Source organism: Hydrogenophaga sp. (assembly GCF_048549895.1).
Lineage (GTDB): Bacteria > Pseudomonadota > Gammaproteobacteria > Burkholderiales > Burkholderiaceae_C > Hydrogenophaga.
The window spans coordinates 1-57,671 of record NZ_JBLYYB010000011.1 but is presented as its reverse complement, the minus strand read 5'-3'; the positions used below and the strand labels follow the sequence as shown (position 1 = coordinate 57,671).

Below are 57,671 nucleotides of genomic sequence, written 5' to 3'. Positions count from 1 at the left end.
GACGCCAGGGGCATTTCTCGAGACCTTAGGGACGTTTTATCTCTCTCCTCTCTGCGGTGAGAGTTACGCGATGGGCAGAACCGCCCTCAACGGAAACCGACAGGGCAGTCGCCGCTGCAAAAAGCAGATGTCACGCGCTCAGCGCCACCTCAAACGCTGATGCGATCCAACAAGGCAGCCCGCTGGCCAGCGTCACTTGAATTGCCTTCACAGACGACCTGGCCGCGTTCGATCAGATAGTGCCTGGTGGTCAACCGAATGGCCCTGTGCACGTTCTGCTCCACCAGCACGATCGGAATGCCCTGACGAGCGAGGTCGCCGATGAGGGCGAACAACTCGTCCACGATCATGGGCGCAAGTCCCTCGGTGGGTTCGTCAATCAGGAGCAGGCGAGGGGCGCCGGCAAGTACGCGCGCGAACGCCAGCATTTGCTGTTCGCCGCCTGACAGCGTCGTGCCCATCTGGCGCCGCCGCTCCGCCAACCGGGGAAAGCGCTGGTAGGTCTCATCAAGACGTCGTCGCGACTCGGCACGGCTGCGTGACGGGCACTGCATCTGCCCCAACCGCAGGTTCTCCTCCACGGTCAGGCCAGGAAAGATGCGCCGGTCCTCTGGGACCAGCCCGATACCGCGGCGGCAGATGACGTCTGCACCAACACCGTCCAAACGGTGGCCGTCAAACACCACCTCGCCTTGCGATGGCGTGACCCAGCCCGCGATGGTTTTGATCAGTGTCGTTTTTCCTACGCCGTTGCGACCGAACAAACCGACCACTTCACCCTTTCCTACGCGCAGGTCGATACCTTGCAGCACATGGCTCAGCCCATAGTGGGTGTGTACATTTTTGAGTTCGAGCATCAGTGCCTCTCCCCGAAATAGGCGGCCTGCACCGCCGGGTTGGCACGCACGTCGGCCGGCGCGCCCTCGGCCAGTTTCTCGCCCTGGTGCATGACCACCACGTGGTCCGACAGTTGCATCACCAGGTCGACGTCGTGCTCCACCAGCAAGATGGACAGCCCGTGGTCGCGCGACAGGCCGCGAATCAGCGCTTCCGTCTCGCGAGTGTCCGTGTGGCTCATGCCCTGAGTGGGCTCGTCCAGCAGCAACATGCGCGGGCGCGATGCCAGTGACACCGCGATCTCCAGTCGACGCTGCTCGCCGTGAGACAAGTAGCCCGCAAGCTCGTCGGCCCTGGACTGCAGATCGAATTGACTCAGCAGTTCATCTACGCGTTGCCAGGCGATGGAGCTTTGTGCAAGTGGTCGAAACAAGCCGCGACCACGCTCCAGAAACTGCGCTGCCAGACGCAGGTTCTCTCGCACGGTGAGATCGAAGAACAGGTTGGTGATCTGAAACGAGCGCGACAGTCCACTGCCCAGCAGCTCGTGTGGTGCCAGGCCGGTCACGTCCACACCCTCGAAATGAACCACTCCGGAGGTGGGACGGATGGCGCCGCTGATCAGATTGAACAAACTGCTTTTGCCCGCACCGTTGGGACCGATGACCGCCGTGATACCGCCCGATTGCGCTTCGAAGCTCACGCCTTGCACCGCCTTGAGTGCACCGAACTGAACGCTGAGACCCTGAACCGAAAGAATGGCGCTCATGGGCGAGCCTCCCTGCGCGAGCGGCGCGTATCCAGCCAGCGCTGCAGCGCGGGTGTGGCGTAGCCAATGAGGCCGCGTGGCATCACGATCACAACAACCACGAACAAAAGGCCGATGACGATGTGGTGATGGGCTGTGTAAGAACCCACCACGGAGCGCAAGCCAGTGAGGATGGCGGAGCCGTAGAGTGGGCCGATCAGTGTGCCGGTGCCACCGACAATGACATTGATGACCGCATTGCCCGAGACCTGAAAAAACATCAACTCGGGTGAAACGAAGCCGCGCAGCATGGGGTACAGAGCGCCGCTGCAGCCGGCAATACAGGCCGCAGCGACGAAGGCGCCGAGCTTGTAACGCCACGGGTCTGCTCCAAGGAAACTGACCCGGTGTTCGTTCGTGCGGATAGCGTCAAGCTGGCGGCCTGCGGGCGTGTCCATCAGATATCGCAGTGCCATGTAGATGGCGCCAATGAAGCCAAGCACCACCAGAAAGAAGCCTTCGGGTGTGCTTGAGTTCAAGCCTGGCGCCACCGCAGCGGCGGGCACTCCAATGATCCCGTCGGAGGCCCCGAGCTCGCGGGTGTTGTAGATCACCTTGGACAGCACCTGGGCCAGTCCGAAGCTGATGAGCGCGAAGTACACCCCTTTGGCGCGGATGGCGATCAGACCGCCGACCAACCCCGCCAGGACGCTGAACACCAGGGCGCTGGCCATCGCCAGCCAGAAGGAGTCGCTCCAGTGTTTGAGCACGAGCGCAGAGACGTAAGCGCCCAGACCAAAGAACAGCGCCTGTCCCAGCGGCAGCAGCCCGACCCGGCCGAGCAGCAAGTCAACCGACAGCGCCAGGCCACCGAAAATCAGGGCCTCGGTTGCCAGGCGCAGGTAAAACACATCACCCATCGCCAGCGCAAGGCCGCCGAACGACAGTGCTCCCGCAAAGAACAGGATGGCGAGCCAGGAAGCGGCCGACCGGCGTGGTGCCACAGACGCAGGTGCGGCCAGCGCGTTGCGGCGCGAAGCCAGTGTGGAGGTGGAAGCGGGTGTGCTCATGTCAGGCGCTCCCGAGTTTTCCGAACAAACCTTGTGGCCGCCACATCAACACCAGGACCATGATCCCGAACAGCAACGGATCGCTCCAGACGGGGGAGATGTACAGGCTGGAGATGGATTGCACTTGCGTCAGCAGGAGACCGGCCAGCACCGCGCCCTTGATGGAGCCCATCCCGCCGATGATCACGACGCTGAAGGCGATGAGCACGAAATCGCGTCCCATGGTGGGGAACACCGAGTAGATCGGTGCGAGGAGAACACCCGCGATGCCCGCCATGGCAACGCCAAACGCAAAGGTGGCGGCATACACACGCTGTACCGGAACTCCGAGTGAAGCACTCATGTGCCGGTCGTGGGCTGCGGCTCGAACGATGGCGCCCACCGATGTGCGAAAGACAAGCAGCCAGACTGCGGCGATGAGTGCGCCACCGAACAGCATCACGAACAGCCGGTAGTTGGGGAAATACAGGCCCACCATCTCGGTCGCGCCGTCGATGGGCGCCTCCAGCCGCAGCGGGTTGGCACCGAAGGCGATCTTGAGCGCGTCTTCGAGCACCACCGCCATGCCGAAGGTGAGCAGCAGTGTCAGCGTGTGTCGGTCCTTGCTGTGGAAAACCCGCTGTATGAGGCCTCGCTCGGTGGCGTACCCCAGCACCGCCATCAACAGCGGCGTCAGGACGAGCGCCCACCAGAACGACAGCCCCAGACCGAGCAGGGCCACGGCAAGGTAGGCGCCGATGGCATAGAACTCGCCATGTGCCATGTTGATGACGTCCAGCAAACCGAAAATGATGGTCAGTCCCAGGGCCATCAACACCACGGCCACACCGATCGACAAACCATTGATCATCTGCGGTGCCAGTACGAATTGAAGCCAGTCGAGGGCGGTGCTCATGGTGTAGCTTTCCCGGGTTGGCTCAGAAGCGGCTGCAGACATCGGGGCCGATCGCGGCATCTGCCTTGACCTTGCCCACCAGTTCGAACTTCCCACCCGTCACGCGCATGGCGTACATGTCCTGCATGGCCTGGTGATCGCCAGCGCGCATGGTTTTGGTGCCCTGAGGCGTGCTCCACTGCAGTCCGCGCATGGCCGCTCGCACCTTGTCGGTGTCGGTGCTGCCTGCCTTCTCGACTGCGGCTTTGTAGAAGAACAGCACGCCGTAGCTGTCGGCGCCGTACAGGTCGGGAGCCCCTTTGTTGGCGGCTTCGAAGTCGACCACAAACTTCCGGTTGTCGTCCGAGTCGATGCTGGTGGCATAGCCTACACCGGTCACAAAACCGTCGGCTGCCTTTCCAATGGCAGGCAGGTTCTGAGAGGTGACGGTACCGGAGGCGCCCACCACCTGCACGTTTCGGCTGATACCGAACTCCACCATCTGCGAGAACAACCGCACCGTATCGTTGCCTGCAACCGAGGTGTAGATGACTGCCGGGCGGGCCGAGCGCATCTGACCAAAGAAGGGCGAGTAGTCCTTGTTGTCCAGCGGCGCGAACACCTCACCCACCGACTTCGCGCCCTTTGCCTCGGCTGCCGACTTGAAAGCCGCCACGGTGCTGCGGCCCATCTCGTAGTCAGGGCCCAGGTAGAACACATTGGCGTTGGGTCGCGTGCTGGCAAGCCAGTCGGCCAGCGCTGCCGATTGCATGCCAGCGCGGGCGTTGACGCGGAACACGTTGGGCGAGCACTTGTCGCCGGTGATCGAATCCGCGAAAGACACGGTGGTGGCGATCAGACGGTTGTTGCGCTCGGCGAGCTGGCCCACCGCCAACGTCGAACCGCTGTTCACAGTGCCCGTCAGAAAGTCGACCTTGTTCACCTGGAAGAGCTTCTCCGCCTTCTGGACCGCCACGGAAGGGTTGGCCTCCTCGTCCTCGTATATGAGCTCAAGCGGGCGGCCAGCCACGCCGCCTGCTGCGTTGATCTGGCGCGCAGCCAAGTCCAGCCCCCATTTCACCTGCTGTCCAATGCCGGCGTAAGTGCCCGACAAGGGGGTCACCACGCCGATACGGATGGGTTGTGTCTGCGCAAGCGCGTGGCCGGTCAAGCAGGCCAGCGCAAGTGTCATGTTGGCGGTACGGATTCGGGTATGCATGTTTGTCTCCTCTTTGGGGTGGTTGCGGATGGGTCGGTGAAATCAGGTGCCGTTGAATTGCGGACGTCGTTTGTCGTGAAAGGCTTCCACACCTTCACGGAAGTCGTTCGAGCTGCGCAGGCGTGAGTAGCAGTGCCCTTCGAGCTCGATGGCAATCGACAGCGGCGAATCCTCGGTATCGTTGAGCAGCTTCTTGGCGGTTCGCTGAGCCAGTGGCGAGAAGCCGCGAAGCTCTTCCACCAGCGCGTCGGTGGCGGCTTCGAGCTCGATGTCGAGCACGCATTCCGTGGCCACGCCCCAGTCATAGGCCTGCGGCCCGGGGATCCGCCGGCTGCGCATCACGATGTCCTTGGTGCGCGTGATACCGACCATCTTCTGCAGGCGGGCAGAGCCACCCGATCCGGGGATCTGGCCCAGCTTCTGCTCAGGGAGTGCGTACAGCGTGGTGGGTGTCACCAGGCGGAAGTCACACGCCAGAGAAAGCTCGAATCCAACGCCGAAGCAGTACCCACGGGCAGCCGTGACCACTGGCTTGCTGCAACGCGCGGGGGCCGCCACGTTCCAGGCCAGCTTGCTCACATGCTCCGGAGATGCTTCGAGGAAGCCCTTGATGTTGCCGCCGCTGGAGAAGTGCTCGCCTTCGCCGCGCACAACGATCACGCGCACGTCTTCATTGGCATCCAGTGCTTCAAAGGTGATTCGCAGTTGTTCGCGCTGCGTCATCGATATCACGTTGTAGGGCGGGCGACACAGCACGATGTCGGCACGCTCCCGCTTGGGGTCTATCTCGACGCGGTAGCCATCGAAAGCGGCGCTCAATGTGAGCGCTGGGTGGTTCAGATCGTTGAGTTGCATGAGGTCCTTTGCGGTGAGAGAAAGGGTGGAACAGGTGAACGGGGCCGTGGATCGGTCAGGCCGGAGGCACGGCAGGCAATGGCGGGGGCATGGCTTCGAACTCGCCGGCCACCAGCTTGCGGCGCAGCACCTTGCCTACCGGCGATTTGGGAATCTCGCGCACGAACACGTACTCGCGCGGCCTTTTGAAGTTCACGAGATTGGAATTGCGGCAATGCGCGTCAAGCGATTCAGCGGCCACAGCGCTGCGCGACTTCACAAACGCGACCACACGCTGGCCCCAGCGCTCGTCCTTGAGTCCGGCCACGGCCACCTCGTCCACGCAAGGGTGAAGCGACAACACCGACTCGATGTCCACTGGCGAGATGTTCTCGCCCCCGCTGATGATCATGTCGTCCACGCGACCGGTGACGAAGAGATCACCTTCGTTGTCGATGTACCCGGTGTCACCGGTGAAGTACCAGCCGTCGCGCAGGCTGCGCGCGTTTGCTTCGGGGCGGTTGTGGTAACCCTCGAAAGCCTCGTCACTGAGCAGATCGGCCACGATCTGGCCCTCCTCAAGAGCAGCGGCCGTGTCCTCGGGACTCCTGGCATCTAGCTTGATCACGCGCAAGCGTGTGTTGATACCGGCACGACCAGCAGACCCGGGCTTGCCCACCGCGTTCTGGTTGATCGAGAAGGTGTAGATCTCGCTGCTGCCGTAGTGATTGACAAACAGCTCGGGCTGGAACGCCTGTTGCAGGCGCAACAGCAAGGCGTCGTGCATGGGGGCACCAGCAAATCCAAGCTTGCGGACCGACTGCGTGTCGGTTCGCTTGAACGCAGGGTGGGCGAGCAGGTCGTGGTACAGCGTGGGCACCAGATAGAGGTGGCTGACACGCTCGGTCTCGATGGCGCGCAGTGCGGCTGCGGCTTCGAAACGCGGCATGCACACGAAACGACCATCCACCAGCGCCATGGTGAGCAGAGAGCGCACGCCCATGGTGTGGTACAGCGGCATCACACCCAACGTGCGTTCTCCATAGCCGTAACGGTTTTGTGCCACGTGAGCCAGCGCAGCCACCCGCTCGGCGCGTTGGCGCCGCGGTACGCCCTTGGGCGCGCCGGTGGTGCCCGAGGTGTAGAGCATGAGCGATATGTCTTCTGCTCGTGCCTGTGGCGTCGGGTCGGCGGGGTCGATGAATACCTGGTCGAATCCTGGGTCACTGCAGCCTGCGATACCCACCGACAAGCGGGCCACCGATCGGGCCAGCGCAGATTGCATGACGGCTTCCTGTGAAGCGCCCTCGTAAACCAGCAAGCGGGCATCCGAATCCCGCAGTGCGTGGTCGATCTCTTCAGGTTTGGCACGCCAGTTCAAAGGCGTCATCACCAGGCCCGCGAACTGGCAGGCCCAGTGCAGCGTGGCTGCTTCGTGCCGGTTCTGCAGCACGCCGAGCACACGGTCCCCATGCCGCAGGCCCAGCGCTGCCAACCCGCGCTGTACGCCCCCGATGGTGCGCGCCCATTCGGACCAGCTCAGACGCACATGGCCATCGACCAGGGCAATGGCGTCGGTGGCGCGGTCCACGCTTTGCAGAAAGGTGCGTCCGAGGTCAAGCACGGGCCACCTCCATGACAGCATTCACGATGGGCGTGTAGCCGGTACAACGACACAGGTGGCCGCTGAGCATGTCGCGGATCTCGGCTTCTTGCGGCACGTGTCCGGCAGCGCGCTGGCGATGCAGCCAATCCGCGCTGGACATCAGAATGCCCGCGGTGCAGAAACCGCACTGCAGCGCATGGTGGCGTTTGAACGCCGCCTTGAGCGCACACAGGATGGCATCGGTACCTTCAGGATCTTCAACTGTGTCGACGCGACGGCCTTCAACCTGCACGGCCAGCATGAGGCACGCTCGGCAGGCCACATCGTCCACACGCACGGTGCACGCTCCGCAGACACCGTGTTCGCATCCCACGTGGGTGCCGGTGGCGCCGAGTTCGTGGCGCAAGAAGTCGCTGAGCAGCAGGCGGGGTCGAGCCTGACCGGTGCGCGCCCGTCCGTTGAGGGTCAGGCGCACGCTGTGCAACGTACCTCGTTCGAGAACCGATTCACTCATGGTTGTCTCCTTGCTGACTGGATGGCCTGGCGCGCCAGACGGCGCAGCAGATGGCGGCGTGTTGCAGCGCTGGTGTGGGGGTCGTCACGCACCTGCAACGACCACGCGATCTCGTTCAGGGCATCGTCGAGCGCAGCGTCCGCCAACACCGGCAGTTCAAAGGCTTGCGGGCAATCACTCAATCCGCCCACAGCCAGACGCATGCCCTTGGCATCAGCCACAACGGCTACCGCGCACAGTGCGAAGTCGCCATGGCGTCGCACATGCTCGGCAAATCCGAAGGACTGGCCGGTAGCAGGACGCGGGAAGCTCACCGCCTCCACGAGCTCGTCGGCGCGGCGCGCAGTGCTCAGCAGACCGGTGAAGAAGTCCGCAGCGGCCAATTGGCGAACACCGCGGGTGCTGCGCAGGTGCACCGTGCCCTGCAGAGCCACGAGGCAGAGTGGCAACTCGGCCGATGGATCGGCATGCGCGATCGAGCCGCACACGGTGCCACGGTTGCGGATCTGGAAATGCGAGATGTGCGGAAACGCCAGTGCCAGCAGAGGTGGCACTTCGGGATGGGCTTGGAGCTGCGCCTGCGTGACGGCGGCACCCACACGCAAGGCGTGGCCCTCCACCGAGATCGCAGCCAGCTCGACGCTGCGCGAAATGTCGATCAGCAGTTCGGGTTGGGCAAGCCGCATGTTCAGCACGGCCATCAGCGACTGTCCGCCCGCCAGGATGCGTGCGCCCTCGCCATACCGCTGCAGCAGCGCAGCGGCGACCTCGGCGCTGTCGGCGCGCACGTAGTCGAATGCGGCTGGCTTCATGGCTTGAACCCCAGGCGCTGCAACAGACGGCGCCACCATGGTGCAGGCATGGCAGCGTCGCCCGCGGCCTGCCGGCCCAGCGATTCGAAGAGTTGAGCAACGATCACGCGTGCCGCGCTCTCCAGCATGCGGCTGCCCACCATGGCCACCTTGCCGCCCACCTGGGCCCGGTAGTCGTAGTGCAGTCGGGTACCGTTGGCCGTGGCTTCAAGCCTCACCACGCCGTCGCCCGCGCCGGTGCCCAGGTTGGAGCTGCCACGCCCCATCAGCCGCAGGCGATGTGGCGCCTCGATGTCTGAGAGCGTGATGCGCGCTTCGTAACGCGCCTTGATCAGTCCAATGCCCACCGTGACGTCTGCCCGGTAGCGGTTGACACCGTCGGCTTGCAACGCGTGACAGCCTGGAATGACACGGGCCAGCGCAGCGGGGTCGAGCAGCACCTCGAAAACGCGCTCCGGCGGCGCAGCGATCTCCACCGTGCCTTGCGCGGCGAGCGTCAGGCCGTTTCCACTCGGGGTTGGCGCATTCGCCGGAACCACCTGATGGCGAGGCGCCGGGTCGGGTGTGCGCAGGTGTTCGAGCACACGCCCGGGCGTGAGAGGCAGACGCACATCGGTCACGTCGCGCAGTGGGCGCAGCGCGTCTGCGAAGGCGTTGGCAATGCAGACGGGCGTGCTCATGTTGTTGCCCTCGCCAAGGCCCTTGGCACCCAGCGGCGTGAAGGGGCTGGGTGTCTGCAGATGCACGATGACGGGATCAGGCGTCTCGCAGGCGGTGGGCATCAGGTAGTCGGCCAGCGTGCCACTCTGGAAGCTGCCATCGGCCCCGTATCGGAACTCCTCAAGCAAGGCCGCACCCAGTCCCTGAGCGAAGGCACCACGGATCTGGCCATCGGCCAATGCGGGGTTGAGCAGGCGGCCGGCGTCGTGGGCAGTGATGTAGCGATCGATACGAACAGCTCCCGTGTCGGGATCAATCTCCAGACCGCAGATGTCGAACACGAAACCATAGGCAGCCGAGGTGTTGACGCGGTCCTGCAAATCGGGCGCGCTCAAGGTGTCGGGCGTCCAGAAGGCGGTTTCGCGCAGGCCAGGCGTTTCGCCCTCGGGCAACAACGCGGGCGCCCAGTGCGGACTGGCGGCCAGGCGCGTGAAGGGTTGGTACTGGGCAGGCTGTCGGCGATTGAACACCCGACCGTCCTCGAAGCCGATGTCGCTGGCTGCGCACGCCCAACCTGCGGCCGCGATACGGGCGAGTTTGTCGCGCAGGCGTTGCGCGGCGAGGTGCACCGCACCGGCCACAGCGCCTGCGAAGCGGCTGCTGTAGTTGCCGGCGGCCACGCTCCACGCATCTTTGGCGGTGTCGAACTCCACATTCACCACCACCTGCGTGGGCAGCAGACCCAAAACGTCGGCCACCACTTGTGCGCATACCGTCATGTGTCCCTGCCCTGCCGGCGCTGACGCAATGGTCACATTGATGCCGCCCAGCAGGTCGATGGCCACGGTGGCGCTGGCGATGGCGCCGTTTTTTGGTCCGGCCTTGGCGCGCTGCTCGGCCGTGAGCACGGTGCTGATATAGCCCATGTTCGACACCGAAGGTTCGACGATGGCGGCCACACCAATGCCGTAGAGCCGGCCCGCCGCGCGCGCCGCACACTGACGCTCGCCCAGTTGGCGGGTCTGCGCTTCGCTCATGGCCATCCGGGTCAGGCGCACATAGTCGCCAGAATCAAGCACCGCGCCGGCCGCTGCGGTGTACGGAAACGCGTCAGCCGGTACGTAGTTCCGCAGACGCAGCTGGACGGGGTCGATGTTCAGTTCTACGGCAATGCGGTCCATCAACCGCTCCAGCGCGAAATACACCTGCGGACCGCCAAAACCACGCACCAAACCGGTGGGCGTCTTGTTGGTGACCACCACCCGGTTGCGCACCGCCAAGTGTTCAATCGCGTAAGCGCCGGTCAGCGCACCGTGCATGCGGTAGAAGGTGGCGGGCTCTGGCGCTCTCAGGTAGGCGCCCACTTCATCGGCCTGGTCGTAGCGCAAGGCCGTGACGCGGCCATCAAGCGTGACGGCGGCTTCGATGGTGGTGAGCCGTGCGGTGGCCGAAGTGGCTGCACTCAAATGCTCAAGGCGGTCCTCAACCCATTTCACGGGAGCACCTGCCTTGCGCGAGGCCAGGCACATCAACACCACGTAAGGGAACACCGCCTGCTTGACGCCGAAGCTGCCCCCCGAGTCCCGCGGCACGCGGTGGCGCAACTTGTTGCCCGGTACCCTGAGCGCCAGGGCCATCACGGCGTGCAGCGAGAACGGTCCCATGAAATTGGAGAGTACGTCGTAGCCTTCGTCACCCGGCAGGTGCTCGGCGATCACCACGCCGCACTCCATGGGCGAGCAGCTGTTGCGCGGGTATTGCACGGTGGTTCGTACCGTGCGGACGCCAGCTTGCGCAAAAGCCGTGTCGGGATCGCCATAGCAGAACTGACGATCCGACACCACATTGCTGCCCACCGCTTCATGCAGAGGCAAGGCATCGCCATCCAGCGCATGCTCAATGTCCATCACCACCGGGAGAGGCTCGTAGTCGGCGCGCAAGAGATCTAGCGCATCCTCAGCGATGTAGCGGTCTTCGGCCACCACCACGGCAACCGGTTCTCCCACGTGACGGACGCGGTCTACGGCCAGCGCCCAGTGCTGCATGGGCTGCTTGACACCGACCACGAAGGGCTGAGCCCAGGCCTGCACATCGGCGCCGGTGAGCACGGCACGGACGCCGGGCAGAGCCATGGCCGCCTGCGTATGAATACCGAGCAGTCGGGCGTGCGGGTGGGGCGAGCGAAGAACCGCCGCATGCAGCGTGCCCGGGCGCGTACCCAAGTCATCGGCAAAGGCGCCGCGACCGTTCAGCAGGGCATCGTCTTCCAGCCGCTCCATGCGCTGGCCGACCCATGCCTGCCGGGCGGCGCCCACCAGTGAGGGATCTGCGTGCAATCTTGTCTCCTGTGCCGACGTACGGCTGCTTTTGTTCTGCAGCGCCAGTGTCGGGAAACAGGGAGCTCATGCGGTATCACAAGCGTCGGACGAATGACCGACGCATCTGCCGGCTGTCCAAATAGTCTGATGACTTCGTGTTCGCTCTCAGATCTCGTCCGAGGACTGACCGGGAGGTGGGTCGAACAGATTGACCTTGCGACGGTAGTCGCTTGGGGTAATGCCCAGGTGTGCGCGGAAAAATCGCGAGAAGTGACTTGGAGCGGAAAAGCCCAGGTCGTGGGATACATCACCCACCGATTCCTGGCTGTGTGTCAAACGTTGCACTGCCGCCTCGAAGCGCAGTACGTTCGCATAGACGAGCGGCGTAACCCGCGTATCGCGCTGGAACAGCGTAAAGAAGTGGGCCCGCGACAGACCGATGGCAGTAGCCACCCTGTCGACATCGAGTTCATGTCCGACGTCCTGACGCATCAGCGCAATGGCCTTTCGGATGCGAGGGTCCATGGAAACAGGAGGCTTGCTGCGCAACAAACTGGTCAGGTCACGCCAGCCCGAGTAGCTCTCGACCACTGCAATGATGAGGTTGAACAACAGGTCCTCCAGGCGTCCCGGGGAGACTTCGTCGCCCCACCAGAGCTCCAGCACGAACTCTTCGACGATCTTGCGCGTGGCAGCGGTCAAACGGACACAGGACTGTGGAAAGAAGCGGGGATGCCCCGACAGGGCCAGTGAACGCTGCAGATCGGCCAGCCACCCTGGTTCGATGTAGAGCGCCAGGATCAGTGTGCGCGCCCCGGGCGGGACGTCGTGTTCGTAGGCGTGGTGCTCCCAAGCGTTGACCAGCACCGCCGTGTCATCCGAGATTGCAGCGCGCTCCCCGCGCACGCGAAACGCGCTGTCAGAGCCACCAGCCTTGATGAGAATATGACAGTGGTGATGCGCGTGCCCCACCAACGGCGCGTCCATGTCGAGCAGGGCGACACGGCCGAATCGGCCCTGGAAAATCTTGATGGCTGAGGACACACCTGGGCTCCTGGATGCGCAGCGAAAACGGCACTTTCTGGCCTTGAACAAACTCGCAATGTGCACCCGGCCAACAGGCAGCGGTGACTGGATCCGTACCAGCTATCACCGAGCGCTGAATGCCGAGGCCACACGGAGGCGTGTACGGCTTGCGAATATTGAGGTACGCGGTCGACATCATTGACCAGCATCAAGATGCCCGCTGGCATAAGGGCTGCGTTGCCAGCAACTATGCTAACCGAGCGGGTGCGCCAGTGCGATCGGCGTCCGCAGGCTCGCCAGCGTCTGCATCGACATCCCCATCAGACTTTCGTCTTTGCAGTCGAGTGCTCCGAAGACAACGTCTTCTTCACGTGCCGTGCTTTTCGGCCGTCCATGCTGTTTCACTCCATGATCCTGGCCTGGGGCACAAGGCCGCAACAATATCGAGGGAGTGCAAGTGAATTGCTCTTTTTACGTACGCGTTCGCGTGTGCGCTCGCTCCCTTTTAGAGCTTCTTTTGATGCGAGGTGGTCACGTTTGAACAAAGGGTGGTTCGCTCCCGCCTGACTCAACCAGGAGAATGACGGACATAACGCTCTCAGCCTACGAAGCAGCGTCCGTCGGCGTTGTTCGCAAATGCCGCTTCATCAGTTTGCCGTTGGCGTTGCGCGGAAGGGCTGCGGGGCTCACGGTCAGGTGTTCGGGCACTTTGTAATCGGCCAGACGCTCGGCACAGAAAGCCTTCACCTCTCCCACGTCCAGATCCTGGCGCTGCGTGTACACATGGGCGTGCACGCGTTCGCCCAGGACGGGGCACGGCACACCCACGACCGCTGCTTCGATGACGCCGGGCATCTGCAGCAGCACGTTCTCGACCTCGGTGCTGAAGACCTTGTAACCGCCCCGGTTGATCATGTCCTTCTTGCGGTCCAGAACCCGGACGTAACCCTCTGCATCCACAGAACCGAGATCGCCCGAGTGCCACCACCCGGCGGTGAATTCGCGGGCTGTGGCGGCCGGATCGTTCCAGTAGCCTTTCACGACCATGGGCCCGCTGATCCAGAGCTCCCCCACTTCGCCGGCGGGCAGTTCACACCCCTGCTCGTCCATCACCATCACCGCCGCGCAGGGCAAGGCAATGCCCACCGTGTCGGCGTGGGCACGGGTCTGGCCGATGGGCATCATCGTGGTGGGCGACGTGGTTTCGGTGGCGCCGTAGGCGTTCAGCAGCTGGAGGCTGGGCAGGCACTTCGCGAGGTCGTCGATGGTCGAGGTGGGCATGGGTGCACCACCGAAGCCGCCGATGCGCCACCTCGACAACTCGAACCCGGTGAAATGGGGATCGAGCAACAGGAGCTTGTACATGGCCGGCACCATCAGGGTGTGGGTCATTCCTTCCCTGGCGGCCAGTTGCAGGAAATGCTCCGCCTTGAAGACCGGCAGCACCAGCAGTGCAGCACCCGTTCCCACGACCGTCATGAGGTTGGCGATGAGGCCCGTGACGTGGGTCACCGGCACCGCCAGCATCGACCGGTCTGACTCGGTCAGCGCCATGCAGCTGATGAAATGCTGCACCGAATGCAAGACGTTGAAATGCGTCAGCATCGCGCCTTTGGGACGCCCGGTGGTGCCCGAGGTGTACAGAACGATGGCCGTGTCCTCTTCCTGCACCGGCTGCACATGGCTGCACGGTGGCTCCAGCAGCAGCTCGTCAAATCCGCAGTGAAGCCGTTGGTCAGCGGCGGCCAGGCCAGCCGGGGGATGCGGGTGGTGGGCCTCCACGACAGCCTGGTCATTGACCCAGACCGCCCATTGCAATGCAGGCGCATCGGTCGGACCGGGCAAGCGCTCGAGAAGGTTGGCGTCGCAGACCACACCACGAGCGCCGCAGTGCTGGATGATCCAGGCCAGGCCTTCCTTTTGTTCGCGCGGGCCCACGGCCACGGCCACCGCACCCAGCTGTTGCAATGCCAGCAGGGCCATCACAAAGCTCGGGTGGTTGCTCTGGTACAGAACCACCCGGTCACCGGGCTGCAGACCCAGTTTCAAAAATCCGCTGGCAGCACGCGCGGAAAGCCCGGCGAGTTCACGCCAGGTCCAGCGTTGGCCTTCGAAAACCATGGCCAGGCGCTCACCATGGCGCGCCACGGTGGCTTCCAGCATGGCATGCAGACTGCCCACACGGCCCGGAAAACACGGCAGCACGCGGTCACCAAAATGGGCTTCCCGGCGGCGCGGCGGCACCGCAAATCCGGCCCAGGGGCGCGTCAAGCCCGGGTCGGCTTCTGGTGCAGAGGCGCCGGTGGTCATGCCACTGCGCCACGAGGCGCCGCATTGGCGCCCCGCTCGATCACCACTTCCTGGTCGAGCATGGACGCTGCGTGATTGAGTTCAGACTGCGCAATCACCACCGTCATGTCTTTGCCGCGCAAACCAAAAATCACCTCCGAGAGGCGTTGTGACAAGGCGGGTGCCACCCCTTCAAACGGCTCGTCCAGCAACAGCAGGCGTGTGCCGACCGCCAGGGCGCGGGCCAGCGCCACCAGCTTTTGCTGACCGCCTGACAGCAGCAAGGCGCGCCGGTCTTTCATCTCCTTGAGCTCGGGCAGCACCTGGTAAACCATCGCGAGACGCTCCTGCGGCTGCAGGGTGGGCGAGACCCAGACAGGAATCAGGATGTTCTCCTCCACCGTCAGTTCGGGCACCAGACCACGGTCTTCGGGCATGTAGCCAATGCCCAGGGCGGCACGCGCATGGGGCGGCATCGCGGCCAGGTCTTTGCCGTCCCACATCAGACGGCCCTGCGTGGGCTTCAAGTGACCCATGACCGTGCGCAGCAGGGTGGTCTTGCCAGCCCCGTTGCGCCCGACCAGGCCCACCATCTGGCCCACGGGCACGTCCAGGGAGAAGCCTCGCAGGGCCTGGACGGACTGGATGGTGACGTGCACCGAATCGATTTGCAGCATGTCAGTGTCCCCGCTTGAGCGAACCCGTGACGTACCGCTGGACCTGGGGATCGTCCAGCACGGTCGAGGGTGGGTCATCCGCAATCACACGGCCGCTGTAGAACGCGATCACACGGTCCGAATACCGGGTGACGATCTCCATGTCGTGCTCGACGAACAAAACGGTCACCCGCTCGCTTGCCAGGGCCGCGCTGATGGTGTCCATCATCGGAAATTTTTCATCCACCGACACGCCGCTGGTGGGCTCGTCGAGCAGCAGCAGCTTGGGACGTCCGGTCAGCGCCATGGCAATGTCCAGCAGCTTGCGCACACCGCCGGGCAGCTCCGACACCCGGCGCTCGGCGTGCTCCTCGAGATTGAACTTGGAGAGCATCGCCATGGCCCGGTCGATCCGGCCGGCAGCATGGGCCGGGCGCCAGAACGACTGATGTCCATCGTTGCAGGCAGCGGCCACCAGCATGTTGTCCAGGGCAGTCATGTCCAGCGCCAGTTGCGGGATCTGGAACGAGCGTGCCACGCCCATGCCGGTGATCCGCCTCGGCCCCAGGCCTGCGATGGGTTGTCCATCCAGTTCGATCGTGCCGGCGTCGGGCTTGAGGTAGCCCGTCACCATGTTGACGAACGTGGTCTTGCCGGCGCCGTTGCTGCCGATCAGGCTGACCCGCTGGCCGGTGGGGATTTCAATGTTGACGTTGTCGGCGGCGGTCACCGCGCCAAAGGACTTCATCAGGCCTCGTGCCGACAGCATCGTCTGGGTCTGGGCGGTCGTCATGCGGAGTCTCCTTCGCGGCCAGTGGTCTTCTTTTTGCGTCTGTTCGTCCAGAGACTCCCCAGCCCCAGGGGCAGGAAGCGGATGACGACCAGCAGGAACAGCCCCATGGCCAGTTGCCAGGTGTTGGGGAAATACAGGTTCGAGAAAGAACGCACCACCTCGACCACGAACGAACCCAGGAACACCGCCAGCATGCTGTGGTGCCCCGCCAGAATGGCCACAAACACAAACTCGCCCGACGTCGTCCAATAGGCAAAGTTGGGTTCTATGTGGCCCAGCGACATGAGTGTGAGTGCGCCACCGACGCCTCCCATGAACGAAGCCAGCACGTAGTTGAGCGCCACCGCCCGCGACACCGATGCGCCCAGGTACTCCACCCGCAACTCGTTTTCACGAATCGCCAGCGACACCAGGCCGCGCACCGAGTCAACATAAATGCGCGCCAGGGTGGCCAGCACACCCACCACCAGCACGGCCACGCTGTACAGCAGCCAGTTGGATTGCTCGGACGCAATGCTCTGGCCAAACAGGGTGGGTCGGCTGACGTTGAAACCGTCCGAACCCCCCAGGGCTTCCGTCTTCACCAGGATGCCGTAGAGCACCATGGAGATGGCCAGCGTCAACATGGCGAAGAAGATGCCCCGGTAGCGCGACAGCAGGGGCGCGAACGGCAGTGCACACAGCACCGCCGCCCCGCCACCGATCAAGACCATCAGGAAGGCATCGGTGATGCCCAGGTGGTTGGCGGCCATGGCGCTGGCATAGCCGCCCACGGCAAACACAAAGCCCTGGCCGAACGACACCACTCCGATGCGCATCAGCAGCACGATGCCCAGCGACACCAGACCGTGCGAGAGCGCCATCGTCGACAGGAAGAGCAGCCACTTGGGCATCACCAGCCCGGCCGCCAGAAACAGCGCGGTGAGCACCGTGCCGATCAGGAGCGTTTTTTTCAAGCTGTTGGTCATCAGATCTTCCTCGCCTGGATGCGATGAAACAAACCCTCAGGCCGAAACATGAGCACGATGGCCATGGCGATGTAGATGCTGAAGAGTTCTGCCGCAGGCCAGGTGTGCACCGCCAGTGCACGGGCCAGCCCGACGATCACGGCACCGATCGCCGCACCCTCGATGCTGCCCAGGCCGCCAATGATCACCACCGCGAACGAGACGATGATCACGCCCGAGGCCAGCCCTGGCTGGACGGAAATCATGGGCGACGTCAGGGCGCCGGCCAGCGACGCCAGAAAGATGCCGAACATGAACGCCAGGGTGCAGACCCGCGACACGTTGATGCCCATGCTGGCCGCAATCTCGTTGCTGTGGATCACCGCCAGCACGATCTTGCCGGTGCGGGTGCGGTTCAGGCCCCACCACACACCCAGGCCACAGACGACGGCGAAACCGATCAGGATGAAGTCGTAGCCCACGTAAGACATGAGCCCGATGTCGAGCACACCGAACAGCATGTAGGGTTCGGTCACGTAGTACGGAACCGCGCCCCAGATCAGCTTGGTCACGTCTTCCAGGATCAGGAACAGCGCGTAGGTGACCAGCACCAGCAACACTTCATCGCGTCCGTAGAAAGAGCGCAGCAACACCCGTTCGACGAGGGGCGCGAGCAAGAGCGACACGGCCAGGGCCGCCAGCAGCATGAACAGCAGGGACCAGGCGGGTGACATGCCGGCACCCACCGACCAGGAAACAAAGGACGCGGTGACGTAAGCCCCGACCGCATAGAAGCTGCCGTGTGCAATGTTCAGGATTTTCAGGACGCCAAAAATCAGCGTCAGCCCCAGGGCCACGATGAAAAGCCAGGAGGCATAAATGATGCCGTCAAAAAGTATGGTGAGTGCAAGCATGTGGGATTCCGCCCGGGGTGGAGGATCGCTGGAGCCGGACGCAGCGCCATCGCTGCCGGCCGGGACAACTCACGCGCCCGACCGCACCCCGCCTGCGAACAGAGGGGGCACGGCACAGGCGATCGGCAAGGTCGTTGAAACGACTCAGGTCAGCACTTGGCGCCCTTGAAGCCGCTCTTGATCCAGTCTTCGGTCTTCATGTCGGCTGGCGGATTCACGCACTCGGCGGGGAATCGCATGATGTCCACCAGATCCACCCGCTTCTTCTCGGGGTTGTACTTGGTGGTCCCGATGGCGGTGTCCTGGATGGCCTGCTGCCCCTTGCCATTGACCATGCGGATCATGCCGGCAGGGGACTCCCAGGAGGAGCCGCGCAGGGCTGCAGCCAGTTGCTCGTGGTTGGGCTTCTTGCCACCGTTGGCGGCCATGGCCTTCTCGACCGCCAGCTTCAGGCCCAGCAGGCTTTGAGCCATGCGGTAGGGCGCCTGCACGGGGATGACCTTCTCGCGGTCTTCGTACAGCTTGAACCACCAGCGGTTCAGCGGCGTGTCGGGCGACATCAGGCCATACGCACCGCGAGCACCCAGGATCACGCCATCGGGCATCTTGTCGCCCAGACCCGGCAGCACATGGTCACCCGCCGACAGGACCAGCTGCGAGCGGCGCATGACACCGCGCGGACCCGCCTGCAGAATGAACGACTGCAGGTCGCCCCCCCAGAGACTGGAGTGCGTGACGCTGGCGGGCGAAGACAGCAACGAGGAGATTTCGGTGCCGTACTGGCCAGCACCGAACTTGGGACGCAGGTCCTGGCCCGTCTTGGCCTGCGGGAACAGCTGCTCCGCCGTCAGCTGGAAGTCCTTGAGCGAGTCGTGACCCCAGGCGTAGTCCTGGTTGATGTAGTTGATGGTCTCGACTTTGGCGTTTTTGGCTTTCAAGTAGCGACCGAGCGAGACGTTGTCCATCGCGGCGTGCGCGGCTGTGCGGAAGACATAGCTGTAGTCGCGCTCTTCAAAAATGCGGGGGGTTCCGCAGTCGTACAGGATCAGGAAACGCTTCATTTCCTCGGCCACGGGAGCCACCGCCAGGCAGTCGCCCGAACCGACATAGCCCACCACCGCGTCCACCTTCTCGCGGTCGTACAGGTTGCGCAGTTCCTGCACCTGTTTGGTGGCACCACCGGCCTCGTCCACATAGATGGCCTCGATGCGCATGCCACCAAAGCCCTTGGCGTTGTAGGGTGCCGGGGCCTGGCCGTTGTTGAAGGCCTCGACCAGCAGCTTGGCTCCGTTCACAGCCGGGATGCCGAAGCTGTCCGCCGCCTGGCCCGAGAGGAAACTGACAATACCGACCCGAAAAGTTTCCTGCGCCTGCACCTGGGTGGACAAGCCCGCCCCCAGCACCATCGCCGCAGCGACCGCCGACAGCTTCACCAACAATTTGTTCCGTCTCATCACTTGTCTCCTGTTTTTTTCAACCACCAGCACGGCCCTGCGGTGCAACGACAGCAGGGAACAATGACCAGATTTGCGCGCGCCCAGCCTGGCTGTTGAGCGCCACCATGTGGACCCAGATCTCCGTCTGATGGTCTTTGTGGTGGGTCATCCTATCGACCGCCCAAGGCCTGCCTTGTCCCTGCAGCGACATGGGGTTGACATCGGTCATGTGACCCCATGGAAACCCTAGGAGCCAACGCTCCCGGCCCTGTTGACGAACGTTCAGGACCCGTGTGAACCGCCCACAAGCGCCCCGAAAACAACGTCCGGGCGGTTGCGCGAGCTTGTAAGTCTTGGCGGTTCATGGGGCAACTAACACGACAAAAACGCTGGTGCATTGGCTTCGAAAAGCAAGCTTCGGCGCTATCGTCACGTTGGAGCGCAACAGGGTCGAAGACCCGGACGGGCTTTTTGTCATCGGCACCAGGTTTTACACAGGAGACTTGCACACATGACGTCCTCCAGGCAAGCGCCTCCAGCCTTTCCGTGGAGCTTCGGCCCCATCCGCGCCAAGGCGTGTGCTTGCAGCAGCGCCATGTGTCAGCGCCTGCACCAACGCGTGACAGACGATCTGTCGCGACGCAATTTTCTGGGTGGTGTGGCGGCCATGCTGGCGCCGTTCACCGTGCCCACGAATGCGGTGGCAGCGACCGCCCAGGCCGATGATCAGCGCCCTCTGCTGCTGACCAACTTGCGCCTGTTTGACGGCTCTGGCAAGCCCGTCAGGGACGGCGTGCAGGTGTTGGTGCAGGGCCAACGCATCAAAGAGCTGCTGCCCGCGTCGGCCACGGTGGAAGGCGCGCGTGTGCTGGACTGTCAGGGCAAGCTGGTGATGCCCGGCCTGATCGATGTTCACTGGCACACGATGCTGGCCGCGATTCCCCAGGTAGCCGCCATGACGTCGGATCTGGGCTACCTCTACCTGGCGGCAGGCCAGGAAGCGCAGCGCACGCTGATGCGCGGGTTCACGTCGGTGCGCGATGCAGGTGGACCGGCGTTTGCGCTCAAGCGCGCGATCGATGAAGGGCTGGTGGCCGGGCCGCGCATCTTCCCGAGCGGGGCCATGATTTCGCAAACCTCGGGCCATGGTGATTTCCGCCTGCGCAGCGATCTGCCGCGCGCTGACAACACGCCGCTGAGCTTGGTGGAGAGCACCGGCGTGGCGATGATTGCCGACGGCGAAGCCCAGGTGCTGCGCCGCGTTCGCGAGCAGTTGATGCTGGGCGCCACCCAGATCAAGATGATGGCCGGTGGCGGCGTGGCCTCCCAGTACGACCCACTGGACAGCACGCAGTTTTCCGAACGCGAACTGCGGGCCGGCGTGGAAGCGGCGAGCGACTGGAACACTTATGTGATGACGCACGTCTACACACCCAAAGGCATTCAGCGCTCCATCCGCTCAGGGGTGAAGTGCATCGAGCACGGGCAACTGGCCGACGAGGCCAGCGTGCGCATGATGCGCGACGAAGGTGTGTGGTGGAGTCTGCAGCCGTTCTTGCAGGACGAGGACAGCAACGTCTACCCCGACCCGGCCCGTCGGGCCAGCCAGAAGCAGGTGTCCGAAGGCACGGTCAACGCCTACGCCTTGGCGCAGAAACACGGCGTCAAGACGGGCTGGGGCACCGACGTTTTGTTCAATCCCAAAAACACCGCATCCCAGGGCCGTCAACTGGCCAAACTGACCCGCTTTTATGACCCGCTGACCCTGCTGGGCCAAGCCACGGGCACCAATGGCGAGCTGCTGGCCCTGTCGGGCATGCGAAACCCGTACCCGGGCGCGCTGGGGCGTATCGCGTCAGGCGCCTGGGCCGATCTGCTGGTGGCCGATGGGAATCCCGCTGCCAACCTCGATTTTCTGGCCGACCCGGAGAAGAACCTGCGCGTGATCATGAAGGACGGCAGGATCCACAAGAACACGCTTTGAAGGATGTGCGACTCTTCAGGTGAAGCGCCCGCGGTTTCCTGGAAGCCTGTTGGTCCAAGTGAGGCCGCCGACCATGTCGCCTTTCGTGGCCCTACGTCCGATCCAGGGAATGCTTCCCGTGCCGGGCCGCCAGAAGCTGTTGCACGACGCTTGCAAGCTCCTCAAAAGCATCCTGTTTTGGAATCAGCCTGGCAACCCCCACTTGCGCTGCTTCGTCTCGCAGTTGCTCGGAGATGTCCCCGGAGACGATCACGACGGGCAGATCGGGTCTGAGCTGCACCACCGATCGGGCGATTTGCAGACCCGACATGTCGGGCATGTTGAAGTCGGACAGCACCAGGTCGAAACGATGCGGGTCCTTCTTGAGCGTTTCAATGGCGGCCTGGGGGTCCCGCACCGCCGTCACGCGGTAGCCAGCTCGGTGCAGCAGGCGACCGACCATCTGGATCATCAAGTCTTCATCGTCGATGTAGAGGATGTGCTCGCCTTGCCCGCGCAGCACGTCCACGGCAGGCACAGGCGTTTGCTCGGAGACTCCGGCAGCTTCGGTCTGAAGCGGAAGATAGACGCACATCGTGGTGCCACGACCCACTGTGCTGTCCACGGTGATGGCCCCTGCGTGCGCGATGACGATTCCGTGCACGACCGACAATCCGAGCCCCGTGCCCTCACCCACCTTGCGGGTGGTGAAGAAGGGCTCGAAGATGCGCGCGCGGGTGGCGGCGTCCATTCCAGCCCCGTCATCAGCCACCGACAGGCGTGCGTAGGGTCCGGGCGTCAGCCCGTCGGTGGCGTGCAGCCCGTCCAGCGTGACAACATGTTCATCGACGCTGATCACGACCCGCGCCTCGCCCGCCTTGGAAGCATGCCAGGCGTTGGTGCACAGGTTCACCAGAACCTGCTCGATCTGCGTCGCATCGACGCGCACGTGCGTGGGCTCGATCGGCATCCTGGACTCCAGCACGACGCCGGCGGGCAATGTGGAGCGCAACAGCTGCAATGTCTCAAGAACAATGGGCTGCAGGGACTGATGGACGAGCTTGGGCGGTTGTCGGCGGCTGAAGGCCAGTATCTGGCTCACGAGGTCACGTGCGCGCAGTGCGGCTTTGCTGATCTGGTCGACGCTCTCGCGGGCGGGATGATCCGGCTCCAGATCCTCGCGTGCCAGCGATACGTTGCCGAGAATCGCCCCGACGATGTTGTTGAAGTCATGCGCAATGCCCCCCGCCAGCGTGCCGAGCGACTCCATTTTTTGTGACTGCCGCAGCTGCTCAAGCAACACCCGGCGGATGGCATCGGCATTGACACGGTCGGTGATGTCGATTCGCACGCCGATGAGTCGATACGGCTGTCCCTCGTCGTCGTACAAGAACTGCCCGATGAAGTCCATCCACACCTCGACTCCGTCATCCCCACGCACCTGCTGGTTGCTGACAAACGGGCTGCGTGTCGTTCGCGCATGGGCAAGTGCGCCGTCCAGCCGGGTGCGGTCTTCTGCGGAGAGTTTTGCCAGAAAGTCGGCGTGTGCAATGGCTCGAACGCCGCTCTCTTGATGTGAAGTGACCACGTTGGTTGCAAGATCCCATTCGAGCAGCTCCACCTTGGCCGCCTTTGCAGCCAGGGTCCAGCGGTCATTGCTGTCGCGAAGGGACCGTTCGACGTTGGCAACTCGGCCGAAGATCGCGTGGACCAGCAGCGACCCGCCCCCGGCGAGCAGCAAGGACAGTCCCACCGTGAAAAATCCAACGATGCGCTGAGTGGAACGGGAAGCCTCACCCAATGAATCCGAGAATCTCCGGGCAACAACGGTCAGACGGGCATTGGACTGGAGCATGCTTTCCCGCAGCGCGACAAACTCGCTCTTCCCGGAACCCGCTCGCACGGCGTCCCTCAACTGTTCGGCGATCAGCATGAGCCGATCCAGTTCGGCATCGCCCTCTTCCCAGATGTCGATGGTGCGGGCCATGAAATCAACATGGCGAAAGCGCAGGAACAGATCGATCATCGGCTCGACATCGTCGGGTCGGTTGCCCCCTTGCAAGAATCCCCGCCGGGCGGCTTCACGATCCGGCACCGCCGCGTCCAGGGCTTCTCTGGCGATGCGGTCGCCCAAGGGGATCGACAGGGCTCTTTCGAATCGCGCGAAGTCTGCCGTGTCGTGGGTTTCGGCGTAGAGAAGCAGGCTGAAGCTGGCGTCTTTCTGACCCTTGGACCAGAGGCTTTCCCCACCCACGTAGGCCCTCACGGCGGAAAGCACCTGCATGCTGACAACGTTCAGCAGCGCCAGCGTGATCACCACCATCAAGAGCGCCGCCGTGACTGGCCAGCGAGCGCGTCGGGTTTGTTGAAGGGTCTGCACTGTCGAGAGGCTCTGGCCGATGGCTGTGACGGTTGATTGACGGGGTCAATACAGCTTTATCGGTCAGGTCGACTGCTCCTTTAGCAGGGGACAGGCGGTCTCGGCGGCCCGCGCTGCGATCAAAGTCACGATGTCCCAAAAAAAACGCCCCGTTCGGGGCGTCCAGATTGGTGTGCGCAAAGGCTTGTCAGTGCGGATGGCCCTGACCATCGACCGGCGCGAAGCCGGATCTCTGCAGCCATTCGAGTCCGGCCGAGGTGCCACCAGACACCGCGCCTCGCGCTGGCCGGTATTCGCAGCCCACCCACCCCTCCCAGCCGCAGGCGGCAGACACCTCGTCGATCACGCCGAACAGGTAGGGGTGGTTCAGCTCGCCCAGATCGGGCTCGTGCCGCATGGGAACGCCGGCGATCTGGAAGTGGCCGACGCGACCCGTGGGCAGGTACTGGCGGATCTTCATGGCCACATCGCCTTCGACGATCTGGCAGTGGTAGAGGTCGAACTGCACTTTGAGGTTGGGCAGGCCGATCGCCTGCACGACGCGGTCCGCTTCGTCCTGCCGGTTGAGGAAGAAGCCCGGGATGTCGCGGGTGTTGATGGGTTCGATCAGCACGTCACGACCGGCTGTGCCCGCCATGTCGGCGGCCCAGGCCAGGTTGGCCTCGTAGGTGGCTTGCAGTGCCGCGCGCTCGGCACCCGTGGGCGTGAGGCCGGCCATGACGTGGATGCGGGGACAGTTCAATGCCTGTGCGTAGTCCAGTGCCTGGGCAAAGCCGGCGCGGAACTCGGCTTCGCGCCCGGGGAGGCAGGCCAGTCCACGCTCTCCCGCAGCCCAGTCGCCCGGCGGCGCATTGAACAGCACCTGCTGCAGGCCGTGGTCCTGCAGGCGCTGGGCAATGTCAGCTGCGGCGAAGTCGTAGGGGAACAAATACTCGACCCCCCGAAATCCGTCGGCTGCTGCGGCGGCAAAGCGGTCAAGGAAGGTGTGCTCGTTGTAGAGCATCGAGAGGTTGGCGGCGAAGCGGGGCATGGGGTTCTCTTCTTGTCAAAAGTCGGCTACCAAGAGGCGCCGAACTGCTGGCGCAGTTCGTCGATCTGGTCGGCGTTGAGGGGCGCGGCGCGCGTGAGCAGCCACAGGCGTGCGGTCTCTTCCAGCTCTTCCAGCACGGCGCTGGCTTCGGCCGGGGAGTGGTGCCACACGTTGGGGCCCAGGCGCTCCAGCATCACGGCGCGGATCGGTGTGCCCCCTGCCTGCATCTGCGACATGCGCTGCGCCACCTGCTCACCCACCGCCGGGTCGCCCGGGCGGTGGTAGGGGATGAGCGGCACGTGGCCCACCTTCATCACGAAGTACGGCGTGATGGGCGGCAGGAGATCGTCGCAGCCCGGGTCGTCGGAGCGCCAGCTTCGGGCCAGCGACACCGCCACGAGGTGTGTGGAGTGGGTGTGGATCACGCAGCGCGCTTCGGCGTCGGCGCCGTAGATGCGGCGGTGCAGCGTCAGGGTTTTGGACGCGCGGTCGCCGCCGGTCTGGACACCGTCTTCGTTGACACGGGCCAGGCGGGCCGGGTCGAGTGTCCCGAGGCAGGCGTCGGTGGGGGTGATGAGGTAACCGCCGTCGGGCAGGCGCACGCTGATGTTGCCGGCTGTGGCGTGCACATAACCACGCGCAAACAGCGAAGCACCGACGCGGCAGATCTCCTCCCGAAGTTCTGTTTCTGTCATGGCAGCGAAGCCAGCTGTGTGAAAGCCTTGGAAAAGAAATCGGTGCTGCCGAAGTTGCCCGACTTCAGCGCGACGTGCACCGGCTCGCCGGGGCACAGCGGCGAGTCCACTGCGGTCCAGGGCACGCCGGGGTCGATCTGCGGACCGATGCTCATGCGCTGCACGCCCAGCGCCTGCACCACCGCACCCGAGGTCTCGCCACCGGCCACCAGCAACTGGCGCACGCCGCGCTGCACCAGACCAGCGGCGATGCGGGAGAGTGTGTGTTCCACCATCTCGCCGGCGCGGGCCACGCCCAGGCGATCCTGCACCGCGCGCACAGCCGCCGGTTCGGCGGAGGCATACAGCAGCACGGGGCCACCAGCCAGCAGCGGCTCGGCCCAGGCGAGGGCCTGTGCGGCCACGTCCTCGCCAGCGGCGATCGACAGCGGATCGATGGCCATGCTGGGCCGACCGCTGCGTTTGAAGTGCAGCACCTGCGCGTTGGTGGCGACCGAGCAGCTGCCCGACACCACCGCCTGCAAGCCCCGTGCGGGTGGCAGCGCGTCGGCACGCACCCCGGCACCGTGGGCTCGCAGTTGTGGCCAGTTCTGCGGCAGGCCGATGGCGATGCCCGAACCGGCGGTGACCAGCGGCATGCGGGCCAGCGCCTGGCCGATCAACATGAGATCGTCGTTGCTCACCGCGTCCACCACCGCCACGCCCACGCCATCGGCTTGCAGCGCTGCGAACCGTTCGCGGATCGCCTGCGCTCCGGCGGCCACCACGTCGTGCGGCACCAGGCCCACCTTGCGGCGCGTCTGCGACTGCATCACCCGCACCAGGTTGGCGTCGGTCATGGGGGTGAGCGGGTGGTGGCGCATGCCGCTGTCGGACAGCAGCACGTCGCCCACGAACAGGTGTCCCTTGAACACCGTGCGCTGGTTCACCGGGAAGGCCGGGCAGGCGATGGTGAAGCCCTGGCCGGGGCCGTGCAGCGCGTCCAGCAACGCTTCCGTGACCGGACCGATGTTGCCTTGGGCGGTGGAGTCGAAGGTGGAGCAGTACTTGAAATAGACCTGCTCAACACCTTGCGCCTGCAACCAGCGCAACGCGGCCAGCGACTGCTCCACGGCCTGGGCTGCCGGCACGGTGCGCGACTTGAGCGCGACCACGATGGCGTCGGTCTGCAGCGGCGCGCCGTCCTGCGGCACGCCGATGGTCTGCACACAGCGCATGCCGGCGCGCACCAGGTTGTTGGCCAGGTCGGTGGCGCCGGTGAAGTCGTCGGCGATGCAGCCCATCAGGGGGTGGCTCATGCGTTGTCTCTCAGATCAAGGGCAGGTGGATGGCGTCGCGGTACTCGCGCACGTACTGCGCCACCAGCGCGTCCACCGAAGCGTCGGGCAGCAGGCCCAGGCCGCGTGCTCGCGCGGCCTCGAAGCGGCTGGGCCAGGCACCCACGATGGCGGCCACACGGTCGTCGGGCTGCCAGTCCAGCAGGTCCAGCGCAGCCGGACCGGCCACGCGGCCGAGCGCGGCAGCGATGTCACCCACGGTGGTGCTGAGCGCAGGCAGGTTGAGCGCGGTGCGCGGGCCCCAGGCCTGGGCACCGGTGGTGAGCGCGGCCAAGAGGCCGGCGATGGTGCTGGCGGGCGAGGCCAGGGCCACAGCGGTCCCGGCCGAGACCGGTACGCAGGCCCGCAGTCCCGCCAGCGGCTCGCGCACCATGCCGCTCAGGAAGCCCGAGGCAGCGCCGTTGGGCCGGCCCGGGCGGATGGCCACGGTCATCAGGCGCACATTGCGCGCCTGCACCAGGCTGCGGCGGCCAAAGTCGGCCACCAGCTGTTCGCCCACGAACTTCTGGACGCCGTAGCTGCCCTGCGGCGCGGGCAAGGTGTCGTCGGCGATGACCGCCGGCATGGGCAGGCCCGGCATGCCGCCGAACACCGCCACCGAACTCGCGTAGACGAACAGCGGCGCGTGGCCAGCAACGCGCGCGGCCTGCAGCAAGGCCAGCGTGGTGTCGATGTTGCTGCGCAGGCCCAGTTCGAGGTCGCGCTCACAGTCGCCGCTGACCGCCGCAGCCAGGTGCACCACGGCGTGGATGCCGTTCAGTGCGAGCTCGCCGCTGGTCAGCAGGTTCAGCAGGTCGCCGGTGAACGCGTGCACGCGGGCGTCGGCGGTGAGGTCGGCTGGCGGCGGCACGAGATCGGTCAACCAGAGCTGCTCCAGTGTCTGCGGTGCACCGCCGCCCAGAGACAGGCCGGGAAGCGCCAGGAGTTCGCGCGCGAGCCGTGCGCCCAGAAAGCCGCTGCCGCCGGTGATGAGGATTCGCATGGTGTTGTCTTTCAGGCGGCCGAGGGCAAGGTGATGCCCGGGAAGATCTTGATCACGGCGGAGTCGTCTTCTTTGGCGTACCCCGCCGTCGAGGCCTGCATGAACATCTGGTGCGCGGTGGCCGACAGCGGCAGCGGAAACTTGGTGGCGCGCGCGGTGTCGAGCACCAGGCCCAGGTCCTTGACGAAGATGTCCACGGCGGAGAGCGGCGTGTAGTCGGCCGCGAGCACGTGGGCCATGCGGTTCTCGAACATCCAGCTGTTGCCCGCGCTGTGGGTGATGACCTCGTAGATGTCCTGCGCCTTCACCCCTTCGCGCAGGCCCAGGGCCATGGCTTCGGCGGCGGCGGCGATGTGCACGCCCGCCAGGAGCTGGTTGATGATCTTGACCTTGCTGCCGTTGCCCGCTGTGTCCCCCAGGCGGTAGACCTTGGCCGCCATCGCGTCGAGCGCATTGCCGGCCTTGGCGTACGCCGCGGGTGTGCCGGCGGTCATCATGGTCATTTCGCCCGAGGCGGCCTTGGCCGCGCCGCCGGAGATCGGCGCATCCAGGTACAGCACACCTTGTGCGGCCAGACGCCCTTCAAGCTGCACCGACCAGTTCGGGTCCACCGTCGAGCACATGACGAACAGGCTGCCGGGCCGCAGGGCCGCCGCAGCACCGTGGGCGCCGAACAGCACGTCTTCGGTCTGCGCAGCATTGACCACCACGCTGACGATCACCTCGCAGTGCGCGGCCAGTTCGGCCGGGCTGGCGCAGGCCACGCCGCCGTCGGCCGCGAAGGCCTGGGCCGCTTCAGGGCGCACGTCGCACACGTGCACGTTCCAGCCCGCGCGGCGCAGCGAGCTGGCCATGCCGCGCCCCATGGCGCCGAGGCCCACCACGCCGATGTTTGCGCCAATGTTCTTGTCTGTCATGAGAGATAGCTCCGTGTCGGTCACCTGAAGCCCAGCGCCTGCGGGACCCACGTGGTCAGGGATGGAATGAAGGTCAACAGCATGAGGATCAGGCCGTGCACCCACAGGAAAGGTTTGAGTTCGCGCGTCAGCGCCGACAGCGACACCTTGGACACGTTGGAGGTCACGAACAGCAGGCCGCCCACCGGCGGCGTGATCATGCCCAGCGTGAGGTTGTAGATGACCACCATGGCGAAATGCACCGGGTCGATGCCGAGCTTGGCCGCCACCGGCGCCAGGATCGGCACCAGCACCATCACACCCGGCAGCGGCTCGATGAAGATGCCGAAGATCAGCAGGAATATGTTGACCGCGATCAGGAAGGTCACCGCATTGAAGTTCTGGGCGGCCATCCAGTCGGCCAGTTGCAGCGGCAGCCCGTCGATGGTCAGCACCCAGGCGAAAGCGTTGGACATGCCGATGATGATCAGCACCGACGCGGTGAGCAATGCCGAGCGCGAGAGGATGTCGGGCAGGGCCTGCCAGCGCAGCGTGCGGTAGATGAACTTGCCACAGACCAGCGCGTAGGCCACGGCCACCACCGAGGCTTCGGTGGGCGTGAACCAGCCCGCCCGCATGCCGCCGAGGATGAGCACCGGCAGCATCAGTGCCGGCAGCGCGCGCCAGGTGGTCTCCAGTTTGTCGGCCCAACTGGTGATGTCGTCATCGCCCCGGTAATTGCGCTTGTTGGACACGCGCCAGTTCACGGCGGCCATGCCGGCGGCGATCAGGAAGCCGGGCACGAAGCCCGCCACGAACAGCGCGCCCACCGACACCGCTTCGTCCTGCAGCGCGTAGATGATCATGATGATCGAGGGCGGAATGATGGGCCCGACGATGGCGGTGGCAGCTGTGAGCGCGGCCGCGTACGAGCGGTCGTAGCCGGCCTTGTCCATCATGCGGATCATCATGGCGCCGGGGCCGGCTGCGTCGGCCAGGGCCGAGCCGGAGATGCCCGAGAAGAAGGTGAGCGAAACCACGTTGGTGTAACCCAGGCCGCCCCGGCGGTGACCGACGAACTGCGCCGCGAACTTGAGCAGCACCTCCGTCAACGACCCCCCGCTCATGATCTCGGCCGCGAGAATGAAGAAGGGCACCGCCATCAGCGGAAAGCTGTCCACACCTTCGTAGGTCTGCTTGAGCATGACGAACGAAGGGAAATCGCTGGCGAACACCACGGCGGCCAGGGTCGAGATGCCGAGCGCGAACGCCACCGGCATGCCGATCGCCAGCAGGATGATGGCGCTCAAGATGAGGATGAGGCTCAGGCTCATAGGGAAGCGCTCGCGTTGGCGTCGAAGTGGGCGTCTTCGGCGAAGCGCCGTTCAGACAAGTAACTGCGCAGCACGAAGAAGAAGTGCAGGATCAGCAGCAGCCCGCCCACGGGCATCGCCGCATACACCCAGGCCATGGAGATCTGGGTGGTGGGCGTCATCTGGAACTGCGCCCGCTCCAGATACAGCGCACCGCCCCAGACCATGAACCCGAAAAAGCCGAACAGCAGCACGGCGATCAGCACCCGCAGCCCTTTGGCCCAGGCCGTGGGCAGAGCCTCTTGCAGGTTGTCCACGGCGATGTGGCCACCGTAGCGCAGCACCGGGCCGGCACCGAGGAAGGTCAGCCACACCATGAGGTAGCGGGCCACCTCCTCGGCCCATTCGATGGACGCGCTGGTGGTGTAGCGCAGCACCACGTTGGCGAAGACGATCAGGGCCATGGCCGCCAGCAAGCCGATGAGGGCGTAGCGGTTCAGGCGCATCAGCGCATGTTCAAAAGCGTCCATGGGGATCGTCTCGCAGCGGTTTTACTTGACGGCCTGGATGGCGGCGATCTTGTCGGCGCCGAATTCCTTGGCGTAGTTGGCGTAGGCGGGCTTGGTGGCGTCCCGGAAGCTCGCGCCATTGACCTGCTTGACCACCTGCATGCCGTCTTTTTCCAGTTGGGCGATGCCGTTGGCTTCGTCATCGTTCACCTTCTTGCGGGTGGCGACCACGCTGGCCTTGGCCGCGTTGGAGAAGACCACTTTGTCGGCGTCAGACAGCTTGTTCCACACGCGTGGCGATGTCAGCAGCAGTGCTGGCGAATACACGTGGCCGGTCAGCGAAAGGTGCTTCTGGACCTGCGAGAACTTGGACGCCAGGATCACCGGAATCGGGTTCTCCTGCCCGTCCACCACGCCTTGCTGCAGCGCGCCGAACACCTCTGGAAACGCCATGGGCGTGGGCAGGATGCCGAAGGTGCGGTAACCCTCCATGTGCACCTTGTTCTCCATCGTGCGCATCTTCAGGCCGGCAGCGTCCGACGCACTGACGATGGGGCGCTTGTTGTTCGTCATGTGGCGAAAACCGTTTTCGCTCCAGGCCAGGGCCACCAGGCCATGGCTGGGGAACTTGGCCAGCATGTCCTGCCCGATGGCACCGTCCAGCACCTTGCGGGCGTGGTCGTAGTCGCGGAACAGGAACGGCACGTCCACGATCTTGATCTCGGGCACGAAGTTGCCCACCGGACCCGTGGAGGTCAGCACCAGATCCTGCGTGCCCAGTTGCACGGCTTCGATCTCTTCACGCTCACCCCCCAGGGCGCTGGCCGGAAACACCTGGCACTTGTAGCGACCCGCCGTGCCTTTTTCGATCTCTTCGCAGAACTTGGTGGCGCCCACGTCGTAATGCGATCCCTTGGCCAGCACGTGGCCGAGTTTCAGGACGGTCTGGGCCTGGACCGGAGCCGCAGCGAACAACAATGCGCTGCCGATGGCGGCGCCGAACAGCTTGAGGGATTGCGTGGACATCAGGGGTCTCCTTCTGGAATGGATGAAATTGCAACCCTTGATCTGTACGGTCGTCAGGTTGTCATACAAATTCTAGAAGTACCCAGGCACTTTTCAATTCCGGGTAAACCCGGGGCGGGCGTCAGCGGCGGCGTGCCCGGCTCGGAGCGCTCTGCTGCTGGCCCAGTTCGGCGCGCAAGTGGTCTGCGAGCTGCTGGCCGTGTTTTGCCCAGAAGGCCGGGTCTGCCTGGCCGATGCGGCGCGCCGCGTTCACCATGTGGTTGGCACCCGCCTGGCGCGCCTGGGCGACGTCCCCGGCCTCGATGGCCGCCACGATCGCGCTGTGCTCTTCGTGCACTTCGGTCTCCAGGTCGGCGCGCGTCGCTTCATTGGCCCGGGTCACGCGGGTGGCGTCGAGCAGAAAACGGTTGAGGTACGCCAGCGTGGACAGCAGAAAAGGGTTGCTCGAAGCCTGGGCGATGGCGGTGTGGAAAGCCACATCCTCCTGCACGCCGTCGCCACCGGCCTTGACGGCCTTGCCCAGTGCATGCAGGGCCTGCTTGATGTGTTTGACGGATTGCGGCGTGCGGCGGGCCGCTGCCAGCGCAGCCGACTCCGCCTCCAGCGCACGCCGCACCTCGACCATCTGGATCACGGCATCGACCGACCCATCAGGCTCCAGCGAGAACTGCTCCAGCGCCTGCTTCGATGACGCCAGGACAAAAGCACCCGACCCCTGCCGCGACTCGACCAGCCCCAGCGTCTTCAAGCGCGACAGGGCCTCCCGCACCACGGTGCGGCTCACACCAAACCGCTCGACAAGCGCCTGCTCGGTGGGCAGCTTTTGACCCGCGCTCAACTGCCCGTCACGGATGCTGACCGCCAGTGCATCCGCCAGCTGCTCGGAGAGCCTGGCACCCACGCGCAGCGCAGGCATGTTGTCGAAGGGCGCATGGGGGCTGTCTTGCAGGGGCATGGGAGTCGGGGTTTTTCAAAGCTGTATGACAACAATATAAACCTTGTTGCGTGCAGCGGCCAACGCGGGCGTTGATCGAACTCAACGGTGTGCGCACCCGACGGTCATAGATTGGTCGTCTTCGCCTTGAAAGGACCTGTCATGAAAAAGCAGTGGATTCTGGTGGCCAACGGGTCCCTCGCCCGCATCTTCTGCCGCACCGGTGTGGGCGATCCGCTGGTGGCGCTGGAGACCATCGATTTCCCCGGAGGCCGCCTCAAGGGAAGCGATATCGAGCGCGACCGCCAGGGCCACGAGAGCAGCGACAACAGCAGCGCTGCGGCGCACTTCGAGCCGCACACCAGCACACGCAAGAAGGTGTTGCACCAGTTCGCCCGTGAACTGGCCGCGCGGCTGGAGGAAGGCCTGGTCGACGGCGAATACGACGCCTTCTGGCTCACCGCCTCCGGACCCTTGCTGGGGGAGCTCAAGGCCGCCCTGAACCCGGCCGTGGCCGCCCGGCTGAAGTGGGCGCACGATGCCGACTTCACCAGCCTGGACATCGACACCATCGAGACCAGGATCCACGCGCTCGCTGGCCCCTGCATCCCGCCATGAACCCGACAGCCTGCGGGCTGCGCAAGCCCTTTGCCAACCGCACCCAGGCCGGGCAGGCGCTGGCCGACGAATTGCTCGGCATGAACCTCACGCCTCCTCTGGTGGTGCTGGCCCTGCCGCGTGGCGGTGTGCCCGTGGCTGCCGAGATCGCCCGCGCGCTGGACACCGTGCAAACGCCGCGCCAGCCCCGCTGAAGCGGCTCAGGTCGGCGGTATCGGCTCCGTGGCAAAGCTGACCAGCACCAGGCCGGCGGCGCCGCTCTGGTCGGCCACGCGGCGCGTGCGCACACGCAGGTGCTGCACGCCGATGCCGGGAAAGTCGCGGCTCACCAGCCGGTCTTCTCCCGGGCGCTGGCCGGGTGACGGACCATCGAGCAGCTCGTGCATCGCGGCAAAGTCCCACTGCCCCTGGCCGATGTCGTAGAACGCCCGGCCCAGCGTGTTGGCGGCCTGTCCGCCGAACAGCTTCAAAAAGGCCCGGTTGGCGGTGAGCACCTGCAGTTGCTGATCAAGCACCACCAACGGCTCGTACGCGGTGTCCACGACCGCCTCGGCCAGGTCGCGCGCCTGGCGCATGGCCAGGGCCAGCACCCGCTCGGTCACGTCATTGAAGGTGAGCACCACGCCGTCGATCACGTTGTCCGTGGTGCGGTAGGGCTTGATGCGCACGAGAAAACAGGTGCTGCCTGCGGTGCGCACCTCGCGCTCCACCGGTGTGAGCGTGTCCAGCACGGCCTGGGCGTCGGTGAGCAGGTCCACGTCCTGGAGCTCGCAGCGGATGTCAGACAACGGTCGCCCCACGTCGGAGAGCGCCAGGCGGTAAACCGCGGTGGCGTCTCGCGTGAAGCGGCGGATCAGCATCCGGCGATCGAGAAAGATCGAGCCCACGCTGATGTTGTCCAGCAGGTTCTTCATGTCGTCCTGCATGCCGGTGAGCTGCTCCACCTTGGTCTGCAGCTCGGAGTTCACCGTGACCAGTTCCTCGTTCACCGACTGCAGCTCTTCCTTCGAGGTTTCCAGCTCTTCGTTGGTCGATTGCAGCTCTTCGTTGGTCGACTGCAATTCCTCGTTGGTGGACTGCAGCTCCTCGTTGGAAATCTGCTGCTCCTCGACCATGGCGCCCAGCGTCTGCTTGCTGAGCATGAGCTCGTGTTCCAGTGCCAGCACGCGCTGTGCTTCGGTGCTGGCGCTGGCCTTGCGCCGGCGCGCCGGGCTGCGCGTGGACGCGTGTTCCTGCTCCTGAAAACTGAACAGCAGCAAATTGCGGCTGGGCGCGTGGCCAACGAGCGCGCGCACGCTCAGGGTCACCGTGCGCACCTCACCGTCCACCTTGATCGACACGTCACGGCTGAAGCTGGTGAGGCCACCCGCGGCCGCTTTCTGCAAGGCGTCGCGCACATCCAGCTGCAGGCTCTCGTTGGCCATGTCCACCACGTTGTGCGTGGGCTGCCCCGGCGCCAGGCGCAGGTACTGACCGGTCTCGCCATGCACAAACAGAATGTCGCCCTGCGCATCCGTGAGCACCGAGGCCGGGGCAAAGGTCTGCAGCAGCGTGCGCCGGGCCAGGTCGGCCGCAGCGGTTTCGCGCGGCTTGACCACCGCCGCCGGCACCACCGCGCCCTGCCCGTCCGTGGTCCATGACAGGCGGCTGCTGATCACCGCGCGACGCGAGGCGACGGTGGGCCGGGCGCGGTAGATGTTGAGCCGGCGGTCCAGCGCTTCAAACAGTTCGCCGTGGCTGCCGATGCTCTCGGACGGCGAGAGGCACAACACGCCGCCGGGGCGCAAGGCGTAGTGAAAGATCGGCACCAGCCGCTCCTGCAGATCGGGCTCCAGGTAGATCAGCAGGTTGCGGCAGGTCAGCAGGTCGAGCCGGGTGAACGGCGGGTCCTTGATCACGCTCTGCACCGCGAACACCACCATCTCGCGGATCTCCTTGCGCACGCGGAAACCGCCCTCCTCCTTGACGAAGAAACGGCGCAAGCGCTCGGGGGTCACGTCCTGTGCGATGTTGGGCGGGTACAGGCCGGCTCGGGCCACCGTGATGGCGTCGGCGTCGATGTCGGTGCCGTAGATCAGCACCGGCCAGTCGCGCTTGTGCTCGTCGGCCAGCTCGCGCAACACCATGGCCACCGAGTAGGCCTCTTCGCCTGTGGCACAACCCGCCACCCACACGCGCAGGGCTTCACTCTCGGAGCGGTGGGACAGCAGTGTGGGCAGCACATCGCGCTTGAGCATCTCGAACACGGCCGCATCGCGGAAGAAGCTGGTCACGTTGATCAGCATCTCGCGAAACAGCATCTGCACCTCGGGCGGGTGCTCCTTGAGGAAGCGTTCGTAGCTGGCGAGGTCGTCGATGCCTTGCTGCGTCATGCGCCGCTCGATGCGACGGCCCAGCGTGCTTTTCTTGTACTGCGAAAAATCGTGTCCGGTGCCCAGGCGCAACTGCATGAGCACACCCGAAAGCCGGCTTGAAGCCTCACCGCCGTCGGCACCCACCGGCCTGGAGCCCAGGCGCCGCGCATGCGCCAGCAGCAGCGCCGGCATGGCCTCCACCGCCAGGGCCTGGGTGGCAAAACCCGACTTCAGCGCGCTGGCGGGCATGCCGTCAAAACGCGCGGTGGAAGGCTCCTGCACCAGCCCCAGGCCGCCCGCGCCATGGATGGCGCGAATGCCCAGCGTGCCGTCGGTGCCGGTGCCCGAGAGGATGATGCCCACCGCCGCCTCGGCACGGTCGGCGGCCAGCGCGCGAAAAAAGCTGTCGATGGGCAGGTGGCGCCCGCGCGGCTCGCTGGGCAGGCTCAGACCGAGCACGCCACGGGTGATCACCATGTCGCGGTTGGGCGGGATCACGTGCACGCGGTTGGGCAACACGTCCATGCCGTCGGTGGCTTCCACCACCGGCATGGCGGTGCTGCGCTGCAGGATCTCGGCCAGGATGCTGGGGTGGGTGGGATCCAGGTGCTGTACCAGCACAAAGCCCATGCCGCTGTCCCCGGGCATGGCGCGCAGGAACTGCTCGAACGCCTCCAGTCCGCCGGCCGACGCGCCCAGCGCCACCACCGGCGATCCCAACGCCGTCCCTGGTGCGGCATCCGGGGCGTGAGCGCTACCGCCGCCGGGCGGCACTTGCTGTTTTTTCATGACCATGTCCGCTCCTCGATGCCCGGTATTGTCGCCCGGGCAGGGTGCTCGCTCGTTCAGCCGCGATCGGGTGTTGTGCCCAGTTCCGCCTTGCCGATCTGGTGCTCCAGACCAAAGCGGATCAGCGCGGCGGTGCTGTCGAGCTGGAGCTTTTCGAGGATGCGCGTCTTGTGCGTGCTCACCGTCTTGATGGACAGGTGCAGCGCCTCGGCGATGTCCACCAGGCGCTCGCCAGCCACGATGCGCTGCAGGATTTCAAGCTCGCGGTTGGACAACACACCGAGGTGGGACACGGTGCGCCGTCCGTTGAGCTGCTGCACGACACGCTCGGCCAGCACCGAGGTGACGAACACCCCGCCCGAGGCCACCTTGCGCACGGCGGCGACCAGCTCTTCGCTGGCGCTGTCTTTGGTCACATAGCCGCTGGCGCCGGCCTGGAAGGCGCGCAGCGCGTACTGCTCCTCGCTGTGCATGGTCAGCACCAGCACGGCCACGCCGGGGAAACCTTCCCGGATGCGGTGCACCAGATCCAGCCCGCTCATGCCGGGCAGCGACAGATCGGCAATGACCAGGTCGAACGACTCGCGGCGCAGGCATTCGAGCGCCTGGAACGCCGTGCCTGCCTCGGTGATGGACCACCGGTTGCCCTGCGGATCGAGCAGGCGCTTGAGCCCCTCGCGCACCACGGTGTGGTCGTCCACCAGCAGCAGGCGAAGCTGGATCTGCGCCGTGGCGTCGTTCATGTCGGTCGCCCCGCCCGGTCGACCGGGGTGTCCTTCAAGTCCAGGTTCTGCGTCAGCCGCAGGCCAATCCAGCCCGAGGCGTCGGGTGTTGCGTCGAACTCCAGCCGTCCGCCCAAGAGGCGGGCCCGGTGTTCCAGAATCTGCGACGGCTCCGACCGCACATCCAGGCGCCACGGGGTCTTGAGCTCGACGCCTCGCGCGCGCAGGTCGAGGATGAACTGGCCCAGTGGGCGCTGCACATCGATGACGAGCTCCGAAGCATGGGTTTCGTGCAGCAGGTACGACAGCGACTCCTGAAAAAAACGGTAGAGCGCCAGCGAGACCGCGCGACCCAGCGGCGGCAGGTCGTTGTCCATGCGCAGGGACAGCTTCAGGTTCAGCCGGCGCGCGGTGTCCTTGGCCAGCCAGTCGATGGCGGCGTGCAGCCCCAGGTCGTTCAGCAGGGGTGGGTGCAGGTCGAAGGTGATGCGCCGCACCAGCGCCAGTGCCTCGTCGATTTCGTGCGACACGTCGCTGGCCTGGGGGAGACTGGCGAGGCGAATCTTCAGCGCGCTGAGGCGCTGGCCCAGGTCTTCGTGCAGCTCCAGCGCCAGGCGCCGGCGTTCGGATTCACGGGCGTCTGCATCGATGGCGGCAATGCGCCGCTCCACCTCGGATTGCATGCGCTCGGTCACGTCGGTGATGGACACGCGCAAGGTGGGTGTACCGTCGCCGGCGAGCACCCGCACGCTGTTGATGGCGGCGAACCAATGCAGCGTACCGTCGGCAAAGTTCATGGTCAGGTCGATGCGCTGCGGCGTATCGCGCCCCAGTGCCCAGCGCAGGTACAGATGCCAGCGGTCGGCGTCTTGCGATCTCACGAAGCGCGCCAGCGGTTTGCCATGCAGTGCTGCGCGTGGCTGCCCCAACAGGCCGGCACCCGTGAGGTTGATCTTGCTGATGCAACCCTGCGCGTCCAGCGTGCAGTAGCCCACCGGCGCGAAGTCGTACAGGTCGCGGTAGCGGTCGTGCGCCGTCGCCAGATCGGACTGCGTGCGTTGCAACTCCTCGTTCTGCTGCACCAGTTCGACCTGGTGCACGCGCAACTCATGCTCCAGGGCCTCGCGGCTGGGGTTGGTTGCGCTGGGTGGGTTGCTCATGGTGTGGCCTCCTTCAGTCGATGCTGTCTCGCGTGGAATCTTCGAACAGCGGCTCGGCTGTGTCCTTGAAATCTTCATCGCTCACACGCGCCGGCGAATGCACCAGCGGCACGCGCACCACCAGCCGGGCACCCCCCTCGGGCGCGTTGCCTGCCGAGAGCCGACCGCCCAGCATCAGCACGCGTTCGCGGATGCCCAGCAACCCGAAGGAGCCGGGGTTGCGGGAACGCTTGCCCCTGGCGAAACCCACGCCGTTGTCCTGGATGGTCAGCAGCAGTTCCTGACCACGGCGCTCGAACACCACCGAGACCCGGGTCGCCCGGGCGTGGCGGGTGATGTTGGTCAAGGCTTCCTGCACGATGCGGTACAGCGTGGTCGCCAGGTGGGGCGAGAGATCGCGCAAACCCTCACCGAGCCGCGTGGCGACCTGAATGCCCGTGCGCCGCGTGAATTCACTGACCAGCCAGTCGATCGCCTCGGCCAGCCCCAGATCGTCCAGCATCAGCGGGCGCAGGTCCATGGCAATCCGGCGGGCCGACGCCACGGTGTCGTCCAGCATGTCCAGCATGAGCTGCGCGCGCGCGCCCAGCGCCAGGTCCGGGTGGTCGCGCTGGCAGGCCACCACCTCCAGCTTGAGGGCGGTGAGCCGCTGCCCCAGCTCGTCGTGCAGCTCGCGGGCGATGCGCCGGCGCTCCTCCTCACGCGCCTCCACCAGGCTGGCCGAGAGCGCACGCAAGGTACGGCGCGAGCGCAGCAGCTCTTTTTTCTCGCGCGAACGCTGGGTGATGTCGTTGATGACCATCTGCACAAACGAACGCTCGTGGTCGGGCAGCGTGGCCACCACCAGCTCGACCTCGCGCACCGTGCCGTCCGCGCGCTGGATGGCCCCCGCCACCACCGCGACGCCTTCGTCCTGCCCGATGTCCTGCAGCCTGCTGCGCAGCGGTTCGTGCGATGCCGGCAAGAGCAGCTCGTAGATGGACCGGCCGAGCAGTTGCTCGCGCTGCTCCAGCCCCGCCAGCACAACGCAGGCACGGTTGGCGAACACCACCCGTTCCTGCTCGGTGATCCAGATGGCCACGGGTGCGCGTTCGAAGACGGCGCGCAGGCGCTGGTTGAGCTGGTCGATCACGGAGGTCATCCGCCTCAACTCGCTGAGGTCGCGCAGCAGTGCGGTGTAGTAGGTCTGCCTGCCCGAGGGATGAACCACCTCGCTCTTGAAGATGGCCGCCTCCATCGGGAACTCCTCGCCGTTGGCGCGCAACCCGAGCACCTGGCCACGCTGTCCCATGGGTCGCTCGATCTGGCCGGAGTCACAGAACTTGCGGACATGGCGCCCGTGCGAGACGCGCAGGCGATCGGGGATAAGCCGCTCCAGCGGCATGCCCAGCGCCTGCTCCCTGCTCAGGCCGAACATGCTCAGGCCTGCGGGATTGATCATCACGATGCGCTGCTGGTGATCGACCGTGACCACCGCCTCCAGTGCCGCATGGGCCAGCCGAGGCTCTGCCAATGCCTGCGAGGCCGGGAAGACACTGACCGTGGCGTTTGAAGTCATGGCGCACCGGATTGGTTACCCATAGGGGTATCTTAGAAAAGTCTTTCCTTGTCAACCCGACCCCAACATGCACCAGACCTGACCTGCATCAAAGCCTTGCCGTGGGGTAGGAGTTTTCTGACCGCTGCATGGGAATTGACCAGTGCGCGACCAGTGGCATTCCGAACGCAGGTTGTGCGGGATTCCGATGGTGTGCCGCAGTCGGACAGCGCATCCTTGAACCAGAACAACCCGGTGTTGAACCGGCCAACCAAGGAGGCACCTTGAATCCAGCGACCCCACTCACGACCCGCACGGCCCAGGCCGATGGAGCGGCAACGGCGCCCCTGGGGCGCAGCACGCTGACCGACCTCATGCGCCTGCTGGGCCACGACACGCCCGAGGCGCCACACCTGCAGCGCACCGCCAGCCGGATACCCGTGGGTCTGCGCCGTGTGGCTGCGGGCGATCACCTCATGTACATGGGCGCGCCCAGCAATGCGCTGTACTTCGTGTGCACCGGTACCTTCAAGATCTTCCGCACCGACGAGGACGGCTACGAACAGGTGCTGGCTTTCGTCGGGCGCCGGGAGGTGCTGGCCTTCGACGCGCTGTGCATGGAAACCCACCCCACCGCCGCCACCGCGCTGGAAGACGCCACCGTGTACGTGATCCCCAAGGCCGAGCTGCCCGCGCTGAGCCGGGCGGCGCCGGCCTTGGAGCAGGAACTGCGGCGCGCCGGCAGCCGGGCACTCACCCGCACGCGGGAACTGGTGGACGTGATGGCGGCCGTGGCCTCGGAGGTGCGGCTCGCACGCTTTTTGTTGCAGCTCTCGCGCCAGATGGCGGCCAGCGGCCAGTCGCCGCGGCGATTCCACCTGCGCATGGGCCGGCGCGACATCGCCAGCATGCTCGGCGTGGCGCACGAAACCGTGAGCCGATCCTTCACTGCGCTGGCCCTGGCCCGCCTCATCCACGTCAGCGACCGCGACGTGGAAATCCTGGACATGGACGGTCTCAAGGCCTACTCGCGCAGCACCCGCCGTTCGATGGACGACCTGGGCGCAGCGTCTTCGCGCCGCCCCCTGCCCCAGCGCGGTGGCGCAGGCAAGTCCACCCGCCTGCAAACCCTGGCCGCGTGAACGGATCGACACCATGCAACTCATCCTGCCGTCCCTGATCGAGTCGCGCATCGGGCAACTCTCGCGCCCGCTGGCGCTGCAGTGGCCCGGTGGCCGCGCGGGTGCCGCCGACGCACCGGTGTGCCTGAAGGTGAACGACACCCAGCAACTCAAGTGGCTGGTCAGCGGCCACATCGGCACCCTGGCCGACGCCTATGTGGGCGGCGACCTGGAAATCGAAGGCAACCTGCGCGAGGCGGTGGAGATCGCCGCCGAGCTGGCCGGCGACCCGGTGGGCCTGGGCCGTGTCCACCCGTGTGCCCAGCTGCTGCAGCACCTGCGCTCGCGCTGGCTGCACCGCCCCCACAGGGACGCAGAGCAGGTGCGCTTTCACTACGACCTGAGCGACGAGTTCTTTGCGCTCTGGCTCGACCCGCTGCGGGTGTATTCGTGCGCCTACTACGAACGCAACGACATGACGCTGGCGCAAGCGCAGGAAGCCAAGCTCGAACACATCTGCCGCAAGCTTCAGCTGGAGCCCGGCCAGCTGTTCCTGGACATCGGCGCGGGCTGGGGCGGGCTGCTGCTGTGGGCCGCCGAGCACCACGGCGTGCACGCCATGGGCATCACGCTCTCGCGCCACCAGCACGCCCATGTGAACCGCCTGATCGACGAAAAGGGCCTGCGCGACCGGGTGACCATGCGCCTGCTCGACTACCGCGATTTGCCGCCCGTGGCACGTTTCGACCGCATTGCCTCGGTCGGCATGTTCGAACACGTGGGCAGCGCCCAGCTCGACGGCTACTTCGGCCGGCTGCAGCGGCTGCTCAAGCCCGGAGGCCTGCTGCTCAACCACGGCATCACCGCCGGCGGTGTCGACAACCACCAGCTCGGCGCCGGCCTGGGCGACTTCATCGACAAACACATCTTCCCCGGCGGCGAACTGGTGCACGTGTCGCGCGTGGCGCGCAGCCTGAGTGCCTGCGGCCTGGAGCTGCTGGATGCCGAAAACCTGCGGCCCCACTACGCCCGCACCTTGTGGGCCTGGTCGAGCGCGCTGGAGAACCAGCTGGATCGCGCACGCGAACTCACCAGCAACGCCACGGTGCGCGCGTACCGGCTGTACCTCGCCGGTTGTGCCGTGGCGTTCGAACGCGGCTGGATCTCGATCCACCAGCTGCTGGCCTCGCGCCCCACCGGCGTGATGAACAACACACCGTTGCGGGGAGCCCAGTCGGACTACCCCTTCAACCGGCGCCACATCTACGCGGCAGAGCCCTCATGAGCCAGCCAAGGAGACCAACACCGTGAAAACCGCTGCACCACCCAAGGAGGCGTGCTGACGAACGCCACACCGCAAACGAGTTGATTCGCCCGTCAGATCTGGACCACTTTGCCTTCTTCAGGTCTTGAAAACTTAGGCTTTTCGCCTGAGTTGGTCTAACTTTTCTCTCCACAATCAACATCCGGAACTTTGCCATGAGACACATCGACGGATGCGACGTCCGGACCACGATCTTGTGGATTTCCACCGTGCTTTGCGCGGTCGCTCCAGCACACGCCGACTTTCAGGCGGCTCCGGTTTCGGTCATCGAAGTCATCACGGCGGAAGTACCCGCGAGCCTCCTGACCGACGAAAACCACCCGGACCACAGTGTCGCTACCCAGGCCCCTGCGCCTTCGACAGAAAACCTTGCAACAAGAGGTAATACCGAGCTCGGATCGGCGATTTTCAACCCGCTTTTGCAGGCCGACCGCCAGCCCTCCAGGGTATCCGGCCAGGCCGAGAATTTCTCCCCAGGCGTCGGTATCGCGTGGAACTTCATCGCCCTGGTTGCAGTGCTGGTCGGGGTCGTTGTCGTTGTTCTTCTGGCGCGCGCGCAGGAGTCGGATTCAGATTCCTGAGGTGTGTCGGCGCGGATGCCTGTGCACTCTTTTTTCTTCATATAAAGCTGAAAAAGTTAAGTTTGTTCAGAAAATGACTTGCACCTTTTTTACGTTTCTTATACATTCTGTGCCCTGGCGATAACATTGCCAGAGAGTCGACCACCGATCAGCCGAGCTCCCAGGAGCCAACGACCCCACGGCGCGCCGATGTTCATTTCGCGTTGACAAGAACGACGGAGGAGCATATGCAAGGCCCGAATCCGAACCCCATGTCGCACCGGTCGCAATCGCCCTGTGCCGACATGCCGCGCGAGTTGCCGACAACCATCCATCCGCCTCTCGGCGGCGTTCGCAAGACGTCCGCCTTCACCCGCGCGCGCGTGCGACGACGGGCACCCCTCTGAGATCACAGCCCCCGGCTTGACCCGCGTCTTCTCACCGGGAAGACCCCCGGGTCGCGCTGTGCATCTCTCTTTTCCTCCCGACAGGTTTTTGGCTGGCGCTCGCCAGCCCCACGCTTGCCCTGGCCCGACGCCAGGAGGCACAGCCTCCATGGGTCGCATCCCGGGCAGATTGTTTGACGTCATTTGAGGGGAACACCATGGCCAGCCTGATACGGTCCGATCTCGAATTCATCCTCCAGCAGATCCTCATTTCCGAGGCGCATGTTGCCGGCGCAGACTTGACGAGCCTGTTGCCGAACACCTTTGCGCCCTTCGGCCTGCGCACGGTCGATGGCACCTACAACAACCTGATTCCCGGGCAGACCAACCATGGCGCCGCGGACCAGCCCTTTCCGCAGATGGTGGACGCGCTGTACCCGGACGACGCCGACGGGGACACCTTCGGTCCGGTCACCAACACCAACTACGGCACCAGCGGCAACGTGGCCGATGCCGATCCGCGCATCATCAGCAACCTGATCGCCGACATGACCAGCAACAACCCGGCCGCGGTCAGCGCCTTTGTGAGCGCCGGGCTGGGAACCATCCGCGAGAGCGACGGCGCCCTGCTGGATCTCGACGGCAACGTGATTCCTCCCGGCACGCTGCTGACCATTCCGAACGTGGCGCCCGACGAAGGCCTCTCGGCGCCGTTCAACTCGTGGTTCACCTTCTTCGGCCAGTTCTTCGACCACGGCCTGGACCTGGTCAACAAGAGCAGCGTGGAGAACATCTTCATTCCGCTGCAGCCCGACGACCCGCTGTATGTCGAGGGCAGCCCGACCAATTTCATGGTGGTCTCGCGCGCCACGCGGGACGCCAACGGCGACCAGACCAACCAGACGACGCCCTTCGTCGACCAGAACCAGACCTACACCTCGCACGCGTCGCACCAGGTCTTTCTGCGCGAGTACGCACTGAATGCCAGCGGCCGGCCGGTGGCCACCGGAAATCTGCTCGACGGTGCCGACAGCGGCCTGGCCAACTGGGCCGAGGTCAAGGCGCAGGCCCTGGCCATGCTCGGCATTGCCCTGGACGACGCCGACGTGCTTGACGTGCCGCTGCTGGCCACCGACGCCTACGGCAAATTCATCCCCGACCCGGTCACCGGCTTCGCGCAGATCGTGCTGCGGCCCGACCAGGTGGGCGGCCCGCTGGACCCCGACGGCAATGGGCTGGCTTCGGGCTCCCCGGGCACGCCGATCGACGCCAGCCTGGGCGTTCGCACCGGCCATGCGTTCCTGAACGACATCGCGCACAACGCGGCCCCCAACGCCGGCCTCGTGGCCGATGACGACGGCGACATCAACGTCGGGGCGCAACCGGTGGGCACCTACGACAACGAACTGCTCGAGCGCCACTTCATCACCGGCGACGGGCGTGGCAACGAGAACATCGCGCTGACCGCCGTGCACCACGTGTTCCATTCCGAGCACAACCGCCAGGCCGAAGAGATCAAGGCCACCGTGCTGGCCACCGGCGATGCCGCGTTCATCGCCTCGTGGCAGTTACCCGACGGCTCGTGGAACGGTGAACGCCTCTTCCAGGCCGCCCGCTTCGCCACCGAAATGCAGTACCAGCACCTGGTGTTCGAAGAGTTCGCCCGCAAGATGCAGCCGGCCGTCGACGCCTTCCTGCCCGAGACCAACTACGACACCACGATCAACCCGGCCATCGTGGCCGAGTTCGCGCACGCGGTCTTCCGCGTCGGGCATTCGATGCTGACCGAGTCGGTGGACCGGCTCTCGCCCGATTTCGTGCCGAACGACATCTCGCTGATCAGCGCCTTCCTCAACCCGCTCGAATTCAACGAAAACGGCACGCTCAGCCCCGAAGCAGCGGCCGGCGCCATCGTGCGAGGCATGACGCGCCAGGTGGGCAACGCCATTGACGAGTTCGTGACCGACTCGCTGCGCAACAGCCTGCTCGGCCTGCCGCTGGATCTGGCGGCGATCAACATCGCGCGCGGCCGCGACACCGGCGTGCCCACGCTCAACGCCGCGCGGCGCGAGTTCTACCAGACCACCGCCGACCCGCAGCTCAAGCCCTACACCAGCTGGGTCGACCTGACCCAGAACCTCAAGCACGAGGCCTCGGTGCTCAACTTCATCGCGGGCTACGGCGTGCACACCGCGCTCAACGCCGCCGATGTCGACACGCTGGCAGAGAAGCGTGCCGTGGCCGCTGCACTCGTGTTCGGTGGCAATGCGGTCATCAACGAAGGCACGCCGGACGAGCGCACCTTCGTCGCCGATGAAGACGATCGCCTGGCTTTCCTCAACAGCACCGGCGCCTACGCCAGCGGTGCGAACGGCGTCACCATCACCGGCGTTGATGCCATCGACCTGTGGATCGGCGGCCTGGCCGAGAAGACCATGCCGTTCGGCGGCATGCTGGGCTCCACCTTCAACTTCGTCTTCGAGAGCCAGATGGAGGCGCTGCAGAACGGCGACCGCTTCTACTACCTCTCGCGACTGGCGGGCCTGAACTTCCTCACCGAGATGGAGAACAACTCGTTCGCCAAGCTGGTGATGCTCAACACCGACAACACGCACCTGCCCGCCGACATCTTCTCGACCCCGGGCTTCACGCTGGAGGTCAACCAGGCGAACCAGTTCACCGGGCTGGGTGCGGACTTCAACGACGATCCGGTGGGTGACGGCTCCTCCCTCATCCCGCTGGTGATCCGCGACAACCCGGGCACGCCGGGGGTTGATGCGAACTACCTCCAGTACACCGGTGGCGACCACGTGGTGCTCGGCGGCACCGCCGGCAACGACACCCTGATCGCCAGCATCGGTGACGACACGCTGTGGGGCGACGGCGGCAACGACCGGCTTGAAGGGGGCGACGGCAACGACAACGTCGAGGGCGGCGCGGGCGACGACATCATCACCGACCGCGGCGGCGACGACGTGCTCAAGGGCAACGAGGGCAACGACGTCATCCACGGCGGCAACGGCTTCAACCTGATCATCGGCGGCGACGGCAGCGACTTCATCATCACGGGTGAGGACGTGTCCGAAGTCTTCGCCGGCCAGGGCAACGACTTCATCCTGGGCAGCAAGGGCAACCTGCCGACCCTGGGCAACGAAGGTCACGACTGGATCGAGCTCGGCACCCAGGACGGCACCACCGGTGACAGCTCCGACCCGCTCTTTCGGGACAACATCATCGGCAACGATGTGTTGATCTCCGGCGGCGGCTTCGACGAGCTCATCGGTGAAGGCGGCGACGACATCTTCACCGGCTCCGACGGCGAGGACCACTTCGACGGCGGCTCCGGCTTCGACTGGGCCAGCTACAAGTTCGACAAGTACGGCGTGACGGCGGACATGATCGTCAACGACCTGATCGAACCACCCGTGGCGCCGTCGGCCGCCGGCATCATGGACCGCTTCGCGTTCACCGAAGGTCTGTCGGGCTCGGGCTTCGCCGACGTGCTGCGCGGCGACGACGCCGACGCCACCGAGATCCTCCAGGCCGGCGCCCACGGCAGCGTGCTCACCAACATCGCCCTGATCAACGGGCTGCAGGCGATCCTGCCCGAGGGCATGACCTCGTTCGGCGCCGGCAACATCATCCTCGGCGGCGACGGCAGCGACATCATCGAGGGGCGCGGCGGCAACGACATCATCGACGGCGACGCCTGGCTCAACGTGCGCATCGCCATCAGCAACCCGCCGCCCGGCCTGCCCGACACGGTGGACAGCATGAAGGACCTCATGCCCTACATGCTCTCGGGCCAGATCAACCCGAGCCAGCTCAGCATCGTGCGCGAAATCAACATGGCGGACGGCCCGGACTTCGACACCGCCGTGTTCTCCGGCCCACGCGCCAACTACACCGTGACCACCTCGCTCGAAGGCACCACCACCGTCACGGACAACGTGGGCACCAACGATGGCACCGACGGCACCGACACGCTGAGAAACATCGAGCGGCTGCAGTTTTCCGATGAATCGGTCGTGCTGGTGCCCGGGCTCAACAGCGAGCCCGTGGGCTCGCTCACCATCAGCGACGACACGCCCTCGATCAACCAGTTGTTGACCGTGTCGGCCGCGGGCATCGCCGATGCCGACCTCGCGGGTGGCACGCTGGCCGGGCGTCCGGTGGCTTACGTCTGGCAGGTCGAGTCGGACCCGGTTCGGGCGCCCGGCGTCTTCCGCGACATCGTCGACGTGGGCGGCAACCAGCCCGCCACCGCCGACGGGACTTCCTTCCGGGTGACGCCTGAGCTCAGCGGGCTGGCCCTGCGCGTTCGGGCGGTCTACCAGGACGACAACGGCGTGCTGGAAAACGTGTTCTCGGCGCCCACCGCGCCGGTCACCGGCAGTGTCGTCGTGGCGCCTCCCGCCCCGTTGCCAGCCGAGGGCCTGGTGGCCAGCGAAGGCGTGCGTTTCATCCGCGCCGACCTGCAGTTCATCCTCGACCAGATCGTCGTCTCGGAACGGCACGCGGCCGGTGAATCACTGTCCGACATCCTGCCGAACTCGCGCGTGGCCTTCGGCCTGCGCACGGTCGACGGCAGCTACAACAACCTGGTGCAGGGCCAGACCGACTTCGGTGCGGCCGACACGCTGTTCCCCCGGCTGGTCGACCCGGTCTTCCTGAACGACCAGGACGGTGACCAGATCAACCTGGGCCCCGGCGGTGTGCTCACCAACACCGACTACGGCAGCGACTCGCACGTGGTGGATGCCGACCCGCGCATCATCTCCAACCTGATCGTCGACCAGACCGCCAGCAACCCGGCGGCCGCCGGCCTGGGGGCCGAGACCGTCATGAGTCCCGGCCTGGACGGCATCTTCGGCACTGCCGACGACCGGGAGGTGTTTTTCATCCCGAACACCGCGCCGGACGAAGGTCTGTCTGCACCCTTCAACCCGTTCATGACCTTCTTCGGTCAGTTCTTCGACCACGGTCTCGACCTGGTGAGCAAGGGCGGCAACGGCACCATCTTCGTGCCGCTGCAGCCGGACGACCCGCTCTACAACCCGGCACCCGGCGCACCCAACTTCCTGGTGCTCACGCGCGCTACGCAGTTCGACGGCCCGGGCGCCGACGGTGTGCTCGGCGACGATCCGCTCACGCTCGATGTGGACGAAAGCCTGGACGACACCACGCACGAGGCCCACAACGGCACCACGCCCTTTGTCGACCAGAACCAGACCTACACCTCGCACCCCTCGCACCAGGTGTTCCTGCGCGAATACCAACTCAACGCAGCGGGTGAACCGGTCGCCACCGGCCGCCTGATCACCAACCGCGACCTGGTCGACGGCGTGTTCGGCAACGGCAACGACGTCGACCTCGGCGGCATGTCCACCTGGGCCATCGTCAAGGCGCAGGCCCGCGACCTGCTCGGCATCGAGCTCGACGACCTCGACGTGCTCAACCTGCCGCTGCTGGCCACCGACGCCTACGGCAAGTTCATCCCCGACCCGGTCACCGGCTTTGCACAAATCGTGCTGAGGGCCGACCAGATCGGCGGGCCGCTGGATCTGGACGGCAACGGCCTGGCCTCGGGAACGCCGGGCGCGCCCATCGATGCGAGCGCTGCCGTGCGCGCCGGCCACGCCTTCCTGGACGACATTGCGCACAGTGCCGCCCCGGTCAATGGCCAGACCGGTGCACCGCTGACCGCCGATGCCGACTCGGTCATTGGCGGCGCACCCGCTGCGGGCACCTACGACGACGAACTGCTCGACGCGCACTACATGGCGGGCGACGGGCGGGTCAACGAGAACATCGCGCTGACGGCCGTGCACCACGTGTTCCACGCCGAGCACAACCGGCTGGTGGAACACACGAAGGCCGTGATCCTGGCCTCGGGCGACCCGGCCTTCATCGCCCACTGGCAGTTGCCCGACGGTTCGTGGAACGGCGAGCGCCTGTTCCAGGCGGCCCGCTTCGGCACCGAGATGCAATACCAGCACCTGGTGTTCGAGGAGTTCGCGCGCAAGGTGCAGCCGCAGGTGGACATCTTCTTTGCCGCCACGCAGGTCTACGACACCGAGATCGACCCGTCCATCGTGGCGGAGTTCGCCCACACGGTGTACCGCTTCGGCCACTCCATGCTGACCGAGACGGTGGACCGCTTTGATCCCAGCTTCAACGTGATCGGCGACCCCAACTCGGCGAACCCGGAGCAGCAACTCGGTCTGGTCGCGGCCTTCCTGAACCCGCTCGAGTTCGCCGCCAGCGGCCCGTCTGCAGACGAAGCGGCCGGCGCCCTGGTGCGCGGCCTCACCCGGCAGCAGGGCAACGAGATCGACGAGTTCGTGACCGAAGCCCTGCGCAACAACCTGCTGGGCCTGCCGCTGGACCTCGCCGCCATCAACATCATGCGGGGCCGCGACTCGGGCGTGCCGAACTTGAATGCGGCGCGGAGCGACTTCTACAACGTGACCGGTGACAGCCAGATCAAGACCTACACGAGCTGGATCGACCTCACGCACAACCTCAAACACGAGGCCTCGGTGATCAACTTCATCGCGGCCTACGGTACGCATGTGACCATCCTGAATGCGACGTCTCTGGAAGCCAAACGCGCGGCCGCCATGAACCTCGTGTTCGGCGACCCCTCCCTGACCGGGGCCGATGCCACCGCCTTCAACGCCGACCGCCTGGCCTTCCTCAACAGCACCGGCGACTACGCCGCCGGGCCCGGCGGGGTCACCATCACCGGGGTCGACGCGATCGATCTGTGGATCGGTGGCCTGGCCGAGAAACAGATGCCCTTCGGCGGCCTGCTGGGCTCCACCTTCAACTTCGTCTTTGAAGAGCAGATGGAGAAGCTGCAGGACGGCGACCGGTTCTACTACCTGGAGCGCACCCAGGGCCTGAACTTCCTCACCGAGCTGGAGAACAACTCCTTCGCCCGCATGGTGATGGCCAACACCGATGCGACCCACCTGCCCGGCGACGTCTTCTCGGCACCCGGCCTCATCCTCGAGGTGGACGACACGAAACAGTTCACCGGACTGGGGCCGGAGGGACGCGACGACCCGGTCGGTGACGTGATCCGCAACAACCCCGGCACGGAAACCCCCGACCCGAACTACCTCCAGTACATCGGCGACGAACACGTGGTGCTGGGCGGCACCGAGGGCGACGACACCATGATTGCCAGCCTGGGCGATGACACGCTCTACGGCGACGGTGGACGCGACCGGCTCGAAGGTGGCGACGGCAACGACTTCGTGCTCGGTGGTGCCGGCGACGACATCATGACGGACCGCGGTGGCGACGACAACATGCAGGGCGGCGACGGCAACGACGCCATCCACGGCGGCAACGGCGCCAACCTGATCCTCGGTGGCTTCGGCAGCGACTTCATCGTCACCGGCGAAGACCCGTCGGAGGCCTTCGGCGGTCCGGGCAACGACTTCATCCTGGGTGCGCGCGGCAACGAGTTCGTGTTCGGCAACGAAGGCGACGACTGGATCGAGTTCGGCATGGCCGACGGCAGCGCCGGCGAGAACTTCGACGCGTTCTCGCGCGACGAGACGGTGGGCCACGACGTGTTCATCGGCAACACCATCTCCGACCGCATGGACGGTGAAGGCGGCGACGACATCCTGGTGGGCAACGGCGGCCAGGTGGACCGCTACGAGGGCGGCTCCGGCTTTGACTGGGCCAGCTTCAAGGACGACCAGTTCGGTGTGAACGCCGACCTGCTGCTGCGCGCCTTTGATGAAACCCCGGTGCCGCTGTCCAACGCCACGGTGCTCGCACGCTTCACCTCGATCGAGGGCATGTCGGGCTCGGCCTTTGGCGACCTGCTGCGCGGTGACGACAACGATGCCGCCGCCATGGCGCTGTCCGGCGCCACCGGCAGCGTGCTGACCAACATGGCGCTGATCGACGGCCTGCAAGGTTTCCTCGACACCGCGCTCGGCGGTCCGGTGACCTCGTTCGCCGGCAACATCATCCTGGGCGGCGACGGCAGCGACATTCTGGAAGGCCGCGGCGGGGACGACATTCTGGACGGCGACGCCTGGCTCAACGTGCAGCTGGAAGCCCCGGCGGTGGGTGGCGTGGGCACGGTGCGCGCCAACAGCATGACCGAGCTGCAGGCGCGCGTGTTCTCCGGTGAACTCAACCCGGGCGACATCCGGATCGTGCGCGAGCTGACCGCGGCACCCGACGCCGACTTCGACACCGCCGTGTTCTCCGATGTGCTGGCCAACTACCAGCTCACCACCAACGACGCGGGCCAGATGGTGGTGAGCCACGTGGTGGACGGTACGCCCGGTGCGGACGGCAGCGATGTGGTGATGAACATCGAGCGCCTGCAGTTTTCCGACCAGGCCCTGGTGCTGGGTGGCCTGAACGCGGACCCCGACGGCTTCCTCACCATCGACGACACCACACCGACCGAAGACCAGGTGCTGAGCGTCTCGGCGCTGGGCATCACGGACGCCGACAACATCAGCCCGACCAACCCGACCGGCGCCATCACCGGACCCGTCACCTACGTGTGGCAGGCCGAGGTGAGCCCCGGCGTCTTCGAGGACATCCTGATCCCGAACGCGGGCGGTGAGGTGGCGCGCGCAACCGGCCCCACCTTCACACCCAGCGGCTTCGAGGTCGGCCTCGCCCTGCGGGTGCACGCCATCTACAAGGACGCCAACGACGTGCTGGAGAACGTGTACTCGCTCGCGACCGCACCGGTGGAGAGCAACAACAACGTGGCCGCCGGCCAGGTGCTGATCTCGGACGTGACGCCCACCGAAACGCTGGCGCTGCAGGCGATCAACCAGATCACCGACCTGGACGGCTTGCCGGCCCTGGACGGATTCACCTTCCAGTGGCAGCAAAGTGCGCTGGGCGGCGGCGCCGTGTTCACCAACATCGCGGGTGCCACCGACGCCAGCTTCACGCCGGGCCAGGACCAGGTCAACCGCCAGCTGCGCGTGGTCGTGAACTTCACCGACCTCGAGGGCCACCCGGAAAGCGTGATCTCGGCACCGACGATTGTGGTGGGCGACTTCATCGCGCCCAACGTTGCGGGGCAAATCCTCAACGGCAACGCCGGACAGGACATCATCTTTGGCGGCGGCGGTGCCGACACGCTCAACGGCAACGCCGAGGACGACCTGCTCGACGGCGGCGCGGGTGCAGACACCCTGAATGGTGGCGCCGGAAGCGACACCATGCTCGGTGGAGCGGGCGCGGACGCCATCAACGGCGGTGCCGATGCGGACACCATGACCGGCGAGGAGGGAGGCGACGCGGTGAACGGCGCGGCCGGCGATGACCGCTTCCTCGCCACGGTGGGCGACGGCAACGACGCCTACACCGGTGGCGCCGGCACCGATACCTACGACCTGTCCGCCACCGCGGCCGGGGCCACGGTCACCGCCGCATCGTCAACCAGCACAGAGACCGGCGCCGACACCCTGAACACGATCGAGAACGTGATCGGCAGCCAGGGCAACGACACCATCACCCTCAACGCGGGTGCCAACCTCATCGACGGTCAGGCCGGAGACGACGCGCTCAACGCCGGGGATGGAGCGGACACGGTGCACGGCGGCCTGGGCGACGACACGATCGCCGGTGGTACCGGCAACGACACGCTCAACGGTGACGACGGCGACGACACCTTCACCTACACCATCGGTGATGGATCGGATGCGATCGACGGTGGTGCGGGCAGCAACGACCGGGTGAACATCCTCGGTGGTCCCGGCGCCGGCGCCCAGACACTGGCGGTGGTGCTGGCCGGCACGGCCATCGTCGCCTTTGCGGGCAGCGAGGCGATCAACGTGGAGACGTTCACGGCCAATCTGCAGGGTGGGGTCGACACCCTGAGCTACGACTCCACGACTTCGGCCGTCACCGTGGACCTGAGCACCGGGTCCGCAACGGGCTTTGTGTCGATCGCCAACATCGAGAACGCAACCGGCGGCGCCGGCAACGACACATTGATCGCGGGCGCGGGCGCCAACACGCTGGTGGGCGGCGCGGGCGACGATGCGCTCACCGGTGGTGCCGGGGTGGACTCGTTGAACGGCGGCGCCGGCAACGACACCTTCTTCGCAACAGTGGGCGACGGCAACGACGCCTACGTGGGCGCCGCTGGCACCAACGACACCTACGATCTGTCCGGCACGGCTGCGGCGGCCACGGTCAACCTCGCCACCGGCCAGGCCAGCAGTGCCCAGACCGGCAACGACACCGTGGCCACCATTGAACACGTCATCGGCACATCGGCGGGGGACAACCTGACCGGCAGTGCCGGTGCCAACACGTTCGACGGCGGCGGCGGTGCGGACCTCATCAACGCCGGCGGCGGTGCGGACATGCTCAATGGGGGCACCGGCAACGACACCCTCAACGGGGACGCCGGCAACGACGTCATCACCGGCGGCCTGGACAGCGACACCGCCAACGGCGGCACCGGCAACGACAGCTTCGTGGCGCAGGTGGGTGACGGCAACGACAGCTACACCGGTGGCGTCGGCGTCGACACCTACGACCTGTCGGCAACCGCAGCGGGCGCCACGGTCACCACCGCGTCGGCGACGGGCGCGGACATCGGGGTGGACACGCTCAACACCATCGAGAACCTCATCGGCAGCCAGGGCAACGACATCATCACGTTCGGTGCCGGTGCGAACCGCGTCGATGGCCAGGACGGCAACGACACCATCGACACCGGGGCCGCCAACGACGTGCTCATCGGCGGCCTGGGGAACGACAGCATGAACGGCGGCGCCGGCAACGACATCTTCGAGTTCGCGCCGGGCTTCGGCAACGACACGATCGTCGGTTTCGACGCCAGCCCGGACGGGCTCAACAACCAGGACCGGCTCGACATCTCGGGACTCGGCATCAACGCGGGCAACTTCGCGACCTCGGTGACCATCACCGACCTGGGGGCCGACACGCTGGTCGAGTTTGGTGATCTGAGCTCCATCCTGCTCACGGGTGTGAACGGCGTCGGCGTGAACACCATCACGCAGGCGGACTTCCTGCTCGCGGCCTGAGGAGCGACGGCCCAGCAGCACCGAGAAAGCCCACCCGGAGGACCCCACCATGAAACCGCTGTGGAACGAACTTCGACCGCTGCTGGGCTACATCGCGGCGTTCTCGTTCGTGATCAACCTGCTGTTCCTCGTGCCGGCGTTTTTCACCTTGCAGGTGTTCGACCGCGTGATCTCCAGCAACAGCCTGGAGACGCTGGTGGTGCTGCTCATCGGGACCGGCGTGGCGCTGCTGATCCTGCTGCTGCTGGACTACGTGCGCACGCGGTTGCAGAACGTGCTGGGCAACCTGGTGGACGAACGCCTCTCGCCGCCGGTGGTGAGCGCCATCGTGCAGCGCGCGGCGCGCGCCCCCGGCAGCACCCGGACCGAAGGCATCCGCGACGTGGCGGCGTTGCGCAACGTGTTCTCCGCCAACGGTCTCATCGCCGTGTTCGACGCGCCCTGGGTGGTGGTCTACGTGGGCGTGATCTGGATGTTCCACCCGGCCCTCGGGCTGGGCGCGGCGTTCTCCGCGCTGCTGATGCTGGCGCTGGCCTGGCTCAACGACCGCATCAGCCGCCGCGCGCTGGAAGACCTGCAGCACGAAGGGCGCCGCGCGTCGCAGTACGTGGAGAGTTCGCTGCGCAACGCCGAGGTGCTGCAGGCGCTGGGCATGACGCAGCGCCTGCTCAAGCGCTGGCGCACCCTGCAGGACCAGATCGCCGCCACGCAGACCAGCGCGAGCCGCAGCACGGTGGCGTTCACCGCCCTGACCAAGTCCGTGCGCCAGGCGATCCAGGTCCTCATGCTGGCGCTGGGCGCCTGGCTGGTGCTGAGCCAGCAGGCCTCGGCCGGCGTGATGATCGCCACCAGCATCCTGCTGGGTCGGGCCGTGCAACCGGTGGAGCAGTTGGTGGGCAGCTGGCGTCTGCTGATCGAGGGGCGGGCCGCCTACCGGCGCCTGTTCGAGTTGTCGCGGGACTTCGAACGCGACGAACCGGGCGTGGTGATGCCGCGCCCCGAAGGCCGCCTCACGGTGGAGAACATGGCGTTTCTCCCGCCGGGCGCGGACACCCAGGTGCTCACCAACATCGGCTTCTCGCTGGCGGCCGGCGAGGCACTGGCCGTCATCGGGCCGAGCGCGGCCGGCAAGTCCACCCTCGCCCGCCTGCTCACCGGGGTGTGGAGGCCCACGGCGGGGCGGGTGAGACTCGATGGCGTGGACGTGGCCACCTGGCCGCGCGAGCAGATCGGCCCCTACATCGGCTATGTGCCCCAGGACGTCGAGCTGTTTGATGGCACGGTGGCGGACAACATCGCCCGCCTGGACAAGATCGACTCGGAGGCGGTGGTGGCCGCCGCCATGCGCGCCAACGCGCACGAGATGATCCTGACCCTGCCCAAGGGCTACGACACGCCGGTGGGCGAACTCGGATCGCGGCTTTCACCGGGCCAGCGCCAGCGCGTTGCCCTGGCGCGCGCGCTCTACGGCAACCCGCAGCTGGTGGTGCTGGACGAGCCGAACTCCAACCTGGACGGCGACGGCGAGATCGCGCTGGCCCAGGCCATGGGCGCGCTGCACAGCGCGGGCGTGACCTCGATCGTCGTCACGCACCGGCCTTCGCTCATTGCCCACGTGGACAAGATCCTGGTGCTGGCCGCTGGCCGCATCCAGCAGTTCGGGCCCTCGGGCGAGGTCATGAAGGGCATGCAGCGCCAGGCCCAGGTGATGGTGGACCAGAAGGCCGCCTGACGGCCTGAAACGAACCAGCCCAGGACACACGGTCATGAACACCTCCGCAACGCTCACCATGTCCGCCGCGCGCGGATCGCGCAGCAACGAGGACCATGCCCGGCGCCTGGTGCGCACCGGCTGCTGGATCGTGATCGTGGCGGTGGTGCCGATCACGCTGTGGATGGGATTCGCGCCGCTGTCCATGGCGGTGGTGGCGCCCGCTTTCGTCAAGGTGGATCTCAACCGCCGCCCGGTGCAGCACCTCGAAGGCGGCACCGTGCGCGAGGTGCTGGTGCGCGACGGCCAGCATGTGAAGGCCGGCGATCCGGTGCTGGTGCTGGGCGACGTGCGCGTGGACGCCGACCGCAACCGCCTGGGTTACCGCGTCTACGTGGAGCGGGCCACGCTGGAGCGGCTGGAAGCCGAACATTCGTTTGCGCGAACGCTCACGTTTTCCGACGAACTGTCCACGGCCGCCCAACAGGACCATCGCATCAAGAGTGCGCTGCTCAAGGAAGGCGCGCTGTTCCGGGCACAGCGGCATTCGCTGGACAGCGCCACCACGCTGATGAAGACGCAGCGGGAGCGTGTCGAGCAGGAGATCGTGGCCGTTCAGGCGCAGATCGCGCAGGCACAAAATTCGCTGACCCTGCAGCGCAGCGACCTGGAGGCCAACCGCGAGCTGATCAAACAGGGCTTCATCTCGTCCAGCCGCATCTCGCAGATCGATGCGGTGGTGCTCGAATACGCCGCCAAGCTGGAAGAACGCCGCACCGAACTCGCGCGCGCCGCGCAGCGCCTGGTGGAGATCGACCTGAAGATCCAGTCGATTCGCAACGACTATGTGAAAGCCGCGAGCGACCAGCTCAAGGCCACCGCCCAGCGCCTGGGCGAGATCGAACAGGAGCAGCGCAAGTCGGTTGATGCCGCCATGCGCCAGGTGGTGACCGCACCGGCCAGCGGCGAAATCATCGACCTCAAGTTCACCTCGCCCGGTGCGGTGGTGGGGCCCGGCGAGGCCATCGCGGACATCGTGCCCAGCGACACACAACTGCTGATCGAGGCGCGCATCCGGCCGGAGGACGTCAGCAATGTTCAGCGCGGTCAGCGCGCGCGGGTGAAGTTCACCGCCTTCAAGTACCGCAACACCACGATGGTGGGCGGCGCAGTCACCTACGTCTCTGGCGACCGCCTGATCGACCGCCAGACCAACCTGCCCTACTACAACGTGATGATCCTTGCCGATGCCGAGGCGCTCCAGTCGATCGGCGAGTTCAAGCTCCAGGCCGGCATGCCCGCCGAGGTCTACATCGAAGGCTCGAAACAGACCGCGCTGCAGTACCTGGCCGAACCCATCACCTCCACCCTGCGCAGGGCTGGCAGACAGATGTGACCTGATCGATTCCCTTCAACCAGGAGAAGTGACATGAGCCAGCATTTCGTGCTTCAACGCGGCGAAGCGACCGCGACACCCCGCGTCGATGCCCGGCGACGCAGCTTGCTGAAGGCCTCGCTCGCCGCCACCGCAGCCGCACCCATGGTGCTCACGCCCCGCAAGACCGAGGCACAGCCCACCCCGCTGCCGCCCAGTCCACCCACGACGCCGTGGGTGGAGGAACTGCCCACCCAGATCACGCCGCTGGCCCCGGTGGCCGCAGGGCTCACCCCGGCGCCGACGGTCGCGAACAACTGGGCCAACGGGGAATGT

General features: G+C 65.7%; 40 protein-coding genes and 1 pseudogene. 10 read left to right on the top strand and 31 right to left on the bottom strand.

All coding sequences use genetic code 11. The annotated features are described in order from the left end of the window. Positions 1-149: 149 nt before the first annotated feature. The 17 genes from ACN4F8_RS00830 to ACN4F8_RS00750 all read right to left on the bottom strand — a co-directional run bounded on the left by ACN4F8_RS00830 (position 150) and on the right by ACN4F8_RS00750 (position 19,571). Positions 150-860 (bottom strand): ABC transporter ATP-binding protein, encoded by a 711-nt coding sequence (locus ACN4F8_RS00830; RefSeq protein ID WP_419471855.1) that lies wholly within the window; start codon positions 858-860, stop codon positions 150-152. After that, the gene (locus tag ACN4F8_RS00825) at positions 857-1,606 is read right to left on the bottom strand and encodes an ABC transporter ATP-binding protein (protein WP_419471835.1); all 750 of its coding nucleotides are present in this window, start codon (positions 1,604-1,606) and stop codon (positions 857-859) included. The genes ACN4F8_RS00830 and ACN4F8_RS00825 overlap by 4 nt, the downstream gene beginning before the upstream one ends. Next, positions 1,603-2,655 carry a branched-chain amino acid ABC transporter permease gene (locus ACN4F8_RS00820; protein WP_419471834.1) on the bottom strand — a complete coding sequence of 351 codons (1,053 nt, stop codon included), beginning with the start codon at positions 2,653-2,655 and terminating at the stop codon, positions 1,603-1,605. Before ACN4F8_RS00820 ends, ACN4F8_RS00825 begins: the two co-directional genes overlap by 4 nt. A gap of 1 nt (position 2,656) precedes the next feature. Beyond that, on the bottom strand, positions 2,657-3,550 hold the full coding sequence (locus ACN4F8_RS00815; RefSeq protein ID WP_419471833.1) for a branched-chain amino acid ABC transporter permease: 894 nt from the start codon (positions 3,548-3,550) through the stop codon (positions 2,657-2,659). 22 nt (positions 3,551-3,572) lie between these two features. Further along, on the bottom strand, positions 3,573-4,748 hold the full coding sequence (locus ACN4F8_RS00810) for an ABC transporter substrate-binding protein (RefSeq protein ID WP_419471832.1): 1,176 nt from the start codon (positions 4,746-4,748) through the stop codon (positions 3,573-3,575). Between the two features lie 42 nt (positions 4,749-4,790). Continuing rightward, entirely contained in the window at positions 4,791-5,603 is an 813-nt protein-coding gene (locus ACN4F8_RS00805) for an enoyl-CoA hydratase/isomerase family protein (RefSeq protein WP_419471831.1), read from the bottom strand. Positions 5,604-5,658: 55 nt separating this feature from the next. Next, the gene (locus tag ACN4F8_RS00800; RefSeq protein ID WP_419471830.1) at positions 5,659-7,206 is read right to left on the bottom strand and encodes an AMP-binding protein; all 1,548 of its coding nucleotides are present in this window, start codon (positions 7,204-7,206) and stop codon (positions 5,659-5,661) included. Continuing rightward, entirely contained in the window at positions 7,199-7,702 is a 504-nt protein-coding gene (locus tag ACN4F8_RS00795) for a (2Fe-2S)-binding protein (protein ID WP_419471829.1), read from the bottom strand. Before ACN4F8_RS00795 ends, ACN4F8_RS00800 begins: the two co-directional genes overlap by 8 nt. Further along, positions 7,699-8,514, bottom strand: coding sequence for an FAD binding domain-containing protein (locus ACN4F8_RS00790; protein WP_419471828.1), 816 nt, complete (start codon positions 8,512-8,514; stop codon positions 7,699-7,701). Before ACN4F8_RS00790 ends, ACN4F8_RS00795 begins: the two co-directional genes overlap by 4 nt. Further along, complete coding sequence (locus ACN4F8_RS00785) at positions 8,511-11,453, bottom strand: xanthine dehydrogenase family protein molybdopterin-binding subunit (protein ID WP_419471854.1); 2,943 nt, start codon at positions 11,451-11,453, stop codon at positions 8,511-8,513. Before ACN4F8_RS00785 ends, ACN4F8_RS00790 begins: the two co-directional genes overlap by 4 nt. A gap of 204 nt (positions 11,454-11,657) precedes the next feature. Next, positions 11,658-12,536, bottom strand: a complete 879-nt coding sequence (locus ACN4F8_RS00780) for a helix-turn-helix domain-containing protein (RefSeq protein WP_419471827.1) — start codon at positions 12,534-12,536, stop codon at positions 11,658-11,660. A gap of 585 nt (positions 12,537-13,121) precedes the next feature. Beyond that, positions 13,122-14,828: a class I adenylate-forming enzyme family protein gene (locus ACN4F8_RS00775; RefSeq protein WP_419471826.1), complete on the bottom strand. Its 1,707-nt coding sequence runs from the start codon at positions 14,826-14,828 to the stop codon at positions 13,122-13,124. Then, positions 14,825-15,484, bottom strand: a complete 660-nt coding sequence (locus ACN4F8_RS00770) for an ABC transporter ATP-binding protein (RefSeq protein ID WP_419471825.1) — start codon at positions 15,482-15,484, stop codon at positions 14,825-14,827. The genes ACN4F8_RS00775 and ACN4F8_RS00770 overlap by 4 nt, the downstream gene beginning before the upstream one ends. Position 15,485: 1 nt before the next feature. Continuing rightward, a complete protein-coding gene (locus ACN4F8_RS00765; protein ID WP_419471824.1) occupies positions 15,486-16,256 on the bottom strand; it encodes an ABC transporter ATP-binding protein in 771 nt (256 codons plus the stop codon). Further along, a complete protein-coding gene (locus ACN4F8_RS00760) occupies positions 16,253-17,224 on the bottom strand; it encodes a branched-chain amino acid ABC transporter permease (protein WP_419471823.1) in 972 nt (323 codons plus the stop codon). Before ACN4F8_RS00760 ends, ACN4F8_RS00765 begins: the two co-directional genes overlap by 4 nt. Beyond that, positions 17,224-18,117: a branched-chain amino acid ABC transporter permease gene (locus ACN4F8_RS00755; RefSeq protein ID WP_419471822.1), complete on the bottom strand. Its 894-nt coding sequence runs from the start codon at positions 18,115-18,117 to the stop codon at positions 17,224-17,226. Before ACN4F8_RS00755 ends, ACN4F8_RS00760 begins: the two co-directional genes overlap by 1 nt. Before the next feature lie 149 nt (positions 18,118-18,266). Then, positions 18,267-19,571: an ABC transporter substrate-binding protein gene (locus tag ACN4F8_RS00750; protein ID WP_419471821.1), complete on the bottom strand. Its 1,305-nt coding sequence runs from the start codon at positions 19,569-19,571 to the stop codon at positions 18,267-18,269. 493 nt (positions 19,572-20,064) lie between these two features. Here ACN4F8_RS00750 and ACN4F8_RS00745 point away from each other — a divergent pair, with 493 nt between their 5' ends. Further along, positions 20,065-21,537, top strand: a complete 1,473-nt coding sequence (locus ACN4F8_RS00745) for an amidohydrolase family protein (protein WP_419471820.1) — start codon at positions 20,065-20,067, stop codon at positions 21,535-21,537. Between the two features lie 91 nt (positions 21,538-21,628). Here ACN4F8_RS00745 and ACN4F8_RS00740 read toward each other — a convergent pair whose 3' ends face one another. The 10 genes from ACN4F8_RS00740 to ACN4F8_RS00695 all read right to left on the bottom strand — a co-directional run bounded on the left by ACN4F8_RS00740 (position 21,629) and on the right by ACN4F8_RS00695 (position 32,639). Continuing rightward, entirely contained in the window at positions 21,629-23,839 is a 2,211-nt protein-coding gene (locus ACN4F8_RS00740) for a response regulator (RefSeq protein WP_419471819.1), read from the bottom strand. A 244-nt stretch (positions 23,840-24,083) separates the two neighbouring features. Then, on the bottom strand, positions 24,084-24,926 hold the full coding sequence (gene otnI / locus ACN4F8_RS00735; RefSeq protein WP_419471818.1) for a 2-oxo-tetronate isomerase: 843 nt from the start codon (positions 24,924-24,926) through the stop codon (positions 24,084-24,086). A 26-nt stretch (positions 24,927-24,952) separates the two neighbouring features. Continuing rightward, positions 24,953-25,621 (bottom strand): aldolase, encoded by a 669-nt coding sequence (locus tag ACN4F8_RS00730; protein WP_419471817.1) that lies wholly within the window; start codon positions 25,619-25,621, stop codon positions 24,953-24,955. Continuing rightward, complete coding sequence (gene otnK, locus ACN4F8_RS00725; RefSeq protein ID WP_419471816.1) at positions 25,618-26,919, bottom strand: 3-oxo-tetronate kinase; 1,302 nt, start codon at positions 26,917-26,919, stop codon at positions 25,618-25,620. The genes ACN4F8_RS00730 and otnK overlap by 4 nt, the downstream gene beginning before the upstream one ends. Positions 26,920-26,929: 10 nt before the next feature. Further along, positions 26,930-27,940: an NAD-dependent epimerase/dehydratase family protein gene (locus tag ACN4F8_RS00720; RefSeq protein WP_419471815.1), complete on the bottom strand. Its 1,011-nt coding sequence runs from the start codon at positions 27,938-27,940 to the stop codon at positions 26,930-26,932. An 11-nt stretch (positions 27,941-27,951) separates the two neighbouring features. After that, positions 27,952-28,857 (bottom strand): L-threonate dehydrogenase, encoded by a 906-nt coding sequence (gene ltnD / locus ACN4F8_RS00715; RefSeq protein ID WP_419471814.1) that lies wholly within the window; start codon positions 28,855-28,857, stop codon positions 27,952-27,954. A 20-nt stretch (positions 28,858-28,877) separates the two neighbouring features. Further along, the gene (locus ACN4F8_RS00710) at positions 28,878-30,170 is read right to left on the bottom strand and encodes a TRAP transporter large permease (RefSeq protein ID WP_419471813.1); all 1,293 of its coding nucleotides are present in this window, start codon (positions 30,168-30,170) and stop codon (positions 28,878-28,880) included. After that, entirely contained in the window at positions 30,167-30,679 is a 513-nt protein-coding gene (locus ACN4F8_RS00705) for a TRAP transporter small permease (protein ID WP_419471812.1), read from the bottom strand. Before ACN4F8_RS00705 ends, ACN4F8_RS00710 begins: the two co-directional genes overlap by 4 nt. Positions 30,680-30,700: 21 nt before the next feature. Next, positions 30,701-31,684, bottom strand: coding sequence for a TRAP transporter substrate-binding protein (locus ACN4F8_RS00700; protein ID WP_419471811.1), 984 nt, complete (start codon positions 31,682-31,684; stop codon positions 30,701-30,703). A gap of 121 nt (positions 31,685-31,805) precedes the next feature. Then, positions 31,806-32,639: a FadR/GntR family transcriptional regulator gene (locus ACN4F8_RS00695; protein ID WP_419471810.1), complete on the bottom strand. Its 834-nt coding sequence runs from the start codon at positions 32,637-32,639 to the stop codon at positions 31,806-31,808. 141 nt (positions 32,640-32,780) lie between these two features. On the opposite strand from ACN4F8_RS00695, the gene ACN4F8_RS00690 reads away from it, so the two are divergent. Both ACN4F8_RS00690 and ACN4F8_RS00685 read left to right on the top strand, forming a co-directional pair. Then, positions 32,781-33,236 carry a host attachment protein gene (locus ACN4F8_RS00690; RefSeq protein ID WP_419471809.1) on the top strand — a complete coding sequence of 152 codons (456 nt, stop codon included), beginning with the start codon at positions 32,781-32,783 and terminating at the stop codon, positions 33,234-33,236. After that, a complete protein-coding gene (locus tag ACN4F8_RS00685; RefSeq protein ID WP_419471808.1) occupies positions 33,233-33,430 on the top strand; it encodes a hypothetical protein in 198 nt (65 codons plus the stop codon). Before ACN4F8_RS00690 ends, ACN4F8_RS00685 begins: the two co-directional genes overlap by 4 nt. Positions 33,431-33,436: 6 nt before the next feature. Here the strand turns inward: ACN4F8_RS00685 and ACN4F8_RS00680 are convergent, their stop codons facing one another. Genes ACN4F8_RS00680 through ACN4F8_RS00665 form a run of 4 tightly spaced genes read right to left on the bottom strand, consistent with a single transcriptional unit; the run spans position 33,437 to position 39,819 of the window. Beyond that, on the bottom strand, positions 33,437-36,379 hold the full coding sequence (locus tag ACN4F8_RS00680; protein ID WP_419471807.1) for a chemotaxis protein CheB: 2,943 nt from the start codon (positions 36,377-36,379) through the stop codon (positions 33,437-33,439). A gap of 56 nt (positions 36,380-36,435) precedes the next feature. Beyond that, entirely contained in the window at positions 36,436-37,122 is a 687-nt protein-coding gene (locus tag ACN4F8_RS00675; RefSeq protein ID WP_419471806.1) for a response regulator, read from the bottom strand. After that, complete coding sequence (locus tag ACN4F8_RS00670; protein ID WP_419471805.1) at positions 37,119-38,261, bottom strand: PAS domain S-box protein; 1,143 nt, start codon at positions 38,259-38,261, stop codon at positions 37,119-37,121. Before ACN4F8_RS00670 ends, ACN4F8_RS00675 begins: the two co-directional genes overlap by 4 nt. Before the next feature lie 13 nt (positions 38,262-38,274). Next, the gene (locus tag ACN4F8_RS00665) at positions 38,275-39,819 is read right to left on the bottom strand and encodes a PAS domain-containing sensor histidine kinase (protein WP_419471804.1); all 1,545 of its coding nucleotides are present in this window, start codon (positions 39,817-39,819) and stop codon (positions 38,275-38,277) included. A 263-nt stretch (positions 39,820-40,082) separates the two neighbouring features. On the opposite strand from ACN4F8_RS00665, the gene ACN4F8_RS00660 reads away from it, so the two are divergent. The 7 genes and pseudogenes from ACN4F8_RS00660 to ACN4F8_RS00630 all read left to right on the top strand — a co-directional run. Next, positions 40,083-40,940: a Crp/Fnr family transcriptional regulator gene (locus ACN4F8_RS00660; RefSeq protein ID WP_419471803.1), complete on the top strand. Its 858-nt coding sequence runs from the start codon at positions 40,083-40,085 to the stop codon at positions 40,938-40,940. Between the two features lie 13 nt (positions 40,941-40,953). Beyond that, positions 40,954-42,204 (top strand): class I SAM-dependent methyltransferase, encoded by a 1,251-nt coding sequence (locus tag ACN4F8_RS00655; protein WP_419471802.1) that lies wholly within the window; start codon positions 40,954-40,956, stop codon positions 42,202-42,204. A gap of 194 nt (positions 42,205-42,398) precedes the next feature. Beyond that, positions 42,399-42,824: a hypothetical protein gene (locus tag ACN4F8_RS00650; RefSeq protein WP_419471801.1), complete on the top strand. Its 426-nt coding sequence runs from the start codon at positions 42,399-42,401 to the stop codon at positions 42,822-42,824. Positions 42,825-43,407: 583 nt separating this feature from the next. Beyond that, entirely contained in the window at positions 43,408-54,249 is a 10,842-nt protein-coding gene (locus tag ACN4F8_RS00645; RefSeq protein WP_419471800.1) for a peroxidase family protein, read from the top strand. Positions 54,250-54,298: 49 nt separating this feature from the next. Beyond that, entirely contained in the window at positions 54,299-55,981 is a 1,683-nt protein-coding gene (locus ACN4F8_RS00640; RefSeq protein WP_419471799.1) for a type I secretion system permease/ATPase, read from the top strand. Positions 55,982-56,015: 34 nt separating this feature from the next. Further along, positions 56,016-57,356 (top strand): HlyD family type I secretion periplasmic adaptor subunit, encoded by a 1,341-nt coding sequence (locus ACN4F8_RS00635; protein ID WP_419471798.1) that lies wholly within the window; start codon positions 56,016-56,018, stop codon positions 57,354-57,356. Between the two features lie 33 nt (positions 57,357-57,389). Further along, a pseudogene (locus ACN4F8_RS00630) lies at positions 57,390-57,671 on the top strand (hypothetical protein); the annotation flags it as partial.

What these genes read in the sequence shown, in the direction of transcription:
- ACN4F8_RS00825 (WP_419471835.1), bottom strand. Translation starts at nt 1,606, where the DNA reads ATGAGCGCCATTCTTTCGGTTCAGGGTCTCAGCGTTCAGTTCGGTGCA.
- ACN4F8_RS00820 (WP_419471834.1), bottom strand. Translation starts at nt 2,655, where the DNA reads ATGAGCACACCCGCTTCCACCTCCACACTGGCTTCGCGCCGCAACGCG.
- ACN4F8_RS00815 (WP_419471833.1), bottom strand. Translation starts at nt 3,550, where the DNA reads ATGAGCACCGCCCTCGACTGGCTTCAATTCGTACTGGCACCGCAGATG.
- ACN4F8_RS00810 (WP_419471832.1), bottom strand. Translation starts at nt 4,748, where the DNA reads ATGCATACCCGAATCCGTACCGCCAACATGACACTTGCGCTGGCCTGC.
- ACN4F8_RS00805 (WP_419471831.1), bottom strand. Translation starts at nt 5,603, where the DNA reads ATGCAACTCAACGATCTGAACCACCCAGCGCTCACATTGAGCGCCGCT.
- ACN4F8_RS00795 (WP_419471829.1), bottom strand. Translation starts at nt 7,702, where the DNA reads ATGAGTGAATCGGTTCTCGAACGAGGTACGTTGCACAGCGTGCGCCTG.
- ACN4F8_RS00790 (WP_419471828.1), bottom strand. Translation starts at nt 8,514, where the DNA reads ATGAAGCCAGCCGCATTCGACTACGTGCGCGCCGACAGCGCCGAGGTC.
- ACN4F8_RS00785 (WP_419471854.1), bottom strand. Translation starts at nt 11,453, where the DNA reads ATGGAGCGGCTGGAAGACGATGCCCTGCTGAACGGTCGCGGCGCCTTT.
- ACN4F8_RS00775 (WP_419471826.1), bottom strand. Translation starts at nt 14,828, where the DNA reads ATGACCACCGGCGCCTCTGCACCAGAAGCCGACCCGGGCTTGACGCGC.
- ACN4F8_RS00770 (WP_419471825.1), bottom strand. Translation starts at nt 15,484, where the DNA reads ATGCTGCAAATCGATTCGGTGCACGTCACCATCCAGTCCGTCCAGGCC.
- ACN4F8_RS00765 (WP_419471824.1), bottom strand. Translation starts at nt 16,256, where the DNA reads ATGACGACCGCCCAGACCCAGACGATGCTGTCGGCACGAGGCCTGATG.
- ACN4F8_RS00760 (WP_419471823.1), bottom strand. Translation starts at nt 17,224, where the DNA reads ATGACCAACAGCTTGAAAAAAACGCTCCTGATCGGCACGGTGCTCACC.
- ACN4F8_RS00755 (WP_419471822.1), bottom strand. Translation starts at nt 18,117, where the DNA reads ATGCTTGCACTCACCATACTTTTTGACGGCATCATTTATGCCTCCTGG.
- ACN4F8_RS00750 (WP_419471821.1), bottom strand. Translation starts at nt 19,571, where the DNA reads ATGAGACGGAACAAATTGTTGGTGAAGCTGTCGGCGGTCGCTGCGGCG.
- ACN4F8_RS00745 (WP_419471820.1), top strand. Translation starts at nt 20,065, where the DNA reads ATGACGTCCTCCAGGCAAGCGCCTCCAGCCTTTCCGTGGAGCTTCGGC.
- ACN4F8_RS00740 (WP_419471819.1), bottom strand. Translation starts at nt 23,839, where the DNA reads ATGGTGGTGATCACGCTGGCGCTGCTGAACGTTGTCAGCATGCAGGTG.
- otnI (WP_419471818.1), bottom strand. Translation starts at nt 24,926, where the DNA reads ATGCCCCGCTTCGCCGCCAACCTCTCGATGCTCTACAACGAGCACACC.
- ACN4F8_RS00730 (WP_419471817.1), bottom strand. Translation starts at nt 25,621, where the DNA reads ATGACAGAAACAGAACTTCGGGAGGAGATCTGCCGCGTCGGTGCTTCG.
- otnK (WP_419471816.1), bottom strand. Translation starts at nt 26,919, where the DNA reads ATGAGCCACCCCCTGATGGGCTGCATCGCCGACGACTTCACCGGCGCC.
- ACN4F8_RS00720 (WP_419471815.1), bottom strand. Translation starts at nt 27,940, where the DNA reads ATGCGAATCCTCATCACCGGCGGCAGCGGCTTTCTGGGCGCACGGCTC.
- ltnD (WP_419471814.1), bottom strand. Translation starts at nt 28,857, where the DNA reads ATGACAGACAAGAACATTGGCGCAAACATCGGCGTGGTGGGCCTCGGC.
- ACN4F8_RS00710 (WP_419471813.1), bottom strand. Translation starts at nt 30,170, where the DNA reads ATGAGCCTGAGCCTCATCCTCATCTTGAGCGCCATCATCCTGCTGGCG.
- ACN4F8_RS00705 (WP_419471812.1), bottom strand. Translation starts at nt 30,679, where the DNA reads ATGGACGCTTTTGAACATGCGCTGATGCGCCTGAACCGCTACGCCCTC.
- ACN4F8_RS00700 (WP_419471811.1), bottom strand. Translation starts at nt 31,684, where the DNA reads ATGTCCACGCAATCCCTCAAGCTGTTCGGCGCCGCCATCGGCAGCGCA.
- ACN4F8_RS00695 (WP_419471810.1), bottom strand. Translation starts at nt 32,639, where the DNA reads ATGCCCCTGCAAGACAGCCCCCATGCGCCCTTCGACAACATGCCTGCG.
- ACN4F8_RS00690 (WP_419471809.1), top strand. Translation starts at nt 32,781, where the DNA reads ATGAAAAAGCAGTGGATTCTGGTGGCCAACGGGTCCCTCGCCCGCATC.
- ACN4F8_RS00685 (WP_419471808.1), top strand. Translation starts at nt 33,233, where the DNA reads ATGAACCCGACAGCCTGCGGGCTGCGCAAGCCCTTTGCCAACCGCACC.
- ACN4F8_RS00680 (WP_419471807.1), bottom strand. Translation starts at nt 36,379, where the DNA reads ATGAAAAAACAGCAAGTGCCGCCCGGCGGCGGTAGCGCTCACGCCCCG.
- ACN4F8_RS00675 (WP_419471806.1), bottom strand. Translation starts at nt 37,122, where the DNA reads ATGAACGACGCCACGGCGCAGATCCAGCTTCGCCTGCTGCTGGTGGAC.
- ACN4F8_RS00670 (WP_419471805.1), bottom strand. Translation starts at nt 38,261, where the DNA reads ATGAGCAACCCACCCAGCGCAACCAACCCCAGCCGCGAGGCCCTGGAG.
- ACN4F8_RS00665 (WP_419471804.1), bottom strand. Translation starts at nt 39,819, where the DNA reads ATGACTTCAAACGCCACGGTCAGTGTCTTCCCGGCCTCGCAGGCATTG.
- ACN4F8_RS00655 (WP_419471802.1), top strand. Translation starts at nt 40,954, where the DNA reads ATGCAACTCATCCTGCCGTCCCTGATCGAGTCGCGCATCGGGCAACTC.
- ACN4F8_RS00650 (WP_419471801.1), top strand. Translation starts at nt 42,399, where the DNA reads ATGAGACACATCGACGGATGCGACGTCCGGACCACGATCTTGTGGATT.
- ACN4F8_RS00645 (WP_419471800.1), top strand. Translation starts at nt 43,408, where the DNA reads ATGGCCAGCCTGATACGGTCCGATCTCGAATTCATCCTCCAGCAGATC.
- ACN4F8_RS00640 (WP_419471799.1), top strand. Translation starts at nt 54,299, where the DNA reads ATGAAACCGCTGTGGAACGAACTTCGACCGCTGCTGGGCTACATCGCG.
- ACN4F8_RS00635 (WP_419471798.1), top strand. Translation starts at nt 56,016, where the DNA reads ATGAACACCTCCGCAACGCTCACCATGTCCGCCGCGCGCGGATCGCGC.